53 protein-coding genes and 1 tRNA gene (2 of these 54 cut by a window edge) are annotated in these 57671 nt (G+C 52.8%); 21 read left to right on the top strand and 33 right to left on the bottom strand.

The genetic code is table 11. The features are described from left to right. Positions 1-847: the 3' portion of a Glu/Leu/Phe/Val family dehydrogenase gene (locus PXG97_RS00525; RefSeq protein WP_276495750.1), read on the top strand. 578 nt of this gene lie to the left of the window's left edge; only the last 847 of its 1425 coding nucleotides appear in the window; its start codon lies off the left edge, out of view; the stop codon is at positions 845-847. A gap of 29 nt (positions 848-876) precedes the next feature. On the opposite strand, the gene PXG97_RS00520 is transcribed toward PXG97_RS00525, so the two are convergent. After that, positions 877-1320, bottom strand: coding sequence for a hypothetical protein (locus PXG97_RS00520; RefSeq protein WP_276495749.1), 444 nt, complete (start codon positions 1318-1320; stop codon positions 877-879). 198 nt (positions 1321-1518) lie between these two features. Between PXG97_RS00520 and PXG97_RS00515 the strand changes: the two genes are divergently transcribed. Next, a complete protein-coding gene (locus PXG97_RS00515) occupies positions 1519-2247 on the top strand; it encodes an SIMPL domain-containing protein (protein WP_276495748.1) in 729 nt (242 codons plus the stop codon). A gap of 76 nt (positions 2248-2323) precedes the next feature. Here PXG97_RS00515 and PXG97_RS00510 read toward each other — a convergent pair whose 3' ends face one another. Next, positions 2324-4132 carry a M61 family metallopeptidase gene (locus PXG97_RS00510; RefSeq protein WP_276495747.1) on the bottom strand — a complete coding sequence of 603 codons (1809 nt, stop codon included), beginning with the start codon at positions 4130-4132 and terminating at the stop codon, positions 2324-2326. A gap of 97 nt (positions 4133-4229) precedes the next feature. Then, the gene (locus tag PXG97_RS00505) at positions 4230-4541 is read right to left on the bottom strand and encodes a hypothetical protein (protein WP_276495746.1); all 312 of its coding nucleotides are present in this window, start codon (positions 4539-4541) and stop codon (positions 4230-4232) included. Between the two features lie 365 nt (positions 4542-4906). Between PXG97_RS00505 and PXG97_RS00500 the strand changes: the two genes are divergently transcribed. The 3 genes from PXG97_RS00500 (at position 4907) to PXG97_RS00490 (ending at position 7131) form a co-directional block, all read left to right on the top strand. Continuing rightward, the gene (locus PXG97_RS00500) at positions 4907-5500 is read left to right on the top strand and encodes a C40 family peptidase (protein WP_276495745.1); all 594 of its coding nucleotides are present in this window, start codon (positions 4907-4909) and stop codon (positions 5498-5500) included. Positions 5501-5583: 83 nt separating this feature from the next. Then, the gene (locus PXG97_RS00495; protein ID WP_276495744.1) at positions 5584-5958 is read left to right on the top strand and encodes a hypothetical protein; all 375 of its coding nucleotides are present in this window, start codon (positions 5584-5586) and stop codon (positions 5956-5958) included. A gap of 741 nt (positions 5959-6699) precedes the next feature. Then, positions 6700-7131 carry a DUF2147 domain-containing protein gene (locus PXG97_RS00490; RefSeq protein WP_276495743.1) on the top strand — a complete coding sequence of 144 codons (432 nt, stop codon included), beginning with the start codon at positions 6700-6702 and terminating at the stop codon, positions 7129-7131. 127 nt (positions 7132-7258) lie between these two features. Here PXG97_RS00490 and PXG97_RS00485 read toward each other — a convergent pair whose 3' ends face one another. Further along, complete coding sequence (locus tag PXG97_RS00485) at positions 7259-7726, bottom strand: hypothetical protein (RefSeq protein WP_276495742.1); 468 nt, start codon at positions 7724-7726, stop codon at positions 7259-7261. A gap of 281 nt (positions 7727-8007) precedes the next feature. On the opposite strand from PXG97_RS00485, the gene PXG97_RS00480 reads away from it, so the two are divergent. Beyond that, positions 8008-8517, top strand: a complete 510-nt coding sequence (locus PXG97_RS00480; RefSeq protein ID WP_276495741.1) for a hypothetical protein — start codon at positions 8008-8010, stop codon at positions 8515-8517. 127 nt (positions 8518-8644) lie between these two features. Further along, positions 8645-11200, top strand: coding sequence for a T9SS type B sorting domain-containing protein (locus PXG97_RS00475; RefSeq protein ID WP_276495740.1), 2556 nt, complete (start codon positions 8645-8647; stop codon positions 11198-11200). A 118-nt stretch (positions 11201-11318) separates the two neighbouring features. Here PXG97_RS00475 and PXG97_RS00470 read toward each other — a convergent pair whose 3' ends face one another. Further along, on the bottom strand, positions 11319-11945 hold the full coding sequence (locus tag PXG97_RS00470; protein ID WP_276495739.1) for a cytochrome c oxidase subunit 3: 627 nt from the start codon (positions 11943-11945) through the stop codon (positions 11319-11321). 265 nt (positions 11946-12210) lie between these two features. Between PXG97_RS00470 and PXG97_RS00465 the strand changes: the two genes are divergently transcribed. The 4 genes from PXG97_RS00465 to PXG97_RS00450 all read left to right on the top strand — a co-directional run bounded on the left by PXG97_RS00465 (position 12211) and on the right by PXG97_RS00450 (position 16699). Then, positions 12211-12789 (top strand): hypothetical protein, encoded by a 579-nt coding sequence (locus PXG97_RS00465; protein WP_276495738.1) that lies wholly within the window; start codon positions 12211-12213, stop codon positions 12787-12789. Positions 12790-12970: 181 nt separating this feature from the next. Beyond that, complete coding sequence (locus PXG97_RS00460) at positions 12971-13471, top strand: DUF4920 domain-containing protein (RefSeq protein ID WP_276495737.1); 501 nt, start codon at positions 12971-12973, stop codon at positions 13469-13471. A gap of 175 nt (positions 13472-13646) precedes the next feature. Further along, positions 13647-15500: a glycoside hydrolase family 13 protein gene (locus PXG97_RS00455; protein ID WP_276495736.1), complete on the top strand. Its 1854-nt coding sequence runs from the start codon at positions 13647-13649 to the stop codon at positions 15498-15500. 122 nt (positions 15501-15622) lie between these two features. Then, positions 15623-16699 (top strand): mechanosensitive ion channel family protein, encoded by a 1077-nt coding sequence (locus PXG97_RS00450; protein WP_276495735.1) that lies wholly within the window; start codon positions 15623-15625, stop codon positions 16697-16699. Positions 16700-16777: 78 nt separating this feature from the next. On the opposite strand, the gene PXG97_RS00445 is transcribed toward PXG97_RS00450, so the two are convergent. The 9 genes from PXG97_RS00445 to PXG97_RS00405 form a co-directional block, all read right to left on the bottom strand. Then, entirely contained in the window at positions 16778-18091 is a 1314-nt protein-coding gene (locus tag PXG97_RS00445; RefSeq protein ID WP_276495734.1) for a PepSY-like domain-containing protein, read from the bottom strand. 84 nt (positions 18092-18175) lie between these two features. Then, the gene (porY, locus tag PXG97_RS00440; protein WP_276495733.1) at positions 18176-19441 is read right to left on the bottom strand and encodes a sensor histidine kinase; all 1266 of its coding nucleotides are present in this window, start codon (positions 19439-19441) and stop codon (positions 18176-18178) included. After that, a complete protein-coding gene (locus tag PXG97_RS00435) occupies positions 19438-20115 on the bottom strand; it encodes a response regulator transcription factor (protein ID WP_276495732.1) in 678 nt (225 codons plus the stop codon). Before PXG97_RS00435 ends, porY begins: the two co-directional genes overlap by 4 nt. 112 nt (positions 20116-20227) lie before the next feature. Continuing rightward, entirely contained in the window at positions 20228-21313 is a 1086-nt protein-coding gene (arsB, locus tag PXG97_RS00430; RefSeq protein ID WP_276495731.1) for an ACR3 family arsenite efflux transporter, read from the bottom strand. A gap of 54 nt (positions 21314-21367) precedes the next feature. Continuing rightward, positions 21368-22138 carry a metallophosphoesterase family protein gene (locus PXG97_RS00425; protein ID WP_276495730.1) on the bottom strand — a complete coding sequence of 257 codons (771 nt, stop codon included), beginning with the start codon at positions 22136-22138 and terminating at the stop codon, positions 21368-21370. A gap of 82 nt (positions 22139-22220) precedes the next feature. Further along, positions 22221-22754: an ArsI/CadI family heavy metal resistance metalloenzyme gene (locus PXG97_RS00420; RefSeq protein ID WP_276495729.1), complete on the bottom strand. Its 534-nt coding sequence runs from the start codon at positions 22752-22754 to the stop codon at positions 22221-22223. 33 nt (positions 22755-22787) lie between these two features. Then, positions 22788-23129 carry an ArsR/SmtB family transcription factor gene (locus PXG97_RS00415; protein ID WP_276495728.1) on the bottom strand — a complete coding sequence of 114 codons (342 nt, stop codon included), beginning with the start codon at positions 23127-23129 and terminating at the stop codon, positions 22788-22790. A 264-nt stretch (positions 23130-23393) separates the two neighbouring features. Then, positions 23394-23957 carry a hypothetical protein gene (locus tag PXG97_RS00410; RefSeq protein WP_276495727.1) on the bottom strand — a complete coding sequence of 188 codons (564 nt, stop codon included), beginning with the start codon at positions 23955-23957 and terminating at the stop codon, positions 23394-23396. A gap of 81 nt (positions 23958-24038) precedes the next feature. Then, the gene (locus PXG97_RS00405; protein WP_276495726.1) at positions 24039-24734 is read right to left on the bottom strand and encodes a hypothetical protein; all 696 of its coding nucleotides are present in this window, start codon (positions 24732-24734) and stop codon (positions 24039-24041) included. Positions 24735-24868: 134 nt separating this feature from the next. On the opposite strand from PXG97_RS00405, the gene PXG97_RS00400 reads away from it, so the two are divergent. Both PXG97_RS00400 and PXG97_RS00395 read left to right on the top strand, forming a co-directional pair. Then, complete coding sequence (locus tag PXG97_RS00400; protein WP_276495725.1) at positions 24869-25591, top strand: hypothetical protein; 723 nt, start codon at positions 24869-24871, stop codon at positions 25589-25591. A 70-nt stretch (positions 25592-25661) separates the two neighbouring features. Then, a complete protein-coding gene (locus PXG97_RS00395; RefSeq protein WP_276495724.1) occupies positions 25662-25898 on the top strand; it encodes a hypothetical protein in 237 nt (78 codons plus the stop codon). 89 nt (positions 25899-25987) lie between these two features. Here PXG97_RS00395 and PXG97_RS00390 read toward each other — a convergent pair whose 3' ends face one another. Continuing rightward, positions 25988-26233 (bottom strand): hypothetical protein, encoded by a 246-nt coding sequence (locus PXG97_RS00390; protein ID WP_266205391.1) that lies wholly within the window; start codon positions 26231-26233, stop codon positions 25988-25990. Between the two features lie 483 nt (positions 26234-26716). Between PXG97_RS00390 and PXG97_RS00385 the strand changes: the two genes are divergently transcribed. Next, complete coding sequence (locus tag PXG97_RS00385; RefSeq protein WP_276495723.1) at positions 26717-27334, top strand: TetR/AcrR family transcriptional regulator; 618 nt, start codon at positions 26717-26719, stop codon at positions 27332-27334. A gap of 90 nt (positions 27335-27424) precedes the next feature. On the opposite strand, the gene PXG97_RS00380 is transcribed toward PXG97_RS00385, so the two are convergent. The 10 genes from PXG97_RS00380 to PXG97_RS00335 all read right to left on the bottom strand — a co-directional run bounded on the left by PXG97_RS00380 (position 27425) and on the right by PXG97_RS00335 (position 38450). Continuing rightward, on the bottom strand, positions 27425-28582 hold the full coding sequence (locus PXG97_RS00380) for an iron-containing alcohol dehydrogenase (RefSeq protein ID WP_276495722.1): 1158 nt from the start codon (positions 28580-28582) through the stop codon (positions 27425-27427). Positions 28583-28679: 97 nt separating this feature from the next. Further along, the gene (locus PXG97_RS00375) at positions 28680-29693 is read right to left on the bottom strand and encodes an NADP-dependent oxidoreductase (RefSeq protein ID WP_276495721.1); all 1014 of its coding nucleotides are present in this window, start codon (positions 29691-29693) and stop codon (positions 28680-28682) included. A gap of 131 nt (positions 29694-29824) precedes the next feature. After that, positions 29825-30544: a bacillithiol biosynthesis deacetylase BshB1 gene (bshB1, locus tag PXG97_RS00370; RefSeq protein WP_276495720.1), complete on the bottom strand. Its 720-nt coding sequence runs from the start codon at positions 30542-30544 to the stop codon at positions 29825-29827. 11 nt (positions 30545-30555) lie between these two features. Further along, positions 30556-31605: a M23 family metallopeptidase gene (locus PXG97_RS00365; RefSeq protein WP_276495719.1), complete on the bottom strand. Its 1050-nt coding sequence runs from the start codon at positions 31603-31605 to the stop codon at positions 30556-30558. A 140-nt stretch (positions 31606-31745) separates the two neighbouring features. Beyond that, the gene (gene trxB, locus PXG97_RS00360) at positions 31746-32684 is read right to left on the bottom strand and encodes a thioredoxin-disulfide reductase (RefSeq protein ID WP_276495718.1); all 939 of its coding nucleotides are present in this window, start codon (positions 32682-32684) and stop codon (positions 31746-31748) included. Between the two features lie 141 nt (positions 32685-32825). Then, on the bottom strand, positions 32826-33689 hold the full coding sequence (locus tag PXG97_RS00355) for a sigma-70 family RNA polymerase sigma factor (protein ID WP_025605096.1): 864 nt from the start codon (positions 33687-33689) through the stop codon (positions 32826-32828). A 191-nt stretch (positions 33690-33880) separates the two neighbouring features. Beyond that, entirely contained in the window at positions 33881-36019 is a 2139-nt protein-coding gene (pnp, locus tag PXG97_RS00350) for a polyribonucleotide nucleotidyltransferase (protein ID WP_276496874.1), read from the bottom strand. Positions 36020-36150: 131 nt separating this feature from the next. After that, positions 36151-36426 carry a 30S ribosomal protein S15 gene (gene rpsO, locus PXG97_RS00345; RefSeq protein WP_073851111.1) on the bottom strand — a complete coding sequence of 92 codons (276 nt, stop codon included), beginning with the start codon at positions 36424-36426 and terminating at the stop codon, positions 36151-36153. A 109-nt stretch (positions 36427-36535) separates the two neighbouring features. Then, positions 36536-37948, bottom strand: coding sequence for an LptF/LptG family permease (locus tag PXG97_RS00340; RefSeq protein WP_276495717.1), 1413 nt, complete (start codon positions 37946-37948; stop codon positions 36536-36538). Positions 37949-38045: 97 nt separating this feature from the next. Further along, a complete protein-coding gene (locus PXG97_RS00335) occupies positions 38046-38450 on the bottom strand; it encodes an START-like domain-containing protein (protein WP_276495716.1) in 405 nt (134 codons plus the stop codon). 134 nt (positions 38451-38584) lie between these two features. Between PXG97_RS00335 and PXG97_RS00330 the strand changes: the two genes are divergently transcribed. Further along, positions 38585-38658: transfer RNA gene (locus PXG97_RS00330), tRNA-Met, on the top strand. Positions 38659-39015: 357 nt separating this feature from the next. Here PXG97_RS00330 and PXG97_RS00325 read toward each other — a convergent pair. Continuing rightward, on the bottom strand, positions 39016-39165 hold the full coding sequence (locus tag PXG97_RS00325; protein WP_276495715.1) for a hypothetical protein: 150 nt from the start codon (positions 39163-39165) through the stop codon (positions 39016-39018). 407 nt (positions 39166-39572) lie between these two features. On the opposite strand from PXG97_RS00325, the gene PXG97_RS00320 reads away from it, so the two are divergent. Both PXG97_RS00320 and treZ read left to right on the top strand, forming a co-directional pair. Then, positions 39573-41174: an alpha-amylase family glycosyl hydrolase gene (locus PXG97_RS00320; protein WP_276495714.1), complete on the top strand. Its 1602-nt coding sequence runs from the start codon at positions 39573-39575 to the stop codon at positions 41172-41174. 25 nt (positions 41175-41199) lie between these two features. After that, a complete protein-coding gene (gene treZ / locus PXG97_RS00315) occupies positions 41200-43047 on the top strand; it encodes a malto-oligosyltrehalose trehalohydrolase (protein WP_276495713.1) in 1848 nt (615 codons plus the stop codon). A gap of 228 nt (positions 43048-43275) precedes the next feature. Here the strand turns inward: treZ and PXG97_RS00310 are convergent, their stop codons facing one another. Further along, positions 43276-44112 carry a hypothetical protein gene (locus PXG97_RS00310; RefSeq protein ID WP_276495712.1) on the bottom strand — a complete coding sequence of 279 codons (837 nt, stop codon included), beginning with the start codon at positions 44110-44112 and terminating at the stop codon, positions 43276-43278. A 168-nt stretch (positions 44113-44280) separates the two neighbouring features. Further along, complete coding sequence (gene abc-f / locus PXG97_RS00305) at positions 44281-46209, bottom strand: ribosomal protection-like ABC-F family protein (RefSeq protein WP_276495711.1); 1929 nt, start codon at positions 46207-46209, stop codon at positions 44281-44283. Positions 46210-46515: 306 nt separating this feature from the next. On the opposite strand from abc-f, the gene PXG97_RS00300 reads away from it, so the two are divergent. Together PXG97_RS00300 and PXG97_RS00295 are read left to right on the top strand one after the other, a co-directional pair. Continuing rightward, on the top strand, positions 46516-47067 hold the full coding sequence (locus tag PXG97_RS00300) for a 2'-5' RNA ligase family protein (protein WP_276495710.1): 552 nt from the start codon (positions 46516-46518) through the stop codon (positions 47065-47067). A gap of 403 nt (positions 47068-47470) precedes the next feature. After that, positions 47471-49687, top strand: coding sequence for a catalase (locus PXG97_RS00295; RefSeq protein ID WP_276495709.1), 2217 nt, complete (start codon positions 47471-47473; stop codon positions 49685-49687). Between the two features lie 79 nt (positions 49688-49766). Here PXG97_RS00295 and PXG97_RS00290 read toward each other — a convergent pair whose 3' ends face one another. The 5 genes from PXG97_RS00290 to PXG97_RS00270 all read right to left on the bottom strand — a co-directional run bounded on the left by PXG97_RS00290 (position 49767) and on the right by PXG97_RS00270 (position 54528). Continuing rightward, complete coding sequence (locus PXG97_RS00290; protein ID WP_276495708.1) at positions 49767-50738, bottom strand: deoxyhypusine synthase family protein; 972 nt, start codon at positions 50736-50738, stop codon at positions 49767-49769. A gap of 129 nt (positions 50739-50867) precedes the next feature. After that, the gene (locus tag PXG97_RS00285) at positions 50868-51185 is read right to left on the bottom strand and encodes a DMT family transporter (protein WP_276495707.1); all 318 of its coding nucleotides are present in this window, start codon (positions 51183-51185) and stop codon (positions 50868-50870) included. A gap of 64 nt (positions 51186-51249) precedes the next feature. Beyond that, positions 51250-51816: a Crp/Fnr family transcriptional regulator gene (locus PXG97_RS00280; protein ID WP_276495706.1), complete on the bottom strand. Its 567-nt coding sequence runs from the start codon at positions 51814-51816 to the stop codon at positions 51250-51252. Between the two features lie 21 nt (positions 51817-51837). Next, positions 51838-52380, bottom strand: coding sequence for an ATP-dependent protease subunit HslV (hslV, locus tag PXG97_RS00275; protein ID WP_276495705.1), 543 nt, complete (start codon positions 52378-52380; stop codon positions 51838-51840). Positions 52381-52692: 312 nt separating this feature from the next. Next, a complete protein-coding gene (locus tag PXG97_RS00270) occupies positions 52693-54528 on the bottom strand; it encodes a glycoside hydrolase family 15 protein (protein WP_276495704.1) in 1836 nt (611 codons plus the stop codon). 322 nt (positions 54529-54850) lie between these two features. Here PXG97_RS00270 and PXG97_RS00265 point away from each other — a divergent pair, with 322 nt between their 5' ends. Beyond that, positions 54851-56464 carry a CTP synthase gene (locus tag PXG97_RS00265; RefSeq protein WP_276495703.1) on the top strand — a complete coding sequence of 538 codons (1614 nt, stop codon included), beginning with the start codon at positions 54851-54853 and terminating at the stop codon, positions 56462-56464. A 31-nt stretch (positions 56465-56495) separates the two neighbouring features. Continuing rightward, positions 56496-57671, top strand: partial view of a membrane protein insertase YidC gene (yidC, locus tag PXG97_RS00260; protein ID WP_276495702.1) — the 5' portion only. 660 nt of this gene lie beyond the right edge of the window; only the first 1176 of its 1836 coding nucleotides appear in the window; its start codon is at positions 56496-56498; its stop codon lies beyond the right edge, outside the window.

Raw genomic sequence — 57671 nt, 5'->3', positions numbered from 1 at the left:
TGCCGAGGCGACGGGCTTAGGCATCTACTACGGCCTACGCGAACTGCTTTCGGACGCAGACATGCTGAAAGGCAAAGGCCTGACCGGAAATACCATGGAGGGTAAACGCATTATTGTGCAGGGGCTGGGTAATGTGGGTTACCATGCGGCCTACTTCTGCCAACAAGACGGCGCCATCATCACAGGCATCGCAGAGCGGGAAGGCGGCATTTACAACGAGAATGGCATAGACGTGCAGGAGGCCTTCAAGCACCGCAGCGAAAACGGCTCCATTCTTAATTTCAAGGACTGTAAGAACTATGATAATTCAGAGGAAATGCTGGAGCTGGAGTGCGACATCCTGCTGCCGGCGGCACTGGAGAACGTCATTCACAGCGGCAATGCGGGTCGAATCAAAGCAAAGATTGTTGCAGAGGGCGCCAACGGGCCTGTGACACGCGAAGCGGAGGACATCATGCTGAAAAACAACATCGTTATTTTGCCAGACCTATACCTAAATGCCGGCGGTGTAACTGTGTCGTACTTTGAGTGGCTGAAGAACCTATCAAACGTGCGCTTTGGCCGGATGGGGAAGCGGGCAGAAGAAGCCAGCTACCGCCGCCTGGTAAACGCCATCGAAACGAGCTCTGGCAAAAGCATGACATCCACTGAGCGCGCCTTCCTGACGCAGGGAGCCGATGAGATCAGCTTGGTGCGCTCCGGCCTGGAGGATACCATGATCAACGCATACCATGAAATAAGGGATGTGATGGTGCAGAAAAGAACACCCGGTTTACGCTCGGCCGCGTTTTTGACGGCGATAGAGAAGATCGGTGTCAGCTATGAGTTGCTGGGTATCTTCCCTTGATACTTCGCCTTATGGAAGAGAACAGAAGGTCAGGTTGTGTGTGTGATCACCACATCCTGGCCTTTTTTTACGTCCGCGAGCCACTGCAGTGCTTCCTGCATCTGGGTAAAGTAGTTAAACTGGATAAAATGTTGCTGGGGGAGCGTTGCCGGCACCTGGTAGTTAGTCACGATTGCCTTGAAATGGGCATTAGAGAAGACAACAGCCGCGTAAATCTCTTCTTGAATGCAATCGTGCACCTTATGGTAATACTCCTGGCTCAGCCATACCTCCTGGTCGCGGTCTAGTGGCCCGATCTTCGATTGATCGGTGCAGAAGAAATAGATCTGCCTATGTTCGCAAACAAACTGAAGCGCGTGCAGGTAAGCATCCATCAGCGCATCCATGTTCGGCTTTTGCAGCCACTTAATAAGCAACAGCCTTTCCTGTTCCTGAAAAGTAATATTTACACCCGGGGTTTCGTATATCACCATAAGTGAAGGAACTTAACATATAGTTTATCGAAATATACATACTTATAAATTCATAAACAAGCACTTATCGTGCAACTAATTCACCCCTTTTTGGCTCTTGGTATTGATAGCCTGTCGACTTGAGAATCCAAGGCAGGATTAATAGTACAATTTATGGTTTGTGCATCAACATAACATTATTTTAGCCATACCTCTACCATGACACGAAACAACCTGCTGCTCCCCTTCCTAGTGCTTGGCGTGAGCCTGATTATCTGTGCTGTGCTGCTCTCGCAGATCTTCCGCTTCCGCGATCAGGCGAACCAGACGATCAATGTGACCGGTTCTGCCAAGCGCGAGATTACGTCCGACCTTGGCATACTCCGCAGCAACATCCAGGCTGATGCCCCCACTGCCGAAGCCGCTTACCAGCGCCTGCTGGAACAGCGCCCAACGGTATTGGCGTATTTAAAGAAGCAGGGTTTTGCCGATGCCGAAGTGGAGCTCAATACCATCAACCTGAACCCAATGTATGAGGTGACCAGCCAGGGCTACAGCACCAACCGGATCATACAGTATAACGCTAATCAGCAGGTACAGGTAACCTCGAAGGATGTGCAGAAGATAAAGGAGGTGTCGCTGGACATGACCTCGCTTGTGCGCCAAGGCATCAACATTATGGTGATGCCGCCGGAGTACTACTACACCCAACTGGCCGACCTGAAGATTGAGATACAGGCTGATGCCGCCAAGGATGCCCTGCACCGGGCACAAAAGATTGCTGAGGCGACCGGAAGCGACCTGGGCGCCATCACCAATGCCCGTATGGGTGTCATCCAAATCACGCCGGTCAACTCTAACATGATCTCCGACTATGGCATCAACGACGCCACCTCCATTGACAAGGAAATCACGGCGGTGGTAAGCGCCTCGTTCAGGCTGGATTAGGCACACCGCAAGTATAAAAGCAGCAAAGGCCGGAACATATGCTCCGGCCTTTGCTGCTTTTATACTTGCCACATCCTTAGCTATTGCTGATGTTGAGCCAGGTGTTAAAGATCTTCTCCTGTGTTGGGGTAGGATTGTCTACGCGGATAAACTGGTAACGCACGCTGTTATCCTGCAGCATCTTCACCTCCAGCGTCTGCAGTTTGCCGTCGCGCGAGATAAGCACCTCGGCCGTTTCGCCTATGCCCATGCTGCTGATTAGGCGCTCGAGGTCGTCGCCAGCGCGGTAACCGTTAACGGCAATGATCTCGTCGTTCACGTTTAGGCCGCCTTCCCAGGCACTGCTGCCCCTGCTCACGCCGCGCACCATCAGCTTGCCACCCGACATAGCGGCAGAAGCGCCCCAGTTGATGGCCTGACTTCCCTCGTTTGTGTTCACCAGCTGCAGGCCGGCTGCATCAAAGTACTTGTTGTAATCCGGGGATTCCGTGCCGTTAACGTAATTGCGGAAGAATGTGTCCATGTTACGTCCGGAAATCCGCTCCACCGCCTCTTTGAACTCGGCCTCCTTGAAACCACGGTTCAGCTTTTTGTAGTAGCGCTCGTACATGTAGCGCATTACGTCGTCCAGGCTCTTCTCTCCTTTTGTGGCTTCCATGATCTCCATGTTCAGCAAGTGGCCCAGCACGCCTCCTTTGGTGTAGTAGGATACCTCTGCATTATTCGAGTTTTCGTTACGGCGGTAATACTTTATCCAGGCATCAAAGCTGGATTCCGCCACCGGCTGTATCTTGTTGCCTGGAGTGTTCTCCACAGAATTTATACTTCCGGCCACAATGCCCAGGTAGCGGTCTGGTGAGTAGAACCCGGCGCGGCGCACCAACAGGTCGTCATAATAGCTCGTGATGCCCTCAGACACCCACAGCAGGCGCGTGTAATTTTCGTTGTTATAGTCAAAGGGGCCGAGCGGCTCCGGGCGTAGGCGCTTCACGTTCCAGAGGTGGAAGTACTCGTGGGCCACCAGCGCCAGAAAACCGTGGTAGCTGCTCTCGGTGCCATAGTTCCAGCGCGAGGTCTGCAAGGTGGTGGAGTTTAAGTGCTCCAGCCCGCCGCCGCCGCGCTCCAGGTTGTGCACGATGAACACGTAGCGGTCCACAGGCAGCTCGCCCATCAGGAGCACCGCCTCCTCGATCACTTTGGTCATGTCAGCCATTAGCTTTTTAGGCTCGTAGTTGCCGCCGCCATACATGGCCAGTTCGTGCGGCACGCCGGCAGCCGTGAACTCGTATACTTCGTGCGTGCCGATCTCCAGCGGGGAGTCTGCTAAAATGTCGTAATTCGGGAAGGTGTACGTAAACTTACCGGTGCTTTTCAGGCCTGTTGAAACCTGGTTCCACCCATTGAACGGCTTCACCACCAGGGTACCCTGCTGCTGCTCATAGCCCTCCGGGTACATAAAAATGCTGGTACCGTTCACATAACCGTGGCTGGCGTCGAGGTAGCTCGTGCGCACGCTCAACTCATAGGCATACACATCATAGGTGGCCCGCACCACGCTGGCTTTGTTGCTGTACACGCGCCAGGTGTTTTTATCGATCTTCTCGCTGCGTAACGGCTTTCCTGAGCCATCAGTAGCTTCAAAGCCTTCCACGTTCTTGGCGAACTCGCGCACCAGGTAAGAGCCTGGCGCCCAAACAGGCATGGTAAAGTCGATGTACTTTTTGCGGGCACCGCTCAGCTCGGCCTCTACCTCGAAGTAGTGTGTGTGCGGCTCCGGCATGGAGAGGGTGTAGCGCAACTCTGCCGCCAGTGCCGCTGCCGCGTTACCCAGGCAAAGGAATAGAACAATTAAGAGTGACAGTTTAAATCGTTTGTGTTTGAGCATGTTTGTGTAAGGGATGATTTAGATTCAACAGGCATTTTACAACAATTAGCCAGTTTTTCAAAATCCCTGTACAAACAACTAAAGGTAGCAAGGCCCGCTAGGCGGCGTGTGTGGACTTGGAGTCGAGCCAGCTTACCGCTTCCGGCACCTCATAAAAGTTCTTCATGATGATCACCTCGTTATAGCTGCGCAGGCCATACCTCCCCGCCTCGTGCAGCAGAGTTTTGTAGCACCTCTCCGAGAGCACGATCGCCACGTAATTGCCTGTACCAAGCCGGGACATTATGCTGGGGAAGAAGTAGCGCTGCAGCCACATTTCCTCCTCCTCATCCAGTTCGCCAATCTCGCGCAGGTCCAGCAGCCAGTGCTTTATGCCGCTCTTCTCGGCGCAGCACAAAGCCTCGAGCAATCCTTCCTTAAACTCTTTAGAACTTAACTGTTTATGACACCTAAGGTAAAGTCGTTTCTGCACCTGCTCGCAGTCTATCTCCAAGGAACTAGCTTTATAAAGTATCATTGTAGAAAAGGTAAGCAACAGCGACAAAGGTATGTATTTAATATTAAATATCACTATAGCCATACCTTTTCTTTGCCTTCTCCAGACACTAAATTTTGTAAAGGCACGGTTTTTACCTATCAAAGCGAATAGGCAGCAAGTAGAACTTTTAGCATTACTGGATATGTTTCTGTAACTGAGCCTATCAAAGGTGCCCACTTTTAACAAGAGTGGCATGAATTTTTCTTTTACTAGGCTGCAACCCATAAACCAACGCTATGAAAAAAAACTTGCTGCTTATACTTTCCCCAGTCTTGCTGTTAGTGCTTTTACTGGTGTTCATGCCACAGCACTTCGCCCGTTCCAGAGAAAACAAGTCAGAGTTTCCCCCTGCCTTGGCTACCTCTGCACCGCAACAGCAGGATCGTACTTCTGCTCCGGAACAAACCCATACTGGGTTGTCAGCTGTTCGTGCCGCTGGTGCAACTGAAAGCCAGGACATGATTTCCTATGCCCTCACCCTCATCGGCACACCCTATGTTTGGGCCGGCGAAACCCCGGAAGGCTTCGACTGCTCTGGCTTCATAACCCACGTGTATGAGGAGTATGGCGTTCAGTTGCCCCACTCTTCCCGCATGCAGGCCGATGAAGGCGAGCAGGTGACACGACAGGAGGCCCAGCCCGGTGACCTGGTTATCTTTACCGGCACCAATCCCCAGGTGCGAGAGCCAGGCCATGTAGGAATTGTTATCTCCCAGCCCGGCGACACGATTGAGTTCGTGCATTCCTCCTCAAACGGCGGTGTTAAGATCAGCCAAGTGGAGGGCAGCGGGTACGAAGGGCGTTTTCTGCAGGTGCGGCGCGTGCTGTAGGCTTACCTATAACTCTTTTGCGTTTTCACGTACAACGGACCATGGCTGGCCCTTAGGGCCTTACAATGCGAACAACATAAGCTATGGTACACCCCTACATCGTTAATACCCTTAACGCACTGCTGCTTATCACAGCAGGCCTCATCCTATACTTCAGCAACCCCGCCAGGCCGCCGGTGATGCTGGCTGCGCCATTCTTTGGTATACTATTCCTGGCCTGCACCTACCATCTGCGCAAGCATAACCGGTTTGTATTCCATACTGTGTCTGCGCTTACGCTGCTAACGGGCCTGCTTCTGATCTGGCAGCTTGACCCGGAGACGTTTACCTGGAACCTGCACTATATCCTACTGCTCCTGATGGCCTTTAGCTGTTTTGTAGCTGTTGCTTTTTATGTCGGCACCTTCGTGCAGGAGCGACGCAAGAGCAACAACAGCATCTATAAGGATGACTTGTAAACAGGCAAGTTGGGAAAGAGGGCAGAGAAGAAAGAAATTCCAAAAGTGACAGGGGTGCCCCTAATCGGCGCAGGCGAGCAGAGCGCATGCGTGGGGTAACAGGACTGCCGCCCCAGCCGAACTGCTGAAAAAAAAGAAACACCTGATGTGGCCCGTCAAGACACACCAGGTGTTTCAGAATCCTTCAATTTCTCAGTAAGCGGCGCCCTGTTTTTCAGTTTACCATCTCTTAAGAAGACCAAAGGTAATTTGCTATCTGCGCAAGCAGTAGCTCGTACTGCTTACTAAGCCAGCTCACCTTTTACGTGAGCATTATTACCTTGGCTTACTAAGACGACCGATGGATTAGACATAGCACCTCCTTTCTCTTTAGTCCGACATAAACCTTAAGCCGCCGCTGCGTTATTATAACGAACTTTTGGCTTAAAGGCCGTGGCACCCGCCACTCACTTGTTTATAAAGATAAAAAAACGGTTAAAAGTTCACAATGTTTCCTTCTTTATAAGTCCCCTTTTTCACGTTCCCTTACCCTTCATTGCTACTCTAAAGCCCGCCTCCTCCACAACCTACTGAGGAACAATACAGTCCACTAAAACTACCGCTTACCTTGCTGCGCAGTTAGCGCTTTAACCTTCTAAAAAAGTATTAAAAAAATCGGCCATTTTTGTGCGGGGCTGAAGTCAAAACCTAACTTTTTTTCATATATTACCTTGCAAACAAACAACTAATCGTAAAATTCAGATGAAAAAGCACCTCATCACCCTGGTTCTGCTCATGATGTTCTCCACTGTCGCCTGGGCCCAGAGCCTTTCCCCTATCGGGGTATGGACGAACGAAGATGGCAAGGCGAAGTTTGAGATCTACAAGTGCGGTGACAAACTCTGTGGCAAGATTGTATCCCTTAAGGAGCCTCTGCGCAATGGTAAACCAAAGCTGGACGATAACAACCCTGATAAGAAGCTCCGCAACAGGCCGCTTGTAGGCATGCGATTTATGGAGGGCTTTGAACACGAGGGAGGAAACAAATGGGACGACGGCACGATTTACGACCCGGAGAGCGGCAAGACCTATAGCTGCTACATGAAAATGACCGGCAAGGACAAAATGGAGGTGAAAGGGTACATCGGCATCTCGCTGATTGGCAGATCGCAGAACTGGACCCGGGTTCAATAGACCGAAAAAGGAAGAAAAGCAAAAGGGTTAGCCACGAAAGCTAACCCTTTTTATTAACCCTTTACCAGCCTATTAACTGTGAATTGGCGTTGTAGGTTTTGAATATTTCAACAAAAAGCTGCTGACTCTAAAATACTTGCAATATCTTATAGGTTTTATCTCTAAAAACAAATGTTTCTCCTGCTGTTTTACCCATCATTGCCTTACAAAGCGGCGACAGACCTGAAATGGCATAGTAAGACTCCCCATCCAGCTTTATCTCCCCAAGACTCACGCCAATAAAGTAATTCTGCAACTCCGTGTGCACCACGGCACCTAGCGAAACGTCCTGGTTCATTTTGGTGGCGTTAATACGCCGCAGCACGCTTTGCGTGGTTATAAGCTCATCCAGCTGGCGCGCATACATATCTCGCTGTATCTGGCAATTCTCCCGGAAAGACTCGAACTTGTCCTCCATTGCCCCCTGATGATCGTTCGCGCTTTCCTGAGCCTCATCCATAGCGTCTTTAGCCGCCTTTATCTGCGCGTTTAGCAGCTTGTTACTTTCCTGTAGCAGCCGCTTTTTTGTTTCGAGTTCTTGTGTTAGTATTTCCATTGAGTTACAGGGTTAGCAGCAACGATGACCATACAGGAAGCCCCTGAGGCCCAAACAGGCAGCTGCAGATTTGACGTTAAGTTATATCTATAATCGGTAATAGCTAATGGTTGTTACTAAAGCACCCGCCAGAAAGCTTTGGGGTTTGTGCTAAAACTATTTCAGGCAAATCGTGTTATCAGGTAAATAATCAGATGCCATTTAACGATTTTTTCAAGCGATTGTTGGGCTTTAGAAATAATTTGCCCACCTGTAGCGAGACAAAGCGCTCGGTGAAGTTTATGGAAGCCTACCAGAAATGGCTTGACAGCCAGGTATACCTGCACTGGACAGCTCCCTTCTTTATGGCCTACCACTATAAAAATGCAGATTTACCAGCCCAATACAGAGTACAGCTGCTTTGTGAGGAACACCTAAAAGGGGTAATCTTTTTCTATGACCCCAGTATAGGGCCCGATAACTTCAGCTTCTTTTTTGAACTTGTGAAAGACCGCGTGCAACAGCAGGGATATAGCTTGCACAGCAGGAACACGCTTCAGGTAAGGCACGAGCGCTACACGGAGCAGGTGGAAAAGCTGGTGCTGACCCCTCCCGCCTCTGACCTTCCCGGCACAAGCCTTTGCAACCAGCTGTACGGAAACGTGTTGCTCGACTACATCCGGATAAACAAGAAACCTGGCTACATCCGCTTTGCCGCGAACCGCTACCAGGACCCTATTTTCTCAAAGCCACTCCCCTTTGAGGAGCTGTTGGAAAAAACGCTTGAGCCGGATGAGGAGGCGCGAAAATAAATCTGCCCGGCATGGCAACAGCAGCCAGTTCCGCCAAGTATAATCTTCTTAGATAGGGTATAAACTTTCGATATTAAATGTTATATTTAATTCGTAACCATTCCACATACCTGCTCTGTCTAAGCCTATGCAGCAACGTCTACTCCTCCTCTTAGTCTTCTTGTTGTGTACCGCGCTTTACCCCGCCCGCGCCACCCATATCGTAGGCGGTGAGTTTGAAATGCAGCACATCAGCGGGTATAACTATAAACTATCCCTGAACCTGTACTTCGACGTGGTCAATGGCAGCATTGGGGCGCGGGATCCATATATTTCGGTAAACATCTTCAGCAAGGCCACCAACAGGAACATTGGCCGTGTCACACTGGACCTGAGCAACTCCACACGGGTACCCTATACCAATATTGACTGCACGGTGGGCGAGTTGGTGACGGACAAGATCATCTACTCCTCGAACATCTACCTGAACCCTACCACTTACTTTGAGCCAGCGGGATACTATATCACCTGGGAGCGCTGCTGCCGGAACCGCACCATCAACAACATTATCCGTCCAGAAGATGCCGCGCAGGTATTTTACATGGAATTTCCACCGGTGGTGAAGAGCGGGCAGCTTTTTGAGAACTCGTCTCCCATCCTGTTCCCGCCCCTCAGCGACTACGCCTGCGTAAACGAGCTCTTCTACTTTGAGTTCAATGGCACCGACCCCGACGGAGACTCGCTGGTATATGACATGGTAACGCCTCTTAACGGCTATACCTCAGCAAACATGCCGGCATACTATAACATCAACTCTTACCCGCCGTTCTACATCACCAATCCTAGCGCTGGCCCATACCCGCCAATCCGATGGCAGGCGGGCTACAGCACCAACACCCAAATTCAGGGCTCCCCTCCTATTAACATAGATGCGGAAACAGGCCTGCTTACCATGCAGCCGTCGCAGAAAGGGCTTTTTGTTTTTGGGATACGGGTGCAGGAGTTCAGGGATGGAGTGAAGATAGGCGAAGTGCGCCGCGACTTTCAGGTGCTGGTCCTGGAGTGCCCCAGAAACCAGTCACCAAAGGTGTTGGCGCAGAAAAAAGGGCAGAAAAGCCGCTACGAAGAAGGTCAGGTGCTGCGTATCAGCCCCACCGACACCGAGCGCTGCCTGAACATCTACTTTACAGACCCGGACATGCGCGAGTTCGTGGAGCTACGGGCCAGGCCAGTGAACTTCCCCGCCTCGAGCTTTACCTTTAGCGGCTCCACCCGCGGCATGATCAACCAAAGCGGCAAGCAAGATACCCTTAGCGCCACTGTGTGTTTTAACGACTGCTTCGACACACAGGGAAAAGTATACCAACTGGACCTCATTGTGAAGGACGACGGCTGCAGCCTGCCCCGGCAGGATACCGTGCGGGTAAGTTTCGTGATCGATCCGCTGCCCGATGCTCCCCCTTCCGTATCGCTCACAACGAACAGGCGCGTGTTTGAGGTGCGTGAGGGCGACCAACTCAACTTCGATGTGATAGGCCTGGACCCTGACGAAGATGAGGTGTATTTATCTGCCGTCGGGAAGAATTTCGACATTGGCACACAACAGATCAACTTTGAGAACAAGAACGGCACAGGCCGCGTCACCTCACCCTTCACCTGGGACATCAACTGCGAGACCATGAAGCAGGAAAGTTATACGCTGGACTTTATAGTGAAAAGCATCGTTTGCGAGAAGGAAGTTACCCGTACAGAAACGATCGAGGTGCGCCCTGTCTCCAACAACCATGAGCCGACCATCGCCTCCGACCAAAACGCCACCACCATAGAGCTGGAGGTAGGGCAACCTTTTACGGCCAATGTGCTTGGGCGCGATGTGGACCTGGACATGCTCTCGCTATCGGCAAGTGCGGCAGGGTACACGCTGGAAGAGCTTGGCATGCAGTTCAGCAGCACCAACAGTGCGGGGGCCGCCGACGGCGTGTTCACGTGGACCCCGACCTGCACGGCTTTCCAGGAGAACAGCATTCGCGTCAAATTTAACTTGGCAGAGGAGGCCTGCGCCCCCTCTCCCGACAAGGAGCTGACGCTGGAGTTTATCGTCAGGGCACCAAACAACGCCCCCACCCTCACCTCCGACCAAAACGCCTATGCCTTCGCCATGCAATTAAACGAGGCCTTTGAGGCCAACTTTGATGGCTTAGACTTGGACAGGGACAACCTGATCATTACCGCGGAGGGAGACGGCTTTGCCCTGGCCGATTACGGCATGGTGTTCTCTGCCACAGGCGGGCCTGGGGAGGCCAAAGGCAAGTTCACCTGGTTGGCCAACTGCCCGGCCGCACAGCAGGAAGTACTCCGGGTAAACTTTGTTCTGCAGGAGGATGCATGCGACCCGAAGCCGCAGCGCCTGACGATGGAGTTTCGGGTAGAGGCGCCCAAGGTGGCGGACTACGTGCCGGCAAACATATTTACCCCTAACGGAGACGGCAAGAACGATTTCTTCCACATACCCGGCCTTCCACCGGAGTTCTGCACCGCCACCTTCACCAGCATCAAGGTGTACAACCGCTGGGGCCGTGAAGTGTTCCGCAGCACCGATAGCGCTTTTAAGTGGGACGGCTACGGGGTAAACGACGGCGTGTACTTCTACGTGATTGACTACGGCACCACCACCTACAAAGGAAGCGTGACGATAGTAAGGTAGCTAATGAAAAAGCATGCCCCCACCATAAAGAAAACTTTGGTGGGGGCATGCTTTGTTTAAGGTCGAAGTGTAACAATCACTTATAACTGTATCCTATAAGCTGCTTACAGCAAATGCATTAAGCCATAAACAGCAACACCAGGTATAAGCCAAGCCACAGGAAATCCAGAAAATGCCAGTAGCTGTTAAGCATAGAGAGCTGCAGGCGCCGGAATGGGTCCCGGATAAAGACAAGGCTGCGCACAGCGTCGCTGTTAACATAAATCGTTTTAAACACCATGAACGAGAGGAAAATAATGCCGCCCAGCAGGTGTAGGATATGCAGTGCAGAGATCAGGTATAGATAAGTGCCGGAGGATTTGCCGGTAAAATGCACTCCCGATTTCGTCATTTCGTTCCAGCCGATAAGCTGCGCACCAATAAACAACAAGCCCAGACCCAGAGTAGCGGCCAGGTAGCGCGCCATCTTCTTTAGCTTCTCGTGCTTGTAAAGGCGTGGCACCTTAGAGATAGTGTAGCTGCTGAAAAGAAGAATTATGGTGCTGATGCTGAAGAACCTGGGCAGCTCAAACTGCCCCTCCGGGAAGCCGCCGGTGCGGACAAACGCCACCACCAACACAAAGAACAGCACCCCGATGCCCACCATACTCAGGTACAGCAGCATCCGTATTGGGTGCATGCGCTCGATCCTCTTGAAGCCTGACCGCTGCCTTGCGTTTACTTGGTTCTTCTTATCTTGATTCATCCTCTGCTCCGTTATCCTGGGCCCTAAAAGCGGGCATTGCTTCAATACCTGCTGCACCCTATACGTGTAGTATTTTATACTTTTACAGCCTGTTTATAGTTTTATAAACGCCCCTTTAATTTATGCTGGACAGCCCTATAAGAGATTAACCACCACACTTTCTTTTTGTTGTGCTGCTTTCTACCAGAAAAGTATAGCAGGAAGCCATCACCATTGCCCGGTCGTTTGCGTTAGAAGAGGTGTCTCATGCCTGCATACCACTGTTATGAAGAAAAAACTACACCTGCTATACCTTTTGTTACTGCTCACGCTGCTGTCAGCTACAGGCACTCTAGCCCAACGTAACCGCGCGCCCTACACCGGCAGCAACCGTGTACTGCTCGCGCTGGATGGGCCCGCCGGCCGCTATGAGTTCGTGTCGGACCAGATGCTGGTGCGCTACAACAAGGAAACACAGCAACTTGAATGTATTCTGCCTGTAGAAACCCTTCTGCCGGTCCAGGACTCGGTGCCACAGAACATGGCCTATGAGGTGCTCTTTGGGGCCAAGTACCCGCAGCTGCTCATTACCATGGCAGCCCCAGTTCAGCAGATTAACGCGGGTAACCTTAGCCCGGAAACGCTGGAGCGCCGTACGAGCGTCCGGCTACAAAATGTGACCAGGGATCTGGAGGCGCCTGTTAGCTTTGCGCCGGAGAGCAGCTCGCTCTACTTTTCCACTACCCTCGACCTGCGACTGGAAGACTTTCAGGCATCGCTGCCGGTAGCATACCTCCCCCTGCTTACGGGCCGGCTAATCATTACGATCGATCGTGCCCGATGGATAAACCTAACCAGCAGGTAATCCATATGCCTCTATCTTAATGCCACTTATGTAGTATACTATAAACTATCAGGTGTAGTAGCTACCTCTTGCATCAACATGCGGCGGTCAGGCCGCTTTTTGCAGCTGATACGTGCTCATAAGTCTTGCGCGTATGGGTGGAAACGTTATTTTTGTGTATCCATCACCTAAATGCAATTCAATGAAAAATGCCTCTATCCTGCTATTGCTGGCTGTTGCCGCCTTCGGCTGTGACCAAACCAAGTCTTCTGCCACAAACGGGACTGGCACCGAAACTACCGCACCGGGCGCAGGTTCTGCCTACGGAGCTGCCTTTACCGAAGAACATGTGATTCCGGCCTCTGAGCTAACCACAGCCATAGCCGGAAAAGATTCTCTTCAGGCAACTGTGGCGGCGGAGATAAAGGAGAGCTGCCAGAAGAAAGGTTGTTGGATGGATGTGAAGCTGGATGACGACACACACATGAAAGTAACCTTTCGCGACTACGGCTTTTTCGTGCCGACGGAGAACCTGGAGGGCCGCCAGGTAGTGTTCACCGGCACCGCCAAGCGTGAAGTTGTCTCTGTAGAAGACCTCCGCCACTTTGCAGAGGATGCAGGAAAGTCCGCAGAAGAGGTTGCAGCTATCACGACACCCCGCGAAGAACTGAGGTTCGTAGCGGACGGTGTTCTTCTAAAGTAAAGACGCCAAGCCCGTTGGCACTAAAGAAACGGGCTGTCGTATGCGGCGGCCCGTTTCTTTAGTGCCTTTGATTCAAAATAAGGAGCGCAGGAGGGATAGTCTGCAGCGAACACGGCTATTTTAAATAAATGGGGACCTCGCTCCTCATCCATTCGCTGGCCTCAAACACTATTTTATGCTCCAAAAGAAATTATCTATCCTTACGCTGCTCCTCATCATCTGGCAGCTTCCAACCTTTGCCCAGCAAAAGCTGCGGGTGGAGCCGGCCTTCTGGTGGGCAGCCATGAAAGACCCTGGCCTGCAGCTGATGCTGCATGGGGATAACATCAGCACCCTCACCCCTGTAGTAAAGCACGACGGGGTAGCGCTTAAAGATGTCATCAAGGTAAAGAGCCCTAACTACCTTTTCATCAACCTCGACCTTACCAATGCAAAGCCCGGCCAGTTTACGCTGCAGCTGAAGCAGGGCAACAAAACCGTGCATCGCTACACCTACGAGCTGAAGCAGCGGGAGGCAAACGCGGCCCAGCGGCAAAGCTTTACAACGGCCGATGTGCTTTACCTGATTACGCCCGACCGCTTTGCCAACGGTGACCCTAAAAACGATGAGGTAAAAGGCATGACCGAAGGGCTGAACCGGTCTGACAAGAGCGGCCGCCACGGAGGCGATATCGCGGGCATTATTCAGAACCTAGACTACATCAAAGACATGGGTTTTACAGCCCTGTGGGTAAACCCGGTACTGGAGAACAACCAAAAAAGAACCTCCTACCACGGCTACTCCACCACCGACTACTATAAAGTGGACCCTCGCTTCGGCTCCAACGCGACCTACCTGCAGCTCTCAAAGGAGGCCAGGCAGCGTGGTATAAAGCTGGTGATGGACATGGTCCTGAACCACATCGGCTCGGAGCATTGGTGGATGAACGACCTGCCGACGGAAGATTGGCTGAACCAGCAGGCAAACCATAAAACCACTAACCACCGCCGCGAAGCCTTACAGGACCCCTACGCCTCGGCTTATGATCGCAACCTGCACACCGACGGCTGGTTTGTGGAGTCGATGCCAGACCTGAACCAGAAAAACAAGTTACTGGCTACCTATCTGATCCAAAACTCGCTCTGGTGGATTGAGTATGCTGACCTAGGCGGCATCCGCATGGATACCTACTCCTATCCTGACCCAGGCTTTATGAGTAATTGGACCCGCCGCGTAATGGAAGAGTACCCGAACTTTAACATCGTGGGCGAAGAGTGGTCTCTCAACCCGGCTATTGTAGCGTACTGGCAACGCGGCAAGCACAATCCCAATGGCTATGTATCTTACCTGCCCAGCCTTATGGACTTCCCGGTGCAGGCCGCCCTGGCCACTGCCCTGCGCGACGAGGAGCGTGGCTGGGACACCGGCTGGCTGCACCTATACCAGGTGCTGGCCACAGATTTCCTCTACGCCGACCCGCAAAACCTGGTGGTGTTCCCGGACAACCATGACATGGACCGCATCTACACCCAAATGAACCAGGACGCGGATCTGACAAAACTAGCCCTGACCTTCCTCCTGACCACGCGAGGCATCCCACAACTTTACTATGGCACGGAGATCCTGATGCACAACGAGGCAAAAGGCGACCATGGCATTATCCGCACTGACTTTCCGGGAGGGTGGCCCGCTGACAAAACGAATGCCTTTACCGGCGAGGGCCTCACAGAGCAACAGGTGCAGATGCAGCAGTTCATGAAAAAGCTGCTGCGCTGGCGCCAAGGTGCCGAGGTGGTGCACAAAGGGAAATTAATACACTACGCTCCCTATAAAGGCGTGTACGTGTACTTCCGTGAAGTGCCCGGCAAAAAAGTCATGGTGATCCTGAATAAGAACGAAGAGCCGTATGAGCTGGAGCTGGAGAAGTTTGCGCCGCAGTTAAAAGGAGTAGCAACAGGGGTTGACGTGCTATCAGGGAAAACTTATATTCTGAGCCAGCCAAAGGTCGCGCTGCCTAGCAAGGCCCCGTTAGTGCTGGAGCTGCAGTGACACTGGCTGAAACATTTCTGAACGGCATCCGGTTTGCATCCCGGGTGCTGTTTTTTTATACTTGCTTTTTAAGCAACATCGGCTAAAGTATAAATCTTGGCCAGAACCACAATTACTACCACATGACTGACTTTCTTGAGAGAGTATACTTCCACAACTCCATCCAAACGTACCTTATCGCGCTAGGCTTTGTGCTGCTTGGTATCCTGCTGATCGGTATCTTTAAAAAACGTGTCCTTACCCGTATTGCCAAGCTCACACAGAAGACAAAGTCCAACTTTGACAACCACCTGATAGAGAGCATAGACCGCTTTGGAGTGCCGGCCCTCTACATTGCCTTGTTCTACGCTGGCCTGGACTACCTGGCGCTCCCGGTGCGGTTCAACAAAATCATTCAGGTGGCCGTTACCGTGGCCATCACGTTTCTGGCTATCCGCATCATCGCCTCCACCATCCTGTTGCTGCTGCGCTCCTACATTGGCCGGCAGGATAACGGTGAAGAGAAAGTGAAGCAGTTAGGCGGCGTGATCCTGGTCGTAAACATCATTATCTGGGGCCTGGGACTGCTTACCCTTTTGGATAACCTGGGCTATGACGTCACCACGGTGGTTGCCGGCCTGGGTATTGGAGGTATTGCCGTGGCGCTGGCAGCCCAAAACATACTCGGTGACCTTTTCAACTACTTCGTTATTTTCTTCGACCGCCCCTTTGAGGTAGGAGACTTTATAGTGATCGATGATAAGTCCGGTGTGGTGGATAAGGTGGGTGTGAAGACAACGCGTATCAAGAGCCTCTCAGGCGAGCAGCTGGTATTCGCCAACTCCGACCTGACCAACTCCCGCATCCACAACTACAAGCAGATGCAGCAGCGCCGCGTGGTGTTTAAGCTTGGTGTTATTTACCAGACAAGCTACGAGCACCTGGAGAGCATCCCGGAGTTACTGCGCCAGATTGTGGAGGCACAGGACATGGTTCGCTTCGACCGTGCCCACTTTGTGTCTTACGGCGACTCCAGCCTCGACTTTGAGACGGTATACTACGTGCTGTCCTCTAACTACAACGACTACATGGACATTCACCAACGCATCAACCTGGGCATCTTCAGGGAGTTCCAGAAGCGTGGGATTGAGTTCGCTTACCCGACCCGCACGATGTTTGTGGTGCACGAGCAACAAGAGAAAGAAGAACAGGCCGTCTAGTGGCCTCCATGCAACTCAATAAAAACGGGCAGCGCCTTGATGGCCGCTGCCCGTTTGCTTTAGAAGGGAAATTTATACTTATAGCGCAGTCTTATACTTCAGGATGACAGCTTTGCCTTTCTTGCTTCCTTCGCTGGCGATGTATGCATCCCCGTTATCAGCGAAGGCAAGGCCCTCTGCCTGTCGCAACGCCTTCTTATCAAGCGGTACCACACTGCTGATCGAGCCGTTTTCCTTTAAGACCATGATACGGTTGTTCACGGCATCGAGCATGTAATACACCCCTGTCTGTGGGTGTATCTCTAGCGAGGAAGGTTGAAGCACGTCGTACCCGTCCTTTTTGCTTTTGCCGGATGAGGCCTGCAAAGGTTCCTGCGCCAATGGGATAGTTATGACGGGATCAGGGTTCATTTTACCGTTCTCCAGGCTGATCTCGTAGATGCCCTTGTTCTGGCCCAGTGCCTTGTCGTGGCCTTTGCAGGCGAGCAGCAGGCGGTTATTGGCCTTGTCCAGCGCCAACCCTTCGGTGTTTTGGCTGCCGGCAAGCACCGATTTAAATTGCCTTACCTGCGGCTTCTGGCTCATAAAGTCACGTACTTCAAACACGGTGCCGTCGCTGCGCAACACGTAGGCCGTGCTGCCGTCAACAGCCAGGCCCTCATAATCGCCTGGGCCACCAAATGGGTACTGCTCCTCCAGTTTCTGCGACTCCAGGTTGTAGATGAAGATAATGCCTTTCTCATCCTGCACGCAAGCCATACGCTCACCTGGCAGCAGTGCTATGCCGGAAACCTCCCGTAACTCAGCCGGCAGCTCCCAAGAGGCCTCTGGTTTTGCAAAAGCGTTGGCGTTGGCGTCAGAACCCCCTATGGCATGTATAAGCGAAGCCTCCTGCACGTCTGCAGCGGCGGCAGGAGCTGTGCCACCACCTGTTTGCTCTATTAGGTTGCCGCTTTGGTCAAAGGTCAGCTCCACCTCCTGGTTTCGGTGCTCCAGCTCCACCACATAGCGTGTTGTTCCGCCTTCTTTTACCAGGCTCGACTCGTCCACGGTATACTTGTCGAAATACTGCTGCATGTACGCCAGCACCTGCGGAGGCAGGCTGTTGGCGGCAATCTCCTCCTCTACCTGCAGCAGCTGCCCCGACGGGCTGAACAGCACGGAGCGCTCACGGCCTCCCAGCTCAAACTCAGCCTCAAAGCCTGCATCCTCCTCATCCCAATCCGGATTCTTCACGTCAGGGTAAAGGGATGCAAACTGCGTCTTTACGCCTTCCGGCACCTCCACCCTGTTCCATAGCTCGCTTATCTCACTGCTCATCTCGCCACACGCTGTAGCTCCAAACAGCAGCACTCCTCCCAGCACGGCACTAGTCAACTTGTTCGTATTCATATGATTCAAAATTTCAAATTAAAGCCTATAGACAAGTATACTGGCTGAATTTGAAGAGAATCTGAAGAAAGGGCCGCTGCGACATTATTTTGTAAAATAAATGCAGAGGCTGTGCTCGCCGTTGCTGTAGTTATACTTGGGGATAAGGCCGTAGAGGTCGCAGATTTTTTTGACCAGCGCCAGCCCAATGCCCAGCGAGCCTACGGCGTCGTGGCCTGTGCGGAAGCGGCTGAAGAGCTGCTCAGGCTGGTCCTGCGGCGCATCGCCGGTGTTGCGGATGCAGAGCTTCTGGCGGTTGAGCAGCACCTTTATACTTCCCCCCGGGTAGTTGTGCTTGATGGCGTTGTTGAGTAGGTTCTGCAGCAGCACGTCGGTCAGGCCGCTGTTCATATGCAGGTGCACCTCCTCCAGCTCCTCCACCTGCACATCCAGTTCCCGCATGCTGATCACCTCCTGCAAGTGAGCCAGCTGCTCCTGCAGCAGCTTGTGCAGCGGCACCTGCTCCTCAGCGGTAAACTCGCGGTTCTCGATGCGGGTTAGCAGGATGAGGGACTTGTTCAGGCGGGCCAGCCGGTTCAGGGCGCCGTACATGTCCGAGAGCAGACGGGCCTGCTCCTCGTCCAGGTGCTCGGACTGCATAAACAGCTCTACCTTGCTGCTCACAATCGCCAGCGGCGTCTGTATCTCGTGCGAGACGTTCTCGGTGAACTCCTTCAGGTTCAGGAAATCGCTGTGGATCTTATGCGTCATGCTGTGCAGCACCTGGTTCAGCTCCTCAAACTCTTTCGTGGTGCTTTTCTTAAGGGTCAGCGGCTGCTGCTGGCTCAAGGAGTACCCCTTTATCCGGGCAAGGGTATCGTAGAAGTGCCGCCAGGTATACTTGTTGGTGTAGTAGTTCACAAAAGCCAGGCCTACCAACAGCAGTATAAAGATCCAGATCATGGCCAAAACCGTGCTTTCGGTCAGGTCGTCGAAATCCATCAGGGACTTCAGGATAGTATACTCGTAGGGTTTGCCCTGGCGGTAGGCCGTGAAGGTGAGCTGCCGGAAAGGGATGTACTCCTCGTCGTAGGTGCTATAGATGAGCGTGTCCCGCAGGTGCTCCATCACCAGGTTGTCGGCGTTGCCCTCTTTCACCAATATGGCCTCCGAAATGCCGGAGGTAACGTTCGGCAGCCGATCGTACTTCTGTATGTAGGCGATGATGTTTTCCTTGTCCGTAAAGAGCTGGTCGTCCACCTCATCGTAGATCTCCTCGCGCAGCGACAGGTAAAACACCGTACCGCCCACCGCGAACACCACCAGCGACACCAGCAGGTAGTATAAGCTGGTCTTGGTCAGGATTCTCATGGGCTCGTGAACTTGTAGCCCAGGCCGTATACCGTCTGGATGTAATCCTGGCCGCCGGCATCCACGATCTTGCGGCGCAGGTTCTTGATGTGCGTGTACACAAAGTCCAGGGAGTCCAGCATCTCGATGTGATCGCCCCACAGGTACTCGGCAATGGATTCTTTGGTGAGGACACGGTTGCGGTTGGAGACAAAGTATAGCAGCAACTCATACTCTTTGCGGGTAAGCGTGAGCGGCTTGCCAGCCACCGAGGCCTCTGCCGCCTCGGGCTGCACCTCCACCTCGCCCACGCGCAGCACCTTCTGCCCGTTGAAATTGCGCCGCCGCAGCACCGATTTCAAGCGCGCATTCAGCTCCGACAGGTGAAACGGCTTGGTCAGGTAATCGTCGGCCCCCACTTCCAGACCGGTAATTTTATCATCGAGGGCGTTCTTAGCGGATATGATGATGATGCCGGTGTCCGGGTGGTTCTCCTTTACCGAGCGCACAATGTTGAGCCCGTTTCCGCCGGGCAAGGTAAGGTCTACCACCAGGCAGGCGTAGGTGTGGGAGGCTGTCTTGAGCAGGGCGCTGTGGTAATCGGTGGCGGCGTCGCAGGTATAGCCCTCCTGCTTCAGGTAAGCCACGATAGACTCTTTCAGCGCCTCTTCGTCTTCTATAACAAGTACTTTCATAGGATCTTTCAGAAACGGGAAATTACAGAAGAAGTCTGAAGGAATTCTGAGCAATAAGTATAAAAAAAGCCTGCCACGCAAATGGCAGGCGACCGCTCCTTTTTAGGATGGATCAATTTGTCACTTTCGCCTCGTGCTTGTGGGAAGTATAAAACCTGTTCCGCAGCCACTGCGCCACGTTCACCAGCAGGATCAGTGCCGGCACCTCCACCAGCGGCCCCACTACCCCGGCAAAGGCCTGGCCGGAGTTGATGCCGAATACCCCGATGGCCACGGCGATGGCCAGCTCAAAGTTATTTCCCGCCGCCGTGAATGAAATGGCCGCGTTCTGTGCGTAGTCTGCCCCCACGGCCTTACCCGCGAAAAAGCTCACCAAAAACATCACCGCAAAGTATATCATGAGCGGCACGGCCAGCAGCAGCACATCGAAAGGAATGCTCACAATAGTGTTGCCTTTCAGGCTGAACATCACCACAATGGTAAAAAGCAAGGCGATAAGGGTAATGGGACTGATGAAGGGGATGAACTTCTGCTGGTACCACTCCTCTCCTTTTATACGTTTCAGCACCACCCTTGACAGCAAGCCAGCGGCAAACGGTATGCCCAGGTAAACGGCTACGCTCTTGGCCACCTCGCCCATGCTTATACTCACCACCTCGCCTTTTATGCCAAAATAGGGCGGCAGCACCGTGATGAACAGGTAAGCAAACAGACTGTAGAAGAGCACCTGGAAAATGCTGTTAAAGGCCACCAGCCCCGCGGCATACTCCCGGTCGCCTTCGGCCAACTCGTTCCAGACGATGACCATGGCAATGCAGCGGGCCAGGCCGATCATGATCAGGCCCACCATGTACTCGGGGTAATCGCGGAGAAAAAGTATAGCCAGCAGGAACATGAGCAGCGGCCCCACCAGCCAGTTGAGCACCAGCGACACCGAGAGTACCTTAATGTTACGGAACACCTTGCCCAGCTGCTCGTAGCGCACCTTCGCCAAGGGCGGGTACATCATCAGGATGAGGCCAAGCGCAATAGGCACGTTCGTGGTACCGCTCTGGAAGGAGTTGATGAAGCTTTCGGTGCCTGGCAGCAGGTATCCCAAAGCCACGCCAAGCCCCATCGCCAGGAAGATCCAAAGCGTGAGGTAACGGTCTAGGAAGGAAAGGCGCTTACGTTTATAAGTGGGGTTACAGGTTGTCATGTTAATTATACCTATACTTTAAGACTATAGCATAAATCGCTGTATGACAAATTTTTAATAAGCCTTGCGCAGCATGTCGGCAAACTCGTTTGGCAGCGGGCTTTCCTCTACGGCCTGGGCGGCCTGCTCCACGTCGTACGGCACGCGCACAAACTCCACTTTGATACTTTCCGCCACGGCGGCCGTGCTATGCTCATCCAACTCCAGCAGCACGTAGCAGGCGCGCGGGTCGCCGTCTTTCGGCTTGCCTACAGAGCCCAGGTTAATGGCGTGCCTGTAGGTTTGCCCCTGCTCCGACAGCAGTTTCCGATGATAGGGCTTATGCGTATGGCCAAAAAGCATGATGTCGGCCCGGGCCTCCTCCATTATCCTGACCATGCTGCTCTCCGGCCGGTCCTCGAACAGGTACTCGTTTATCTTCCGCGGGCTGCCGTGCACCATCAGGAGGTGGAGCTTCTCCCCCTTCTCTGGCTGAAACTCCAATGCCAGGTGGCGCGGCAACTCCCGCAGGTACTTCCGGTTAGCAGGGCTGAGGATCTGGTTGGTGAAACTGATGGACTGGTTGCCGCGGGCTTTGTCCTCCTCAGACTTATAGGCGCAGCCGCAGTCACCGCTGTTCAGCCCCACACCCTCGTCATAGTTGCCGGCAATGGTGGGGATGCGGTTCTGGCGTATCAACTGCACCACCTCATTGGCCCACACGTTGTAGCCCACAAGGTCGCCGAGGCAGTACACCATGTCGGGCTGCTTCTGCTGCAGGTCCTGCAGCACCGCATCCAGGGCCGGCAGGTTAGCGTGGATGTCGCTAAAGAAAGCTATTCTCATGTTTCAGAAATGATTTAACCAAACAGGCAAAAAACACAGCAAGTATAGATGTTATACTTCCTGCAATGTTAATTTTTATACTTTAGCAACAGCCGCTGCCGGGGGTGCAAACCTCGCCTTCCAAGCCTGTCGTAAAGCTGATATCGGTTAGCTGTACCAGAGGCTTCTCGTCTTTGGCAGGCGGCATGCAGCAGGCGCTGGCTTCGGCGTTTTCGTAGTGCGGGTCGTTGAATTCGGCATCCTCGTGGAAGTAATACACCTCCCACTGCACCCCATCCGGGTCCTGTACCCAGAACTTATCCTGCACGGCATAGCAGCAGGCGGTACCAATCTCCTCCTTCAGCACGAGGCCTTGTGCTTTGGCAACCTCCAGGCGCTGCTCCAACTCCTGCTGCGTCTCCACCTGAAAGCCCAGGTGGCCGAAGTTTTGCTGCACCCGCTGCGGGTTCTCAACAAAAGAGATGATCAGCGAGGGATTGTCCAGCACATACTTGGCGTAGTTTGGCTTTACTTTGGTCGGTTCCTGGCCGAAGAAGGAAGTATAAAAGTCGGTGGTCCTGCGGATATCACTCACGTACAGGCTCACGTGCATGCGGGGAAAAAGGGAATGGCTCATAGCTGTATACTTTACTCGGTTGAATTCTTATGTTTAACAGCTGCAGCTGTCGTTGCAGCAGGTACTTTTAATAGAGGTCAGCATACTATCCAGCAGCTGCCTTGCCCTATCGAACTGCTCCTGGTCGATGCAGTAGCAGACGGTGAGCCCATCGATCACCCCCTTTATCAGGCCGACGTTCTTGAGCTCCTGCAGGTGCTGCGATACAGTGGTGCGGCTCAGCGGCAAGGCGTTAGAGATATCGCCGGAGATGCAGGTCTTTGCTTCGGCTAGGTGCTGCAGGATTGCGATGCGCGCCGGGTGCGACAACACCTTGGCCAAGCGGGCTACCTCCTGCTGCTCCGGGCTAAACTGTGTGGCTTTGGTATAGGTCATGCTTTAAATGAAGTATGACGTAAACATACGACATTGTATAAGCAATGGCAAGAAATAAATTTAATGCCTCATAAAACTTAGTTTCGAAAGATGCAGCACCGTTGCAAAAAGGTGCAACAACCAAAGCACAGCTTTATAGCTTAAGTATAGGTGAGAAGTTGCAGGGGCATAAAAAAAGCCGCAGCTCCTGCCGCGGCCTTTTCTCAGATGGAAATTTAATACAATTTACAGTATCTCCTGCGGAATGGTTACAAAAAAAGGCACTTACATGTTATAGCCCCCAAAATATCCATAGTACCCGCTGTTAGTGCGGTCGTGCCGGCCATAGTGGTCATCCCCGAAATCCCGGAACTCGTCGGCGTTGCCATAGGAAGCATCGTGCCTGTAACCGAAGTTGCCACGGCTGTCGAAGTCGCGGTAGCGGTCGCCTTCCTCCGGGTTGTCGTAGTTCGGGTTATAGCCGCTGTTGTACCGGTAGTGGCGTGGCTGCCTGCTGTAGGGCCCTTCCGCATATGGGAAACGCTCTACACTGTCCAGGTCGTTTTCGGCGCCTCGTGGCAGCCCATAGTCCGCAGAACGGGGCTGGTCGGTGTAATTGGAGATGTCGTACATCTCATTATAATAGTCCTCACGGTTTCCGGCCTCCCCGCCCCTACGTCCATATTCCTGGCTATGCTGGATGCGGTAGTGCTCGTTGGGTTCATTGCGGGTATCTCCCAAATACGCGTGTTCCCGGCCATGGAAGCGCCAGTGGCCATGGTTATCATGCCCTTCCTGTCGGTAGCGGCGGCTAAAATCACCGTAATGCATATCTCTTTCGTCTCTCATGTTCTTTTATAGTATGAGCGGCACCGGTTCGTAGTACCCGGCGCCGCTTTGGTTATACATAGTTACATTTTAAGTGAGGTTTTAGCGACGGTCGCGGTCTTGCATGTAACGGCCGTAATCCTGGTCTCGCTCTCCCTGCCGGTTATCCAGGTCGCTGTAGCGACTGCCTTCCCCGTAATGCCGCTCCCCTTGGGCGTAGTTACGGCCACTGAAGCCTCCCCTGTAGTCGTTATCATAGTTGCGGTTACCTTGCTCGTAGCGGCGGTACGACTCATAGTCGCCACGCTGGCCCCTAGCCCAGTTTCCGTCATGGTTGCCCTGGCGCACATCGTGCCCGAAGCGTTCGTCGGCCATGCCGTAACGGTAGTCTGAGCGGCCCTGCCGGCGCAAACTCTCGTAGTCTCTGTCTGAGTAATCGGCCTGCGGCTCGTAGTGGCGGCCGGAGTTATGGTCATCGTTCGGCACATAGGTCATGCCATACGGGTTGTCGCTGCCACGGCTCCCGCGGGTATAGTCCTCCCCGCTGTACTGGGCACCGCCGGCCTGGAAACGGCCTTCCGGGTACATCTGCCACTGGTCGGCATTGCTGTTAAAGCTAGTGTTGTCGCCGTACTGGCTGGCTCGGTTAGTTCCATAGCCCCGGTTAAAATGCGTGTCTACCGTATAGTTTCCTCTGTCTGAGTTCTGCCCCTGATGGTGGTCATGCAACCAGCGTGCATCCCGGTCCTCCTGGTAATCTTCGCGTCTTCTATAATTCTCATTTCTGTTGTCTCTCATAGCTTGTGCTTTTAAATATGGATTGATTTATTCTACCTGTTAGTACGGGACAGCACGGCCCAAAGGTTAAGGAGGCCCTAAACCTCCGGGCGCGGCATCCGTTAAAAAGCATACAACAAACAAACCTAAAAACTATGGAAGGAAACTATTGGAACCGGAATAGAGATAGAGAAGAGCATAACAGACGGCACGATGGTGACCGCCGCCGCGTAGATGAGGACAGCTACCGTGGCGCCTACCGTTTAGACACGACCAGCGACCACCGCAACGAAACCACCTGGGATGGCTTCGGCAGCACGCAGCGCAACCGCCGCTCTAACGACTATAACCAGGACTACAACCGGGACTACAACAGAAACTATAACAGCGACTACAACCGCAACTACAATGGCCCAAGCCGCAACCGCGGCTATGACCACGACAATTACAACATGGACAGCCGCTACCGCGACCAAGGCAACAAGAACTACCGCAGCAGCAACAATGCCGATTGGAATGACCAAAGCCGCTACGGCCACAACAGTTCCGGCTATGACAACGGAAACCGGAAGCACCGCAGTGTGCATGCCCGCATAGAGGATCATGACCCGTACGGTGCGGGAAACTTTAACGGCGACTACCGCCCAGACCACTATGGCCAGGGAGGCGGGGAAAACTACGGCAACAAGGCAGGCTCGCTTAGCTATGGCTATGATGGCAGCAGCAACTACGATCCGGACTGGAACAGCCGCTATGATCCGGTAAGCGGTAAGCGCCGCAGCTACCATGGTTTTTACACCAGCCGGCATCCGGATCAGGACCAGTACCAGGAAAATGCCAGTAGAAACAGATCGCGTTTCGGGTACGACAACTATTAATACTATAAAAGCTGTGACATGCCATAGAGGTAATTACAGCATCTGTTTAAGATTTAAAAGAACGTAAAAGATGAACAAGAACGATAAGAGCAAAGACAAGCTAAAAAACGAAGACGTAAACAAGACCCTTAACAAGGGTAATAAAGTGCCAAACATCAACCCTACCGGGCAAGCCAAAACAATAGATAACGAGGAGGCCATGAAAGGCAAAGTAGGCGGGGCGCCTTCGCAGAAGAGCGGCAGCCGCGGCAGCGCCGATGTGCAGGATGGGGGAAATGATGTAGGCAGCAGTGCCGGAAGTCACTAACCTGTTTATAAAAGTATAATAACAGCGAAAGCCACTCCAAGGAGTGGCTTTCGCTGTTTCAGAAGTATACTAGTAATATAAGTACAGGGCTACTGCAGTTCCTCCTGCTCCATGTATTCCCACATGGCATCCTCGCTGGCGCCGCTTTTAGCAGCATAAATCAGCATGGTGGTGTACACACCAATCAGCAGAAAGCTCAGAGGAATGGAGAAAACAAAAGACACGATCAGGGTTTTAACAGGATCCGGTTTAGACCTCATTTTGGTAGACGCATACCAAAAGAACAAAACGTTGAAGATACCGGAGAATGCAATTAGGTTGATGATGTCTAGCATTGGCTAAAAGTTAGATTTTGTTTGATGCCGCCTTATACACCTGAATAGTTAGTGTATTATTTCAGCACTGTTTTTAATTCTTTTACTAACTGTCGTCTTTAGTATTGTACTTACCGGCTTGCCTATACCGGAACTGCTTGCTGCAAGATAGAAGACTGCTATTTAAAATACAAGTATGGCAGAAATAAAATTTACAAAATCGTAACATTCTCTTAAATATAGGAAACACTATATATCAGGGAGTTAATTGCTGTGTTTTTTCTTCTGTACTACTGCCACGGCCCATGGCTATAGCCCCTTTAATGCAATTGGCTGGCTCAAATTTTTCCTCCTCTTAGTCATAGGGGCTGGCAAGCTGCGTAATTTAATTTCTAGCAGAGACGGAGGTATAGCTCCACATCCTCCTGCAGGTTCTAAGTTAATCCATATATTTGTAGGGCTGCCTTTCTGTAAAAGGCAAATTAATTGATCAATCTCTTAACTATGGGTACTCCTGATAATCCACGCGACAGGATCGTGGCAGAGGCAAAAACGATGTTCTTTACCTGCGGCTACAGCAGGGTGCTGATGTCTGACCTGGCTAAGCGCCTGGGCATGAGCAAAAAAACGCTGTACCAGTATTTCTCGGGTAAAGAAGAGTTACTCAATGTCATTATCCGGCAGCATGCACAGGATATACAGCAGGAGGTGGAGATGACGCTGGCAAACCCCGACCTGCCTTTCCCGGAGAAAACTAGCCGCATCTTTAGTTACGTTGGCACCAAACTGCACGACATCAACCCGGATTTCGTTCTGGATATCAAGAAAAACGCCCCTTCGGCTTGGCAACAACTGCAAAGGCATAAGGCCGACGCCGCCTTCCTGCGTTTCAGCACGCTGCTGGATGAGGGTTTTCATAAAGGCTATGTGCGCAGGAACGTAAACCGGACCATGGCCGTGCTCTTGTATGCCAGCGCCTTGGAAACAATCCTGAACCCTGACTTTACGGAACAGGTGCCTAAGGAACTGATGCTGGAGCTGCCGCAAACACCAGGAGAAGTTTTTAAGGGACTGGTAGAGATTATCTTCAAGGGGATTCTGCTGGATGAAGAACAAGTATAACAACCCATTGGCGGCCTCTGTTTTAGACGGGAAAAGCCGCTGCAATTCACATGCAGCGGCTTTTCCCGTCTAAAAGAAGAAATTGGTTTATTACAGGCTCAAACTAAGGATCTCCTTCACGTCCTGTATCTGAATATCAGCGCGCTCGCCTAGATCCTTTACCCCCCGCTCTTCAAACCTGCGGATGATCGTCCGGATCGTGTCCTCCCCAACCTCATAGTCAGACAGTCGCGTCTTGATACCTAGCGACTCGAAGAAAGCAATGGTTGCCTGCAAGGTAGCCTCCAGACGTTCGTCTTCGGTGCCGCTGCCTACCCCCCACACACGCTCCCCATACTGTAGCAGTTTCTCTTTCTTGCTCTCGCTCTTGTAACGCAGCAGGGCCGGGAACACAATGGCCAGGGTACGGGCATGGTCAATGCCATGAAGTGCCGTGAGCTCGTGGGCAATGTAGTGTGTAGCCCAGTCTGTCGGGACGCCCACGCGTATCACCCCATTCAGAGCCATGGTGGCCGCCCACATAAAGTTGGCCATGGTATCATAGTCTTTCGGGTTCTGCACCGCCTTTGGTCCCTCCTCTTTTAAGGTTAAGAGGATGGCCTCCGCCATGCGGTCCTGGAGCGGCGCGTTTACCGGGTAAGTAAGGTACTGCTCCAGCACATGCGAGAAAGCATCCACCACCCCATTGCTGATCTGGCGCACCGGCAGCGTGTAAGTTGTCTCCGGGTCCAGCACTGAGAACTTAGGAAATGTGTAAGGGCTGCCAAACGAGAGCTTCTCTTTTGTGGATACCCGGTTGATCACCGCGCCTGAGTTCATTTCTGAGCCTGTGGCCGGCAAGGTAAGCACTGCGCCGAAGGGGGCTGCCTTTTTAACCGGCTCGCGCTTCGCCATAATATCCCAAGGGTCTTCGCCTTCGTACTCTACAGCAGCCACAATAAACTTCGTGCCGTCTACCACCGAGCCGCCGCCCACAGCCAGAAAGAAATCTATTTTCTTCTCCTTGGCAAGCGCAACGGCCTCCATCAGGGTCTCGTAGTGCGGGTTTGGCTCGATGCCGCCGAACTCCGTTACCTCAAAGCCGTCTAGCGCCTCCATCACCTGGTCATACACGCCGTTCTTCTTGATGCTGCCACCGCCATAGGTCATCATCACATGGGCGCCGGCAGGTATTTCTTTGGCAATAGAGCTGATCTGCCCTTTGCCGAACAATATTTTTACTGGGTTATAAAAAGTGAAATTATTCATAATGTTTATTAAGTAGCTTTTTTAGCTGTTCGATAATTGTAACCTATACTTTGCGGAAAGGCAGCAGCCACTGTCCTTTCGCAAACATAACTACGGCTTATACTTCACGGTCGGCTACCTTAACCAATTGTTTACCTGTGTTCTGGCCAGTGAATAGCCCCAGAAAGGCCTGCGGGATGTTTTCGAATCCCTCTGTGATGGTTTCTTGGTACTGCAGCTTGCCCTCCTGCACCCAGGCAGCCAGGGCCTTGGCGGCTTCCGGGAACTCTTTGGCATAGTCCCCAACGATAAAGCCTTTCATCAAGGCTTTTTTCTTCAGCAGAATAGGTTCCACACGCATACCGGTCGGTACAGTGGAGCTGTTGTAATAAGCTATCTGACCGCAGATGGCAATTCGTGAAAAACTATTCAGCCTCAGGTATACCGCATCTGAAATCTCACCGCCCACGTTGTCGAAGTATACATCCACCCCATCGGGGCAAGCGCTTGCTATCGCTTCTTTTATGTTTGCCGTGGTTTTATAGTTGATCGCCTCATCGAATCCAAGCTCGTTCTTCAGGTAAGCCACTTTGTCGTCCGAACCGGCGATGCCCACCACCCGGCAGCCTTTCAGCTTGGCAATTTGCCCGACCACGGTGCCCACAGCTCCTGCTGCACCCGACACCACCACGGTCTCGCCTGGCTTCGGATCGCCGATGTGCAGGAGGCCAAAGTATGCCGTAAGCCCCGGCATGCCTAAAATGCCTAAGTGATAGCTAAGGGGAGCAATGTCTGGGTCGATCTGCCCGAGGCCTCTGCCATCGTGCACTATATACTGTTGCCACGGCAGGTTGCCTATCACGACTGCCCCTTTGGGGAGCTGGTTGTTTCGGCTGTCCACCACCTCAGCCACAACACCACCCGTTATCGGCTCCCCAACGGTATAGGGCGCCACATAGGACTCCGCATCGCTCATGCGGCCGCGCATGTAAGGGTCCACCGATACATACAGTGACTTCAGCAGCACCTGTCCGTCCATAAGCTCCGGCAGCTCCTGTTCCTCAAATTTAAAATTATCCATGGCAGGCGTACCTTTTGGGCGGCTTGCCAAAAGTATGATTTTATTCTTCATGTCTTGGTTTGGCTATAGTTTTGTTTAATTACAGCCAAACCGGGAAACAGGTTTATTGTTTGAGACATTACATAAAAAGGAGAGCCGCTGCACAGTGCAGCGGCTCTCCTTTTTATATAGTGCTCAGAGTTCTAAATCAGGTCAAACAAATTCCTCACACCTATCTGCCGCTCTTTCGTGAAGCCTTCTCCATAGGTTACCCCTATGGCGTGGCCCAGTTCCTTTGCCCTGGCTTCTACAAAGTCCAGGAACTCCGGTGAGGAGATGTAGGTGTTCGGGGAGCTGTCATCCGGGTTGTAGAACTGGGACTTGAACGCCCGGATAGCTTCCATTTTCTTTTCCCAGACAGGGGTCACGTCTACGACAAAATCCGGGGTGATCAGCCGATCCTGTATATAGTGGTAAACGGCCTTCGGGCGCCAGGCTTCCTGCTCCCTCCCTTCACTGTCCTGCGTCTTGATCATCTTCAGACCGGCTTTAAAGCAAGCCTCCGACACAACGGCAGATCCTCTGCCATGATCCGGGTGACGGTCATGTATGGCATTGGCGATCACCACATCCGGTTTATACTTTCGCAGCATCTCCACTATCTTCAACTGGTGTTCCCGGTCATTCTGGAAGAACCCATCGGCAAAGCCAAGGTTTTCCCGTACTGCAACCCCCATTACCTTTGCTGCGTCACGGCCTTCCTGCAGGCGCATTTCGGGGGTGCCCCTGGTGCCGAGCTCCCCCTGTGTCAGATCTACTATACCTACCTTCCGTCCAGCCTCCACATGGGCAATAAGCGTACCGGCGCAGCCGAGTTCAATGTCATCTGGGTGTGAGGCAAAGGCGAGTATGTCAACTTTCATGCTGTTTGATTTTATCTTATGCGCAAGGATCTTCCTACGCGTAAGGTTGTACGTGTACTAATGCCATTTAGGCGCGTAAGCTGGCTAACCGATACACCATAGCGCTTGGCAATGCCAGAGAGCGTGTCGCCACTGCGAACTTTATGGTAGGCGGCGCGCCTGCCACTGCTGCTACTGCCGCTCTTGGCGCGGTTGGCGTAGTTAAACACCGCCGATGTGATCTGGTAGCTATCCCCCTTCAGGAGGTAATCAGGGAAATCATAGATATTCTCCGGGTCCATTGGGTTGCCCTGGTAGCGCACCTCGTAATGCAGGTGCGGCCCTGAGCTTCGGCCCGTGCTTCCGCCTAAACCTATCACTTCACCTGCCTTTACAAAATCGCCTGTTTTAGAAATAGTTCTGCTCATGTGCCCATAGAGCGTTTCCAAGCCATTGTAGTGGCGCACAACAATGTAGTTGCCATAGCCTCCGCCATCCCACTTGTTAATGCGCACCACGCCATCAAAGGCAGCGTAAATAGAGTCTCCGGTGTCCAAGTCTATGTCAGTGCCATAGTGCCAGCGCCCGCTGCGTGGGCCGAACCTGCTGGTAATCGGCGTTTTTTCCAAGGGCATTTTGTAGTCGCGGTTGTTGGACGGGTCGTAAAGCTTGATGTCTACCGTATCCTTAAGTTGGCGGCTGTCCATGCGGTATGGGTTAATGTTACGGGTGTCCCAAATCGCATAGTAACCGGCAATCCGAATCCAGGTAGAGTCTACCAACACCTCCTCCGACATCTCCACAATGTGCTGTTCGCCCAGGTCAAGCTCAGAGGTATCCTCGCTTACAATGGAGAGCTCTTTTTTAGGATTGAAGTAAATGGACTGATCCGCATCAGAGTCTTCATCCGGGAAATCCTCATACTTGATTAAAATGGTAGTATCCGGACGCACATACTGTATCTTAGGTGTCTTCACCTTAAAGAGGTCTTTTACCTTGCCCTGGGCTAGGGCGCTGCCAGTGCTGCAGCACAGTAAAAGTACAAACAGTGCAAAAAGTAGGGGTGCTTTGTTCTTCGACATTTGCATCAGGAGTTGGCTGTGCTGCCTTCCCGCAGCACGTCATTCGCTAAATTAAACTGCAGCACAGCCATTTTATTGTAAGGCAACATAGCCTGTTTTATATTTTTAAACCAGCCTGTATTGCGTCAATGCATTAAGGATTAGTGCAAACCCTTTGCGGCCAGGTATCGTTCGGCGTCGAGGGCGGCCATGCAGCCGGAGCCGGCGGCGGTGACGGCCTGGCGGTAGGTGAAGTCCTGCACGTCGCCGCAGGCGAACACCCCGTCCACGTTGGTCTTGCTCGTGCCCGGGATGGTGCGGATGTAGCCGTTCTCGTCCAGGTTCAGGTACTCGCCGAAGATGCCCGAGTTGGGCTGGTGGCCGATGGCCACAAAGAAGCCCTTTACCGGGATCTCTTGCAGCTCACCTGTTATAGTGTTTTTAACGCGTACGCCCTCAACCGTATCATCACCCAGAATCTCGTCCGTAACGGTATTCCAGAGGATGTGAATATTCTTTGTGTTCTTCACCCGCTCCTGCATGATCTGGGAGGCCCGCATCTCCTCGCGCCGCACGATCATGTAGACCTTGCTGCACAGGTTAGAGAGGTAGGTGGCCTCCTCGGCGGCCGTGTCGCCGGCCCCCACGATGGCCACCTCCTGGCCCCGGTAGAAGAAGCCGTCGCACACGGCGCAGGCAGAAACACCGCTGCCATTAAGCCTTGCCTCCGACTCCAGGCCTAGCCACTTGGCCGAGGCCCCGGTCGAGATGATCACCGCCTCGGCCTCGATCGTCTTCTCATCGTCGATAACCACCTTGTGGGGCTGCGAGGAGAAATCGACAGCAGTTGCAATGCCGTAGCGCACATCGGTGCCGAAGCGCTCGGCCTGCTTCCGAAAGTCCTCCATCATCTGCGGCCCATTAATTCCCTCTGGATAACCTGGATAGTTCTCCACGTCGTTGGTAATTGTCAGCTGGCCCCCCGGCTGCAGCCCCTGGTAGAGCACCGGCGAGAGCCCCGCCCGCGAGGCGTAGATCGCCGCCGTGTAGCCCGCAGGTCCCGAGCCGATGATCAGAACCTTTACTTTCTCTATTTCCATTACTGTAATACGTCTTTCTAAATTTGGTTGCAAGTATACAAAATTTCTGTGCCTTTGCCTGTATTTGGATGGGTAAATGGGCGGTTATGCCAAACAAAAAACCCTGGCTTTCGGCCAGGGTTATGTTCATTTTCTTGGTACTTAGCCTAGGTATGGCTTCAGTGCTTTGCTTCTGGACGTATGGCGAAGCCTGCGAATGGCTTTCTCTTTGATCTGGCGCACGCGCTCACGGGTCAGGTTAAACTTCTCACCGATCTCCTCCAGCGTCAGCGAGTGCTCTCCGTTCAGTCCAAAGTATAACGTGATCACGTCCGCCTCACGCTTGGTAAGCGTGGAAAGGGCGCGCTGCACCTCCTTACGAAGCGAGTCATTCATCAGGCCCATGTCCGGAGACTCCTCGTCTTCGTTCTCCAGCACGTCAAGTAAACGGTTTTCCTCGCCTTGTACGAACGGAGCATCCACAGACACGTGCCTGCCTGATATCTTCAGGGTATCCACCACCTCGGCAGTGGTTAATTCCAACACTTCGGCAATTTCTTCAGGGGATGGCTCACGCTCGAATTTCTGCTCAAGCTCTGAGAAGGACTTAGAGATTTTATTCAGGGACCCAACTCGGTTCAGCGGCAGACGCACGATACGAGACTGCTCTGCCAACGCCTGCAAAATAGACTGGCGGATCCACCATACGGCATAGGAGATAAATTTGAACCCCCTCGTCTCGTCGAATCGCTTAGCCGCTTTGATCAAACCAAGGTTGCCCTCGTTAATCAGGTCGCCCAAAGAAAGGCCCTGGTTTTGATACTGCTTGGCCACCGATACCACAAATCGCAGGTTAGCTTTTGTTAACTTCTCAAGCGCAAACTGATCTCCCTCTTTAATTCTCTGTGCCAGCGACACCTCTTCGTCCGGAGTAAGCAAATCAACTTTACCAATCTCCTGAAGGTATTTGTCCAGTGACTGGCTCTCGCGGTTCGTTATCTGTTTGCTTATCTTGAGTTGTCTCATCAGGGTATGTGTTATTCAAAAATTGTGAAAACTATGGTTTTGGCTCGGTGACTTAACATCAGAAAATCGCGCAAAGTTCTGACATCTTCAGAATAAAATCAAGATGCAGTCTTTGGCGATAGAGAATAAAAACTCTTGGTGCCCTGTGAGCCAAAGCAGCCAGGCACCAAGAGTTAATACTATGGCAGGTGTTATTTGTTGTCGTCTGCTCCCGGCTTAGGCAGGATGGCTTTGCGCGACAGCTTGAACTTACCTGTTTTCTTGTCTACGTCAATCAGCTTCACTTTCACTTCTTCACCGATCTCCAGCACACCTTCCATGTTTTCCAGGCGCTCGTGCTTGATCTCGGAGATATGCAGCAGGCCGTCTTTGCCGGCCATGAACTCCACAAAAGCACCGTAAGGCTGGATAGACTTCACTTTGCCGATGTAAACTTCGCCAATCTCTGGCTGAGCCGTAATAGCACGGATCTTGCCGATAGCCGAATTCATGGAATCCTGGTCTGTAGCGAAGATGTTCACGTGGCCTTTCTCGTTCTTCTCCTCGATGATGATGGTTGCACCCGTGTCTTTCTGGATCTGCTGGATAACCTTACCACCTGGTCCGATCACGGCACCGATGAACTCCTTATCGATCACCATGTTGAATGAACGCGGAGTGTGCGGTTTGTAATCAGGGTTGGCCACAGAGAGGGTCTTAGACATCTCGTTCAGGATGTGCAGACGGCCGGCTTGCGCCTGCTCTAGCGCCTGGCTCATCACCTCATAAGAAAGTCCCTGGATTTTGATGTCCATTTGGCAGGCTGTGATACCGTCTTTGGTTCCGGCCACTTTAAAGTCCATGTCACCTAAGTGGTCTTCATCACCCAAAATATCAGAGAGCACAGCGAACTTGCCTGTCTTGGTGTCTGTGATCAGGCCCATCGCGATACCGGAAACTGCGGCCTTTACAGGCACACCGGCATCCATCAGGGCCAAGCTGCCGGCACAAACCGTCGCCATAGAAGAAGATCCGTTAGACTCCAGGATGTCCGAAACGATACGGATCGTGTATGGGTTCTCAGACTCTGGCGGAAGCACTTTTTTCAGAGCACGAAGGGCCAGGTTACCATGCCCGATCTCGCGGCGGCCCGGACCTCTGTTTGGTCTTACCTCACCGGTAGAGAATGCCGGGAAGTTGTAGTGCAGCAGGAATTTGTTTGTACCTGATACCATAGCGCTGTCGATCATCTGTTCGTCCAGCTTGGTACCCAAGGTTACAGTAGTTAACGATTGAGTTTCACCACGGGTGAAGATAGCTGAACCATGTGTAGCCGGCAGGTAGTTCACCTCCGACCAGATCGGGCGAATCTCATCCAGCTTGCGGCTGTCCAGGCGCACACGCTCATCCAGGATCATGTTGCGCACGGCCTCTTTCTCCACATCGTGGTAATATACTTTGATCAGGTTCTCGTCATAGCCGTGCTCCTCACCCAGCGACGCGATGAACTCATCACGCACAGCCTTGAAGCCTTCGGAACGCTCCTGCTTGTTGGCGCTACCGCGCTTGGCAACAGCATACGCTTTCTCGTAGGTTGCGTCCCACACTTTCTTGCGCAGGTCCTCGTCGTGCGTTTCGTGCACGTACTCACGCTTCACGGTCTTGCCAACCATCTCGGCCAGCTCCAACTGGGCCTGGCAATGCGACTTGATCGCTTCGTGGGCGAACTGAATAGCCTCCAGCATCTCTGCCTCGGAAACCTCGTTCATTTCACCTTCCACCATCACCACGCTGTCGATTGAGGCACCCACCATCAGGTCGATGTCAGCACGCTGCAGGTCAGAAACGCTTGGGTTGATCACCAACTGGCCATCGATGCGAGCTACGCGCACCTCAGAGATTGGGCCGTTGAAAGGAATATCGGATACGGCCAGGGCAGCAGAGGCAGCCAGGGCGGCCAGGGCATCCGGCATGATCTCGGTGTCAGCAGAGATCAGGTGTATTGTCATTTGGGTCTCGGCATGATAATCACCGGGGAACAGCGGGCGCAGCACACGGTCTACCAGGCGAGAAACCAATACTTCATAGTCAGAAAGTCTCGCTTCTCTTCTCAGGAAGCCTCCAGGTATCTTACCTGAGGAGGCAAATTTCTCCTGATAGTCAACAGAGAGCGGAAGGAAGTCAACCCCTTCGCGGGCTTCTTTGTTTGAAACAACGGCAGCCAACAGCATGGTGTTACCCATCTTTACTACCACAGACCCATCGGCCTGCTTGGCTAACTTACCAGTTTCAATTGTTATCTCCCGGCCATCCGGAAGAAAAATGGTTTTACTAATCGCGTTGTAGGACATCATCAATTATCTTTATCATCAAAAAGACAGCGCCACCCTTTGCGACACTGTCGGTACTGGCAATTCTCAGGAAGGGGATAGCTTAAAAAAAGATTAGGGAATCCCTTGATGAATTCCCTAACACAATAAGCTTATTTACGGATACCCAGCTCGCTAATGATAGCTCTGTATCTTTCAATGTCATTCTTCTGGAGGTAGTTCAGAAGCCTTCTTCTTTTACCTACCAGTTTCAGAAGACCCAGGCGTGTGCTAAAGTCTTTCTTGTGGGTTTTCAGGTGCTCGGTCAGGTCCGCGATACGTGTCGTGAACAGCGCTATCTGAGCCTCAGGAGAACCTGTATCAGATTTTGACTTGTTGAAACCGTGCTTTTCGAAAATCTCTTGTTTCGCTTCAGTGGTTAATCTCATCGTAAAAATATCAATCTGTTTTTATCTTGCAAAGCTTGCTATACAAGCCACAAAGGTATATAATTTACTTTTACAAAAAAAACTTTTGCCGAATCTTTATATAGTGGTTTTACAGTTTATTCCGGCGGAGGCGCGCCATGAGCTTGCGCCAGAAGTCCATCTCCAGCAGGCTGGAGTCGTTGCGGGCCTGGTATAAGAAGAAGAGCCCTATCGGCAAAAGGATCAGGTTGGCCGCCCACATGCCGGCTCCGACAGACACCATACCCTCCCGCGCCCACTTCTCCCCAAGTATAGACATGACATACATGGTGATAAAGAAGATAATGGAGATAACCACCGGCACGCCCAAGCCTCCTTTTTTAATGATAGCACCCAGTGGCGCACCGATCAGGAACATGATGATGATAGAGGCCGACTGCGTGTACTTGCGCCATATCTCCACTTCATAGTTGTTAGACTCCCGCACCGTGTTGCGCACGCGCTCTACATAGCTGCTGGTAAAGCTCTTAATATTGCGGGCCTTATTGGTAGCCAGCACCAGCACTTCGGCTGTTGGCTCCGGCAGCTTCTTCTCAATCTTCTTCCCCTGCAGGCGCAAGCCATTCTTCACCTCTCCGGTATCGGCCTTGAAGTACATGTAGAAAGGATCCACGTTGGGTGCATACAGCTGCTTCTCCCGCTGGCTGTGGCGCCGCAACGAGTCCGTCACCACGCTTAGCTCCTGTATGTTCTTCATCATTTTGTTGTCGGAGAACAGCTCCTCCCGCGTGCGGTCGAAGTTGAAGGAGGCCATGCTCAGCATGAGCTTGCTTTTGTCGAACTCCTGCCGCACGAACTGCTCGTTGGAATTCCGGAAGGAGGAGGAATTCTGGTCCACGTAGGTGTTGCCACGGAACAGCTCCAGCACCAGGTAGGTATCGTTGTAGTCCAGGTACATCTCTCCAGAGTCGGCCAGTATCACCGTGGTGTTGTTGCCGCCTTTGGTGTGGTCGTAGATCATCACGTCGCGCAGGGTCTGCCCGTCGTTCATCTTCTGGTTCACCTTTATGCTGTAACCCGGGATACCGTTGTAGAAAGCCCCCTCCTTAAAGTTCATGGCAGGCTTCTTCTGGCGGATATCCCAAAGCAGGCTATAAGCTTTCAGGTTAGCCTTAGGCACAACGTAGTTATTGAAGAAAAAAGCGCCAACTGTTATAAGGCCTACTACAAGCAGCACCGGCCGCAGGATGCGGGTAAGGGCAATACCGGAGGTTTTAATGGCGGTAAGCTCGTGGTGCTCGCCCAGCGAGCCAAAGGTCATGAGCGAGGACAGCAGTACAGCCAGCGGCAGGGCCACCGGCGCCATGTTGATACTAAAGTAAAAAAGAAGCTCGCCAAACACTTCTGCGCCCAGGTCCTTCCCCACCAGCTCATCGAGGTACTTTAGCATGTACTGGGTCAGGAGGATAAACTCCACCACAGCAAAGGTTAACAAAAACGGGCCGAAAAACTCCCGGAGTATTAGCTTATCAAGTTTCTTCATGCGCAAATAATGGGCGGCAGCAACCATGCACAGCCATTTAGAACTATGCTTAGCTAGCAATTACCGTGCAAAGATACGCTTTACTCCAGCAAACGCGCTACCCTCCTACTATTTCCCGCAGATTTTGCAGCAGATTGTCCCACAACTCCTCCAGTTCCTCTTCGCTGTCTTCGTTCGAGTAGTCCACCACTTTCAGGAACTGCTCCTGCGTCAGCTCACTCGATTCGATGTGAAAATCGATGTAAGGGGCATCAGATGTGTGCCGCTTCTCGTCAGTCAGGAACAGGAAGCGCACCGATTTGTTCGTGCGATGGCCGGTCATCTCGGCATAGTGGTTGCGCCCGTCCCAAATGAAGTTGAACACGTTGTCCTCATCCACCCTTGCATCGTCGCAAAACCACTGCGAAAGGCCGCCGGGCGTGCTCAGGTAAGGGTAAAGCAGTTTAGCAGACGCGTTGATAGGGTACTCGCGCACAAATTTCAGCTTCGTGTCTCTCGTCATAGGGGTATTGTAAGTGTCTGAGTAAGTATAGCATTAATTCTTCAAATTATATATATCTGCAAAACAAAATATTTTTTTTCTGAACAGATGCTTGTTTATTTAAAATTGAACCCCTTATATTTGCACCACAATTCGGCGGGGTAGCTCAGATGGTTAGAGCGCAGGATTCATAACCCTGAGGTCGGCAGTTCGATTCTGCTCCCCGCTACTACCAGATAAGGCTTGCGAGTTTATACTCGCAAGCCTTTTTCTTTTCCCCCTCTTCCGGCCTCTGCAACCAAGATCCCCATTACCTCATTGCCACAACCTACAGGTGGTTCGTATAAGGCAGGGTGCTCTGAGCTGCAACTGCGTTGCCAGGAGCTGCGCGAGCCGCATAGTTAGACAATCTTGGAACCAGACCGCATAGGAGAAGGCAACCGAAGCCTCAGCCAAACCTGCCTGCCACGGAGCAAGTTTATCGCACCCACTGCAGAAAACAACAACGCCATACCTTCTTAAGGTATGGCGTTGTTGTGTGTTGTTCCCCTGGTGCCCTCTAGCGACACCGCATAAGTTAAACCCTCTATCTACGGGCCTGATCCTTCAGGAAAGTCGGCTTGTGGAGGGGCGTGTCTCTGTGGCTGGCATAAGCCGGGCAGTACGTCTTCTGGCAAGAGGAGAAGAAAGCAACTGCAAAAATGAACAGGAGAAGCTTTGGTAAAAGTGTTTTCATAAAAAGGCGGTTTTACTGGTTTATGTGTGTTTGTTGTTAGCTTAGATTTGAACCGATGCTTTATATTTTAGTAAAGCGGTAAATTAGAATACAAATATATAGAGTTTTAAATCAACACAAATAGGTTATATTAAATTATTGCGCCTCATAGTTCAAAGTACAATTTAAGAGCACCTTTCCTGAAGCAGCACTAAACCACCTCCCCTTTTTTCAATAAAAAATTTTTAAAATCACACTCCTATTCCTGTAGTTCTTGTACCATGCTACGTAATTCCTCTGGTCCTTCCAGCGGCGTCGGGCCGTTCGCTTCCTTTGCTTAAGCGCTATCCCGGCCAATTACACATCCCGAGAAGCTGTGTTGCGTAGAAACCTAACTGAAACAGAAGCCCGCACATAAACACGCAACTATGAAGCAAGAGCAAAAGTACCTCTGGTGGCAGTCAGGGGTGGTTTATCAAATATACCCTCGGTCCTTTCAAGACTCTAACGGCGATGGCGTTGGAGACCTGCAGGGCATCATCAGCAGGCTGGATTATCTGAAGTGGCTGGGAGTCAAAGCTGTCTGGGTGTCCCCTATCTTCCCTTCTCCTATGGCTGACTTCGGCTACGACATTTCTGACTACTGTGGCATCCACCCGCTATTCGGTACCATGCAGGATTTTGAACAACTGCTGGAGGAGGTGCACAACCGTGACATGAAGCTAATCCTCGACTTGGTGCCCAACCATACTTCCAGCGAGCACCCTTGGTTCCTGGAGTCCCGCTCCTCCCGCGATAACCCGAAACGGGACTGGTACATTTGGCAAGACGCGAAGGAAGACGGATCTGAGCCAAACAACTGGCTAAGCGTGTTCGGCGGCAGTGGCTGGGAGTGGGATGAGAAAACAGAGCAGTACTATTACCACGCTTTCCTGAAGGAGCAGCCTGACCTGAATTGGCGCAACCCGGAGGTGCAGGAAGCCATGTTTAATGCTATGCGCTTTTGGCTGGACAAAGGCGTGGACGGCTTCAGGGTGGATGTGATGTGGCACATGATCAAAGACAAGCACCTGCGCGACAATCCCACCAACCCCGACTATAAAACGCACCAGGCTACCTATGAGCAGTTGATCCCCGCCTACTCCACCGATCAGCCGGAGGTGCACGACATTGTGGCCAAAATGCGCCAGGTTACCGATGAGTACGAGGAGCGTGTGCTTATTGGGGAGATTTACCTGCCTGTGCACCGCCTCGTCACCTACTACGGGCACGAGAACAGTGGCACTCATCTGCCTTTCAATTTCACACTCATCACCATGGATTGGGATGCCCGCAGCATCAGCTCGCACATAGATGAGTATGAGGGCGCCCTGCCCGAGGATGGCTGGCCAAACTGGGTGATAGGAAACCACGACCAGCCACGCATTACCAGCCGTATCGGCCAGGCACAGGCAAGAATAGCTGCCATGCTGTTGCTCACGCTGCGCGGTACGCCAACCTTATACTATGGCGATGAGTTGGGTATGCGCGACGTGCCCATTCCGCCGGATAAGATAAAGGACCCACAGGGGCTCAACATGCCCGACAAGGACCTGAGCCGCGACCCCGCCCGTACCCCGATGCAGTGGGACAGCAGTGAAAACGCCGGCTTTACGGACGGTGAGCCGTGGTTGCCCCTAGCAGAGAACTACAAGCGCCTGAACGTGGCTGCCCAAAAGGAGAATGAGTTCTCCATGCTCTCGTTCTACCGCCGCCTGCTACGGATGCGGCAGCAGGAGCCGGCACTGCATGTCGGCGACTATGTACCGGTCATCACCAGCGGCCCCTTGGTAGCTTTTATAAGGAAGAGCGACAGCAAGCGGTACCTGGTGGTGCTAAACCTAAGCCATAAACCTTGCATATTCCGGCAGGAGCACCAAAACTACAAAGGCAGCGTGGTGCTGGCTACCGTTCCGGAGCGCGAGGGGCAGCAGGTGGGGGGAAGCATCAGCCTGTACGGCGACGAGGGTCTGCTGATAGAGTTAAAATAAGGGCTTCCTAATTGTTTTTACTTTTATGCAGGAGTGGATGACACCCGTTGGCGCCGTACCGCAAGGCAAGGGCCGCTGCCGCTTTACCGTGTGGGCACCGGAAAAAAAGAGCATAGCGCTGCACCTGGTGCACCCACGCGAGCGCGAAGTACGGCTGGAGCAAGATGCGTGGGGCTACTTCAGCGCAGAGGTGAACGATGTGGAGCCCGGCACCCGCTATTATTTTAACCCGGACGGAGCAGGCGACTTTCCGGATCCAGCCTCCTTTTACCAGCCCGAAGGGGTACATGGCCCCTCTGAGGTAGTAGACCACACCTCCTTTACGTGGACAGACAAAGACTGGAAAAACCTGCCGCTCCAGGAGATGGTGATCTATGAGCTTCATGTGGGCACCTTCACACCGGAAGGCACCTTCGAGGCAATTATTCCGCGGCTGGATGCGCTGAAAGAAACGGGCATCAATACGCTTGAGATTATGCCGGTGGCCCAGTTCCCCGGCAGCCGCAACTGGGGCTACGACGGTGTTTTTCCGTACGCCGTGCAGCACTCCTACGGTGGCCCCAATGGACTGAAGCGGCTGGTGGATGTCTGCCACAGCAAAGGGATGGCCGTGCTGCTGGATGTGGTGTACAACCACCTGGGCCCGGAGGGCAACTACCTGGAGAAGTATGGGCCATACTTTACGGATAAGTATAAAACACCCTGGGGCAAAGCCATTAACTACGATGGGGCCTACTCGGATGGGGTGCGCTCCTATATCTCAGACAATCCCCTGTACTGGCTCCGACACTTCCACATTGACGGGCTCCGGCTCGATGCCATCCACACGATTTTCGACCAAAGCGCCACCTCCATCTGGGAACTGCTCGCGCAAAAAACAAGGCAGGCATCGGACGAGCTTGGCCGCCCTTTTTACCTGATAGCCGAAAGCGACCTGAACGACCCGCGCGTGGTACAGCCTCCGGAGACAGGAGGCTTTGGATTCAGGGCCCAATGGCTCGATGATTTTCATCATGCTTTGTATGTGCTGCTGGATAAGGAAGGACTTAAATTCTATGAGGACTTTGGCCAGATGCAGCAGTTGGTTAAAGCCTATACCGATGGCTTTGTGCACAGCGGCGAGTACGTCAAGTTCCGCAAGAAAAGATTCGGCGCCTCTTCGGCATCCCTGCTAGGAGACAGGTTCATCGTTTTCACTCAAAACCATGACCAGGTCGGGAACCGCGTGCTGGGTGAACGCATGAGCAAGCTGGTGGATTTCGAGCGCCTTAAGCTGTCGGCCGCTGCCCTCCTGCTCTCCCCGTACATCCCGATGCTGTTTATGGGAGAAGAGTATGGCGAGGAGGCGCCGTTCCTATACTTTGTGAGCCACTCCGATGCGCAGTTGATCAAGGCGGTGCAGGAAGGGCGAAAAGAAGAATTTTCCAGTTACAAATGGGAAGGCGAGCCACCAAACCCTCAGGCTGAACAAACCTACGAGGACTCTAAACTCAAGTGGGAAAAGCGGGGAACTGGAAAGCACCTGCAGTTACTCCAATGGCACCAGGCCCTGATCAGGCTACGCCAACGGATGCCAGCTCTGCAGTGTTTCAATAAAGACAGTGTGTGGGCTCAGGCGCTGGGCCAGCAGGGGTTTGTGCTCGGCCGGAAAAGCGAAGGGGGGCAGCAACAACTGCTCTGCCTCTTTAACCTTTCTGAGATGGAGCTGGAGTATATACTGCCTGAGGCCAAGGAGAAGTATGAACCGGTGCTATATTCTAAAGACGCGCATTGGATGCAGCATGCAAGCGAGTCAATCCCCCTTCCCGCCTCCTTCGCGTCAAGCCAAACCATAGTTTTACCGCCGCTATGTGTGCTTATACTTGTAAATTAAGCCAGCGACTAACCTCCTTTAAAACACCAGCAATGCTTTTGATGGCACTACATGAGCTAAGGCAATATCCTGAAAATCTGCCCGCTAGCAAAAATTTTTTACCTCTAAACTAAAAGCAAAACAAACAGCGTCTATAACTGTAGTCTCTCCACGCGCTATACTTAAGCACATAGAGAGACTACAATTATCTAGTAAAAATTGCTTTACCAGAATTCTTCAGGTAAAAGCTCAATTAAGTTTCTCTAGCTGCCGCGAAACATGCAGTTTGGGCGTCGGCTCCCTAGAAAAGTCGGCCGCGGCGGCGGTAGGTCGCAGGTTGAGACGCACGGAAGAAAGCTGCCGCTCCAGGTAATTGTAAAGCACGTTCAGCAGGGTTAGAACACCTAAAATTTCAAGCGTCTCCTCTGCCGTGGTAATGAGGCCATAGGTAAAGTTATCCAGCCCATAAGTATCTGCATAATAGCCCCCAAGTAGCTCCACACCTAAAGCTCCGCCTACATACAAGGCGCCTGCTAACAATAACCCCATTTTGAGTGGCGGCTCCAGGGCAAGGAGAAAGCGCAGGTAGTATAAACCAAGCCCCAGCACCAGCACCGCTCCCACTATCACCCAGGAAAAGTAAAAGATGCCTCCAAACTGAAAGTTATCGCGGAGCGGGTAGATCAGCATCTCGTGCACCCCGGCCGACTCATCCACGCTCATGTATAAAAAGACGATGGCAAGTAGCCGCCAGTGCCAAGTATACCTGCTGAACTGCCTTTGCTTCAGTACCGACACGACAAAGAGCAAGGCAGACGAGAGTAAAAGGATAAATGAGGAGAAATAGGTTGGGATATTTCGTTCGTTATCGAGCTCGAACTGCGGGATAATGCCCCAGGCGTTTGGGTGATCAGTATAAAACTTAGAGGCTATGGCGATAAGGTTGAGCACAACCAGCACAAAAGCAGCCCTGTAGAGCCAGCTCAGGTACTTCCTTCCCTTAAATTTAAAGCTTAAGCCTTCTGTTTCATCAAATCTGGGTATATCCGTGGTATTAACGTCAATAGTTGGTATAGTTTCTTTCATAGCCATGGTTATAATCAATATATAATAGTGTTATATTAATACTTAACCAAAAGGTTACAAAAAATTAACACTATAGTAACAACATAATTGCACTGAATTTAAACGAATAAAAAAGCCCCTGAGGCCTAATACCTTCAGGGGCTATTGTAGCGAGTATTTAAAGAGGGATTAGTCAGCAAGTTTTGTCTCAATTTCCTCAGCCTCCAGCATTAGGCGCTCCCACTCTTCCTGTTTTTTATCCAACTTATACTTTAAATTTTCGAAGTCCTTTGTCGCTTTTTGCAACTTCTCCACATCGCCAAATACCTGTGGGTCTGCCAAATGCTTTTCCTGTGCTGCCAGCTTTTGCTCCAGCTCCCCTACCTCCTTTTCCACTTCGTTCACCTGCCTGTTCACCTGCTTCAGTTGGTTAGAGAGCTGTGAAAACTCGCTTTTCTCCCGTGGCTGTTTCTCGGCCTTGGCAGGTGTCGGTGCGGCGGCCGCATCTCTCTTTGCCTCGCGCTCACGTTTTTCCTGAAACGCCTCATACTCATGGTAGGTGCCTGGATACTCCTTCAGCTGATAGTCCTCAATATACCAGATCTTGGTAGCCACGTTCTCTACAAAGTAGCGGTCGTGGGAGATCACCACAAACGTGCCCTCATACTGCTCCAACGCCTGAATCAGGATGTTAACCGACTGCATGTCGAGGTGGTTGGTAGGTTCGTCGAGCATCAGGAAATTGGCCTCCGAAATAAGCGTTTTGGCCAAGGCCACCCGGCTCTTCTCGCCCCCCGACAGCACCTTGATCTTTTTAAAGACCTCATCCCCGGTAAAGAGGAAAGAGCCCAGCAGTGTACGCAGCTCTACCTCTGTTTTGCCGGAACCAGCCTGCTGCAGCTCCGTCAGCATGTCGTTCTCCACGTTCAACGACTCCAGCTGGTGCTGTGCGTAAAAGGACAGGATCACGTTATGCCCCAGCTCCCGCTTGCCTTTTATCGGCTCGGTGCCGGCTATAATGCGCAGAAGCGTAGATTTACCTTTACCGTTGGCGCCAACCAGGGCTATTTTATCGCCGCGCTCAATATGCACGTTAGTGTCCCGGAAAATCACCTTCTCACCATAGGCCTTGCTCATGTGCTCAAGGCGCAGGATGTGGCGGCCCGGCTGGGTATTAAACTTAAAGCTGAAGTTCACTTTGGCCGCATCAGGAGCCACGTCATCAATGCGTTCCATGCGGTCCAGCATTTTCTGGCGGCTCTGCGCCTGCTTGGCTTTGGTGGCCTTGGCCTTAAAGCGCTCGATAAAACGCTCTGCCTGCCTGATCTGCGCCTGCTGGTTTTCAAAAGCCCCTTTCTGTATCTCGTTGCGCAGCTCCTTCTCCTCCACGTAGAAGCTGTAGTTACCGGCGTAAGCGTTCAGCTTTCCGCCCGATACCTCCACGGTCATGTTGGTGGTGCGGTCCAGGAACTCGCGGTCGTGTGAGACAATCACCACGGCCCCCTCATAGCGCTCCAGGTAAGACTCCAGCCACTTGATGGAAGGTAAGTCCAGGTGGTTGGTAGGCTCGTCGAGCAGGAGCAGCGACGGCTTCTGCAACAGTATCTTGGCCAGCATCACGCGCATGCGCCAACCTCCGGAGAAGGATTTCAGGGGTTGCTGCAGCTCCTCGGTGGTAAAACCGAGTCCTTCCAGTATGGCTTCGGCCTCAGCCTGCATGGTATAGCCGCCCAGCGCCTCAAAGCGCTCCTGGAGGGTCGCGAGCCTGTCTACCAGATCATCATGAAAGTTATTCTCAAACTCCACCAGCACCTTGTCGATCTCGGCCTGCAGGCTCAACGCCTCGCCAAACGCCTGCATAGCCACGGCAAGTATACTTTCATGGGTCTCATAGCTCAGTAAGTCCTGGTTCAGGAACCCCAGGGTGGTGTCTTTGCTCATCTGGATGCTGCCGCTGTCGGGGGTGTACTCGCCCACGATCAGGCGCAGCAAAGTAGACTTGCCTGTGCCGTTCAGGCCGATCAGGCCAATCTTATCTTTTGGTTTGATATGCAGGCTGGCATCCTCATACATGATGCGGCTGCCGAAGTGGAAGTTCAGGTTATTGATGGAAATCATGCGATCCGGTTTACTTTAAGAAGCAAAGGTACTTAATTTTACGGGTGAGATGAAAACATCCGGAAGGCAGAAATAGTGCGCATTCTGCATGCATAGCAGCAATTGTTTATGAATGGAACATCCTGTACTTTTGCTGCTTGTGTTGTGCATGAATCCCGAACTGCTGCCCTGGCCTTGCCGCCAGGCCGCACACGAGAACATTACTGCGCGGCAGGTAAACCATTACGAAGGGGTGCCGTTTAGATAATTTATGCACATTGCCGCCTGGACAGGTATGGCTGATTGATGTACTGAAAGCTTTACTATATGATCGCGATTGCCTCGCTTTTGGACAAGCAAACCTCGGAGCGCGTTACGGAGCTAACCGAAAAACTTGAAAGAAAATTCGGCCTTAATGGTGTTAAAATCACGCCTTACCCGCACCTGACGCTGCTAACGGCTGAGGTTCCGGATATGGAGGAGCTAAAGCAGTACCTGGAGCAAACCTGCCTGGAAGTACAGGATTTCTCTATACGCACCACGGGCCTGGGTATTTTCCCCGGCGAGAACCCCGTCATCTACATCCCGGTGCTGCGCACCCCCCCGCTAAACCAGTTGCACAGCCGCCTGCACCGCGACATCTCCGAGATGAGCACTGAGATGGGAGTGTACTATAACACGAACCTCTGGCTGCCCCACATTACCCTCGCCCTTGGCGACACCACGCCTGAGTTGCTTGGCCCGGTACTCTCCTACCTGTGCCAGTTTAACTTTAACTGGGAGATAACGCTAGACAACCTCACGATCCTGCAGAAATGCGGTGAGTATTACCTGAAAGACGAGGAATTCCGTTTCGGCAGGCCGGAGCTTATCTTTTAGGGCGAGGCCCCTCGAATATTTTCCCCTGATCGGGCAGCCGCCTTTGCCCCCACTCCCTTTTTAAAGTGCAACGCACGCCGTCACCTGTTCTAGAGGCTCCCCAGCAGTAACTTTTCAATACCCCATCTTCTAAGTTTACGCCTGAACCCTATCTGTCTGATTTCTCCGCTCCAGGTGCGGGTGCTGCCTCCGAGCTTCGCCTTTCATTATCCCGGAATAAGCTAATTTTAATCTTATTTTAATATCGTTTTGGGTTTAAAAAATCCAACACACTCCTATTTGTCTCCGTAATTTCTAGCGGGCATGCGGCACGCATGGCGCCGTACACGAGGCCAAACATGCTCTCGCCACCTCTGGTAGCACCCACAACAATTCTAAGTTTTAACGAAGTATAAAAACAACTATGAAAGGCAACAAGAACACAGGCGAGCATCATGAGCGCACGCACAATAGAATGGTGGATGAAGACAGCAAGAACAGGCAGCTGGATGATTTCAGGAGAGACAACTCAGAGCAGTATCTCACCACAGAGCAAGGTGTGCGGATTGGCCACTCCGAGGACTCCCTTAAAGCCGGCTCCAGAGGCCCCACACTGCTGGAGGATTTTCATTTCCGGGAGCGAATGACCCACTTCGACCACGAGTCGATGCCAGAGCGTGTGGTGCATGCCAGAGGCTCGGGCGCTTATGGCTTCTTTCAGCCATACGATGATTCGCTCAAGGAATTCACAAAGGCAAAATTCTTAACCAACCCCGCCACAAAGACGCCGGTGTTCGTCCGCTTCTCCACCGTAGTAGGCTCCAGAGGCTCTGCCGACACCGTACGCGACGTGCGGGGGTTTGCCACTAAGTTCTTTACAGAAGAAGGGAACTATGACCTGGTTGGCAATAATATGCCTGTTTTCTTCATTCAGGATGCCAACAAGTTCCCGGACCTGGTGCACGCCATCAAGCCGATGCCCGACAACGAGATGCCGCAGGCTTCTGCCGCGCACGACACATTCTGGGATTTTGCCTCGCTTATGCCCGAGTTAAACCACATGATCATGTGGGTACTCTCCGACAGGGCCATCCCCCGCAGCTTCCGGATGATGGACGGCTTTGGGGTGCATACCTTCCGCTTTGTGAACGAAGCCGGAAAAGGCACTTTTGTGAAATTCCACTGGAAGCCGAAGCTGGGAGTACACTCCCTGCTTTGGGACGAGGCGCAGAAGCTGGCCGGTAAAGACCCCGATTGGCTTCGCCGCGACCTTTGGGAGGCCATTGAAATGGGTGACTACCCTGAGTTTGAGCTGAACGTGCAGCTGGTGCCGGAAGAGGATGAGTTTAAGTATGATTTCGACCTGCTGGACGCGACCAAGCTTATACCGGAGGAGCTCGTGCCACTAAGGCCCGTGGGACTGATGACCCTGAACCGCAACCCGGACAATTTCTTCGCCGAAACCGAGCAGGTGGCTTTCCACCCGGGCAACCTGGTGCCGGGCATAGACGTTACCAACGACCCGCTGCTGCAGGGCCGCCTCTTTTCTTACGTGGACACCCAGCTGAACCGCTTTAACAGCGCCAACTTCACCGAGCTGCCGATCAACCGGCCGGTGGTTCCGGTAAACAACAACCAGGGAGCCGGGTTCATGCGCTACACCATAGACAAAGGCAAGGCGAATTACTGGCCAAACTCGCTGGGCGGCGGCTCTCCCAAAATGGCCCCTGAAAGCGAAGGCGCCTTCGTGCACTACACCGAGAAGGTAGAAGGGCACAAGATACGTGCCCGCAGCGCCAGCTTCGGCGACCACTACAGCCAGGCCACTTTGTTCTGGAATTCCATGACGGCTCCAGAGAAGCAGCACATTGTGAATGCAGCGCATTTCGAGCTAGGCAAAGTGGAGTCTAAGGAGATCCGGGAGCGTATGGTGGGCCACTTCTCTAAAGTGTCCATGGAGCTTGCACAGCGCGTGGCCGCAGGCATTGGTGTGGAGGTTCCCCAGAATTTCGATCAGGAGTCCACTGGCCGGTATGAGGATAATGAAGCCAGCGAGAAGATGAAGAAAGGCAAATCGGTAAAAGATACTGTTTTTGTAAGTATGGAGCGCAGGGATAAGGTTGAGACCGCCAAGTCCAGGAAAGTAGCCATACTAGTGGAAGACGGCTTTGACTGCAACGAATTGGTGCAGGTGAGGCAGGCGCTCCAGGAGGCCGGGGCACACGTAAAAATCGTTTCCAAGCTGCTGGGCAAACGCAAGGCAAGCAACGGTGAGGAGGTGGAGGTGGATAAGAACCACGTGACCACCGGCTCCATCATGTTTGACGCGATCTACATCCCGGACGGAGAAAAAAGTATAGCAGCCCTCCTGCAGGAAGGCGATGCCCTCCACTTTATCAGCGAAGCCTTTAAGCACTGCAAGTCTATCGCCACCTCAGGCCATGGCCTGAAGCTGCTGGAGAAAGCGTTTGTGATGGGGGTAGACTTTGCCGGAGAGAGTTCTGGCAAGGTGGTGAGCGACAAAGGCGTTGTAACAGCCGGCAACGACGCAGACGCCGATGAGTTTGCCGAGAGATTTATTGAAGCCATCAAAAAGCACCGCCACTGGGACCGCGAAGAAAAAGACATGGTGCCAGCTTAGGGCCTTAGGCATAGGCCAGTAAGTAAAAATGGCTGCAGGTTTACTCCTGCAGCCATTTTCATATTTCCTTTTTCAGGGATTACATATCCAGCACCAGTGCAAAAATCAGCGGCGCCACGATGGTGGCATCCGACTCGATCATGTACTTTGGTGTGTCCTTACCCAGCTTGCCCCAGGTAATCTTCTCGTTCGGCACCGCCCCCGAGTAGGAGCCATAGCTCGTGGTAGAGTCCGATATTTGGGCAAAGTATCCCCAAAGCGGAACCCCATCGCGCTGCAGGTCCTGGTGCAGCATCGGCACCACGCAGATCGGGAAATCGCCGGCAATACCACCACCAACTTGGAAGAAGCCGATGGTGGATTCTTCTTTGGCGGTCTGGGTATACCATTCGGCCAGCTCCATCATGTACTGGATACCGGTTTTCACCGTGTGCACATTCTTAATGTCGCCGCTGATCACGTGGCCGGCGTAGATATTACCCAAAGTTGAGTCTTCCCAGCCCGGGCAAATGATCGGCAGGTTCTTCTTGGCAGCCTCCAGCATCCAGCTGTTCTTCGGGTCTATCTGGTAATACTGCTCCAGGTCTCCGCTCAGCAGGATCTGGTAGAAAAACTCGTGCGGGAAGTAGGATTTGCCTTCCTGGTCAGCCTTCACCCAATATTTAAGCACCGTGTGCTCCAGGCGGCGCATCGCCTCCTCTTCCGGAATACAGGTATCGGTCACGCGGTTCAGGTGGCGGCTCAGCAGCTCTTCCTCATCGGCGGCAGAAAGCTCGCGGTAATGCGGCACGCGCTCATAAAAGTCATGCGCTACCAGGTTAAAGATGTCCTCTTCCAGGTTGGCGCCGGTACAGGAGATGGCGTGCACCTTGTCCTGACGAATCATTTCGGCCAAAATAATACCCAACTCTGCCGTAGACATGGCACCAGCCAACGTCACCAGCATTTTGCCACCATTGTTCAGGTGTGTTTTGTATCCTTCGGCGGCATCAATCAGAGAGGCTGCGTTAAAGTGTTTGTAGTGTTTCTTTAAGAATTCTGATACGTTCATGTTACTCTGTTTTATACTATCTACTGATTCGTGTTTATACTCCTACAAGGCGCGGCAAGTTAAAAAAAGCTGCATAGCAGCAAAGATAAGCTTAAAATCAACATCCCTGCCCCTACCGCATCCCTGCCCCTACCGCGACACCAGCTTCAGGCCAATGATGGACCCAATGAGCAGGCAGATGAAAAACAGCCTCCAGGCATCGGCAGGCTCGCGGTACAGCAGGATGCCCATCAGCACAGTGCCCACCGCGCCTATTCCTGTCCAAACGGCATAGGCGGTGCCCAGCGGGATGGAGTGTATGGCCTTGTTGAGAAGAAAGAAACTGGCCGAGATGCAAACGAAGAACCCCACCGACCACTTCAGGTTCGTGAAGTTGTCGGAGAGCTTGAGGCAGGTGGTAAACCCGATCTCAAAAAGCCCCGCAATGATAAGGTAGATCCAGCCCATTTCTTTATCTCTTTTGCAAAGGTCCGAAGTATGGGCCGGAAGAAATTTAACAAATGATAAAAAATCACCGCACCTCAGCCCGGATGCGGCTCAGCGTAACCTGCGTCACGCCCAGGTAAGAGGCGATCTGGTTCAGCTGCACCCGCTGCACCAACTCGGGGTTCTGCTTCAGAAGCGCCTTGTACCGCTCCGTGGCAGACTGGAACTGGAAAGCCATGAAGCGTTCCTCTGTTTTTATCAACTCATACTCGGCCAGCTTGCGGCCCCAGTTGGCCAGCTCTATGTTGGATAGGTACAGTTCCTGCAGGCGGTTCAGGTCCACGGCATACACCACCGAGCGCTCCAGCAGCTCCACGGTTTCGTAGCCGGGCAGGTTCGCCACATAACTGTAGTAGGAGAAAATCAGATCGCCCTCTGCCCCAAACCAGAAGGTTACTTCCTGGTCGTTGCGGTAGCAAAAGGCGCGGGCAATGCCCTGATCGATAAAGAACACCTTGTGGCTAACCTCTCCCTCCCGGAAAAGGATATGGCCTTTGGGCAGCTCCAGCCGCTGCATGAGCGATGTGAGCTGCCCAAAGGTCCCCTCCGAGAGCGGGTACAGCTGCCTTATGGATGTTAGAACGGTGTGCACGCTTCCGAATGAGCCAGTACGTTACTGCGCTGGCTTCTCGATGATGATGTTGTGGTTGGTGTAGATGCAGATATCGGCCGCGATATTCAGGGCCTCACGCACCATTTCCTCTGCCGACAGCTGTGGGGCGTGCTTCTTAAGTGCCAAAGCGGCAGCATGCGCATACATGCTACCGGAACCAATGGCAGCAATCTGGTTGTCCGGCTCCAGCACATCGCCGGTGCCCGAAATAATCAGCAGCTCATCTTTGTTAGCCACCACCATCATGGCCTCCAGCTTCCGCAGGTACTGGTCTTTGCGCCAATCCTTGGCCAGTTCTATGGCGGCACGCTTCATGTTGTGCTGGTAAGCGTTCAGCTTCTCCTCAAAGCGCTCCAGTAGCGTGAAGGCATCGGCCGTAGAGCCCGCAAAACCGGTTACGATCTTGCCGTCCAGCAACTTGCGGATCTTCTTCACGTTGCTTTTGGCGATGTGCTTGTCCATGGTGGCCTGTCCGTCGGCTCCCAGCGCCACCTCGCCGTTATGGTAAATACCGCACACGGTGGTTGATCTTATCTTCGTCATCAGATTTATACTTGTATGTTGTGATACATGGGCAGCGGCCGCTTTTCGCAGCCTGCCAACCTTGGTAAAGCTACGGCAAAAGCAAACAAAAAGCCAAAAGGGCAAACTGTGCCAGATTGGCCGGTAGGAAGAAAGAGGTAGAGAGGTATAGGGAAATCAATGTTGAAGGATAGACGCCTTGCTCTTGGTGAACAGCGATCTGAAAGTATAGCGCGTGCGGATTACGACTTCAGAAGTATAAAACTATAAATACACCTCACGATCATCTAAAAAAGCACATGGAACAACAAATTACGGTCAACTAACAACCACCTACAGCTTACGCTTGTTCTCCTGCCCTTCCAGCACATCGTTTATACTAAGCGCTGCACTAATAAGCCCCAGGTGGGTAAACGCCTGCGGAAAGTTGCCCAGGTGGTCTCCCTTCAGCCCCAGCATTTCAGCATACAGGCCCAGGTGGTTGGCATAGCCCAGCATCTTCTCGAAGTATAGCCTAGCTTTGTCCACCTGCCCTGATTTTGCCAGGCACTCCACGTACCAGAACGTGCACATCGAGAAAGTGCCTTCCCCACCCGCAAGCCCGTCGAAGGACTCTATGGTGCGGTAGCGGAAAACGAGCGCATCAGACACCAGCCGCTCCTCCAGGCGCTGCATGGTCGAGATCCAGCGGGGGTCTTTGGGGCTGATGAAGCGTATCAGCGGCATCAGCAAGGTGGCTGCATCCACGGTCTCCGCCCCTTTGTACTGCACAAAGCACTGCAGCTTCTCGTCCCAGAACTCCTCATGTATAGAGAAAAATATCTTATCACGCTCCTCCCGCCACCTGGCCGGAAGCGGGTACGAATGATGGTTGGCGATCCTCATGGCCCTGTCTATGGCCACCCAGCACATCATCCTGGAGTACAGGAAATGCTTTTTGCCGCCTCTTACCTCCCAAATACCCTCATCCTTGCGGTGCCAGTTGTCGCACACCCACTCCACCTGCCGGCGAAGGTCGTTCCAGAACTCCCAGGAAATCGGGGTGCCATACTTGTCGTAGAGGTACACGGAGTCTAAAAGCTCTCCATATATATCCAGCTGCACCTGATCGTAGGCTCCGTTGCCGATGCGCACAGGGCTGGAGCCTTTGTACCCCTCCAGGTGATCCAGGCTAATTTCTTCCAGCTCCAGCTTCCCGCTCAAAGTATACATCAGCCGCAGATAGCCTGCGCTTCCCACATCGTCGCACTGGCGGTCCACCCAATCCACAAAGTCCTTGGCCTCCTGCTTGTAGCCCAGCCGCAGCAGGGCATACACTGTAAAGGAGGCATCCCGTATCCAGGTATAGCGGTAATCCCAGTTGCGCACACCCCCGATCTCCTCGGGCAGCCCAAAAGTAGGGGCCGCCACCATGGATCCGTACTTATGAGAGGTCATCAGCTTCAGCACGAGGGCAGAGCGGCTCACAATATCCATCCAGCGGCCTCTGTAGCTACAGCTGGCTACCCAGTTTTTCCAGTAATCGATCGTGTCATAGAGGCTCTTGGTAACAAAATGCTCCAGGTCGTAAGCAGAAGGTGTGTCACAGGTGGCATGCTCAAGTATAAAATCCGCCTTCTCCCCTGTCTTCAGGCTAAACGTGGCTGTCACGTCTCTGCCTTCCACTTGCAGCGGCACGCTGCTTTTTAGGCGGATCACCATCCCGTCGGGGCCGCTGCTGCTGAACAGGAGCTCGTTCTCGTTTACCAGGCTTACCTCATGCGCTGCCTTGGCGTAGTTAAAGCGCGGGCTGCAGTGCATCCGGAAGGCCATGTCACCGTGCACACAGGATACCCTTCTGATAAGCTCGCTGCCCTGGTCCAGCTCTTCCACCGGCATGAAGTCTGTTATCTCCCCGATGCCATTGTCCGACAGAAAGCGGGTGAGCAGCACGTTGGTATCGGGCAGGTAAAGCTGCTTGTGCTTGATGCCATCGTGGACGATGGGGCTGACAGAAAAGCAGCCCCCCTTCTCAGCGTCCAGAAGCGAGGCAAAAATGGAGGGCGAGTCAAAGTACGGGAAGCACATGAAGTCGATGGTGCCGTTGAGCCCCACCAGCGCGACGGTGTTCAGGTCTCCGATGATCCCATGGTCTTCTATGGGTAAGTACTTTTGGTGGCCTTCGTTCATACTTTTTTGTTATCGACAAGGAGAGGCTATTTCCTACGCAAGCGGTTAAGCCATAGTTTATAGCTAGTGCCGCCGCCTTCCGCTCTTGCACTGCCAGGTATGTTCCTCCGGCTGGCGGAGAGCCCCTGTGCAGTACGTTAGCAGTGAAGCGCGGCCCGGACGCCGAAACATTAAGACTTCTGAATACTTTCTGCTTTTTCATGGAAATCACACTTGAATATTAAGAAAGATATCCATATGACACGGGGTAAACTGTTCCGGAAATGTCAGGTTAATCAAATAAATCCAGTACCTTTGTAGCCCATAAAGTTTAACCTAACTTATGGCTACGAAATATATTTTTGTTACTGGCGGGGTAACCTCCTCCCTCGGAAAAGGCATCATATCCGCATCTCTTGCTAAGTTGCTGCAGGCAAGGGGTTTCTCTGTAACCATCCAAAAATTTGACCCTTACATCAACATTGACCCGGGCACGCTGAACCCTTACGAGCATGGCGAGTGCTTTGTAACCGAGGATGGCGCCGAAACCGACCTGGACCTGGGCCACTACGAGCGTTTCCTGAACGTGCCTACATCGCAGGCGAACAACGTGACTACCGGCCGCATTTACCACCACGTCATCACGCAGGAGCGCGAGGGAGCGTACCTGGGCAAGACGGTGCAGGTGGTGCCGCACATCACGGACGAGATAAAGCGCCGCATGCTGCTGCTGGGCCAGACCGGGGAGTACGACATCGTGATTACGGAAATCGGTGGCTGTGTGGGGGATATTGAGTCGTTGCCGTTCATCGAGGCCGTGCGCCAGCTGCGCTGGGAGCTGGGCGTGCATGAGTCGTGCGTGGTGCACCTGACGCTGGTGCCTTACCTGAAAGCGGCCGGCGAGCTGAAGACGAAGCCAACGCAGCACTCGGTTCGCGACCTTTCGGAGGCCGGCGTGCAGCCTGATATACTGGTTTGCCGCACAGAGCACCCTATCCCGGCAGACCTGCGCAAGAAAATAGCCCTCTTCTGCAACGTGAAGCAGAACTCAGTGATCGAGTCGATTGACGCGGAGACGATTTATGACGTGCCCTTGCTGATGCGCAAGGAGAAGCTGGACGAGCGCGTGATCGCCAAACTGAAGCTGCCGCACCGGGCCGATCCGAACCTGGATACCTGGAAAGAATTCCTGGGCCGCCTGAAGAACCCTACCTCTGAGGTAAATATTGCCCTGGTTGGCAAGTATGTGGAGCTTCCGGATGCGTATAAATCTATTATAGAGTCATTTGTGCATGCTGGCGCTGCCAACGAGTGCAAAGTCAACATCAAGTGGTTCCAGTCTGAGAACATCTCCGATGAGAACGTGACAGGCTTGCTGCAAGGCATGGATGCCGTGCTGGTGGCCCCAGGCTTCGGCGAGCGCGGCTTCAAGGGAAAGCTGGAGGCGATACGCTTCGTTCGGGAAAAAGGCATCCCATTCCTGGGCATCTGCCTGGGCATGCAGTGCGCTGCGGTGGAGTTTGCCCGCAACGTGCTGAAACTGGACGGTGCCGCCTCTACTGAAATGGATGCCGACACGCCGCACCCGGTCATCGATATGATGGAAGACCAGAAACAAATTACGCAAATGGGCGGCACCATGCGCCTGGGAGCCTACACTTGTGAACTAAAAAAAGGCTCCAGGGCTTATTCTATTTACGGCAAGGCTAAAATTTCAGAGCGCCACCGCCACCGTTACGAGTTCAACAACAAGTACCTGCAGGCCTTTGAGGAGGCGGGCATGGTAGCCACAGGCATTAACCCGGAAACAGGGTTGGTAGAAATCATTGAGCTGCAGAACCACCCATGGTTTGTGGCAGCGCAGTATCACCCTGAGCTGAAGAGCACGGTGTTGAACCCTCACCCGCTCTTCGTCAAGTTCGTGAAGGCGGCCATTAACTATGCTAAATCTAAATAAGCGCAATACACACAACACAACAAAAGAGTAAATGGACAGAAATCAAGCGATTGGCTTTGGACTGATTGCCGTGCTACTGCTGGCGTACTCGTTCTTTTTCGGGAGTACGGAGCAACCAGCGCAGCAGGCAGTGCAGGAAACAGCCAAAGTAGAGCAGCTGCAAGCCCCTGCCGCTCCGGAAACAGAAGACTCGGTGGCACAGGCCCGCAGAGTAGCAGCGCTGGGCACGTTTGGCGCAGCCGCTACCGGCCAGGCCAGCACCACCATCCTGGAGAACGGCAACATCCGTGTTAGCCTGAACACCAAAGGCGGACAGGTGGAGGAAGTGCTGCTGAAAAACTATAAGACGTACCAGGGCGAGCCACTTGTCCTGTTCGATAGCGAGAGCAGCAACACCGACGTTGCCTTCACGACAAAAGACGGCCGGAAAGTGCAGCTCTCCGACCTGTACTTCACCGCCTCGGAGGTAAAGGAAGTAACTGCTGATGGCAAGGCCGGCAAGACCATCTCCTTCCGGGCCAACCTCGGCAACGGCCAGTACATCGACCAGGTGTACACGCTCTACGACGAGAACTTTATGCTGGGCTACCGGCTGGCTTTTGAGGGCCTGGAGCAACAGGTGGCAGGCGAGCAGCTGATTTTTACCTGGAACGACCGGTTGAAGCAGCTGGAGCGCGACCTGAAGCAGAACAGAGCAAAGTCTACCATCAACTTCGCCACTGTGGAGGAAGGGTTTGACCACCTTTCCATCTCAGAGGAGAAAGAAACCATGTCGCTGGACGAGCCGGTGAAGTGGGTGGCCAACAAGCAGAACTTCTTTACGGCCGGCATCATCGCCGGCAGCCAGTTCTCCGGCGCCCGCATGACCTCCTCAGTAGACCCGGCTGACACTACCGTGGTTAAGACAATGGCTTCTGAGATGTTCATACCTGCCAAGGAGGTAGTAAGCGGCGAAGGCGCTGAGTTCATGTTCTACTTCGGCCCGAACGATTACAAGATCCTCAAGCACATCGGACACGATTTCGACAAGAACCTGGACCTGGGCTGGGGTATTTTCTCCTATGTAAACAAGTGGGTGATAATCCCGGCCTTCGACTTCCTGGAGAACTTCATCGGCAACTATGGCATTATCATCATCCTGCTGGTGCTCTACATCAAGACCATCCTCTTCCCACTCACCTACAAGTCATACTTGTCGATGGCGAAG

This window comes from Pontibacter litorisediminis (assembly GCF_029360645.1).
In the GTDB taxonomy this organism is placed as follows: Bacteria; Bacteroidota; Bacteroidia; order Cytophagales; family Hymenobacteraceae; genus Pontibacter; species Pontibacter litorisediminis.
Note: the sequence above shows the minus strand (reverse complement) of the source record. Positions and strands in the feature narration are given on the sequence as shown.

Bases quoted from the DNA above. Each gene is read 5' to 3' on its own strand.
- PXG97_RS00520 (WP_276495749.1), bottom strand. From the start codon at position 1,320: ATGGTGATATACGAAACCCCGGGTGTAAATATTACTTTTCAGGAACAG.
- PXG97_RS00515 (WP_276495748.1), top strand. From the start codon at position 1,519: ATGACACGAAACAACCTGCTGCTCCCCTTCCTAGTGCTTGGCGTGAGC.
- PXG97_RS00510 (WP_276495747.1), bottom strand. From the start codon at position 4,132: ATGCTCAAACACAAACGATTTAAACTGTCACTCTTAATTGTTCTATTC.
- PXG97_RS00500 (WP_276495745.1), top strand. From the start codon at position 4,907: ATGAAAAAAAACTTGCTGCTTATACTTTCCCCAGTCTTGCTGTTAGTG.
- PXG97_RS00495 (WP_276495744.1), top strand. From the start codon at position 5,584: ATGGTACACCCCTACATCGTTAATACCCTTAACGCACTGCTGCTTATC.
- PXG97_RS00490 (WP_276495743.1), top strand. From the start codon at position 6,700: ATGAAAAAGCACCTCATCACCCTGGTTCTGCTCATGATGTTCTCCACT.
- PXG97_RS00485 (WP_276495742.1), bottom strand. From the start codon at position 7,726: ATGGAAATACTAACACAAGAACTCGAAACAAAAAAGCGGCTGCTACAG.
- PXG97_RS00480 (WP_276495741.1), top strand. From the start codon at position 8,008: ATGGAAGCCTACCAGAAATGGCTTGACAGCCAGGTATACCTGCACTGG.
- PXG97_RS00475 (WP_276495740.1), top strand. From the start codon at position 8,645: ATGCAGCAACGTCTACTCCTCCTCTTAGTCTTCTTGTTGTGTACCGCG.
- PXG97_RS00470 (WP_276495739.1), bottom strand. From the start codon at position 11,945: ATGAATCAAGATAAGAAGAACCAAGTAAACGCAAGGCAGCGGTCAGGC.
- PXG97_RS00465 (WP_276495738.1), top strand. From the start codon at position 12,211: ATGAAGAAAAAACTACACCTGCTATACCTTTTGTTACTGCTCACGCTG.
- PXG97_RS00460 (WP_276495737.1), top strand. From the start codon at position 12,971: ATGAAAAATGCCTCTATCCTGCTATTGCTGGCTGTTGCCGCCTTCGGC.
- PXG97_RS00455 (WP_276495736.1), top strand. From the start codon at position 13,647: ATGCTCCAAAAGAAATTATCTATCCTTACGCTGCTCCTCATCATCTGG.
- PXG97_RS00450 (WP_276495735.1), top strand. From the start codon at position 15,623: ATGACTGACTTTCTTGAGAGAGTATACTTCCACAACTCCATCCAAACG.
- PXG97_RS00445 (WP_276495734.1), bottom strand. From the start codon at position 18,091: ATGAATACGAACAAGTTGACTAGTGCCGTGCTGGGAGGAGTGCTGCTG.
- porY (WP_276495733.1), bottom strand. From the start codon at position 19,441: ATGAGAATCCTGACCAAGACCAGCTTATACTACCTGCTGGTGTCGCTG.
- PXG97_RS00435 (WP_276495732.1), bottom strand. From the start codon at position 20,115: ATGAAAGTACTTGTTATAGAAGACGAAGAGGCGCTGAAAGAGTCTATC.
- arsB (WP_276495731.1), bottom strand. From the start codon at position 21,313: ATGACAACCTGTAACCCCACTTATAAACGTAAGCGCCTTTCCTTCCTA.
- PXG97_RS00425 (WP_276495730.1), bottom strand. From the start codon at position 22,138: ATGAGAATAGCTTTCTTTAGCGACATCCACGCTAACCTGCCGGCCCTG.
- PXG97_RS00420 (WP_276495729.1), bottom strand. From the start codon at position 22,754: ATGAGCCATTCCCTTTTTCCCCGCATGCACGTGAGCCTGTACGTGAGT.
- PXG97_RS00415 (WP_276495728.1), bottom strand. From the start codon at position 23,129: ATGACCTATACCAAAGCCACACAGTTTAGCCCGGAGCAGCAGGAGGTA.
- PXG97_RS00410 (WP_276495727.1), bottom strand. From the start codon at position 23,957: ATGAGAGACGAAAGAGATATGCATTACGGTGATTTTAGCCGCCGCTAC.
- PXG97_RS00405 (WP_276495726.1), bottom strand. From the start codon at position 24,734: ATGAGAGACAACAGAAATGAGAATTATAGAAGACGCGAAGATTACCAG.
- PXG97_RS00400 (WP_276495725.1), top strand. From the start codon at position 24,869: ATGGAAGGAAACTATTGGAACCGGAATAGAGATAGAGAAGAGCATAAC.
- PXG97_RS00395 (WP_276495724.1), top strand. From the start codon at position 25,662: ATGAACAAGAACGATAAGAGCAAAGACAAGCTAAAAAACGAAGACGTA.
- PXG97_RS00390 (WP_266205391.1), bottom strand. From the start codon at position 26,233: ATGCTAGACATCATCAACCTAATTGCATTCTCCGGTATCTTCAACGTT.
- PXG97_RS00385 (WP_276495723.1), top strand. From the start codon at position 26,717: ATGGGTACTCCTGATAATCCACGCGACAGGATCGTGGCAGAGGCAAAA.
- PXG97_RS00380 (WP_276495722.1), bottom strand. From the start codon at position 28,582: ATGAATAATTTCACTTTTTATAACCCAGTAAAAATATTGTTCGGCAAA.
- PXG97_RS00375 (WP_276495721.1), bottom strand. From the start codon at position 29,693: ATGAAGAATAAAATCATACTTTTGGCAAGCCGCCCAAAAGGTACGCCT.
- bshB1 (WP_276495720.1), bottom strand. From the start codon at position 30,544: ATGAAAGTTGACATACTCGCCTTTGCCTCACACCCAGATGACATTGAA.
- PXG97_RS00365 (WP_276495719.1), bottom strand. From the start codon at position 31,605: ATGTCGAAGAACAAAGCACCCCTACTTTTTGCACTGTTTGTACTTTTA.
- trxB (WP_276495718.1), bottom strand. From the start codon at position 32,684: ATGGAAATAGAGAAAGTAAAGGTTCTGATCATCGGCTCGGGACCTGCG.
- PXG97_RS00355 (WP_025605096.1), bottom strand. From the start codon at position 33,689: ATGAGACAACTCAAGATAAGCAAACAGATAACGAACCGCGAGAGCCAG.
- pnp (WP_276496874.1), bottom strand. From the start codon at position 36,019: ATGTCCTACAACGCGATTAGTAAAACCATTTTTCTTCCGGATGGCCGG.
- rpsO (WP_073851111.1), bottom strand. From the start codon at position 36,426: ATGAGATTAACCACTGAAGCGAAACAAGAGATTTTCGAAAAGCACGGT.
- PXG97_RS00340 (WP_276495717.1), bottom strand. From the start codon at position 37,948: ATGAAGAAACTTGATAAGCTAATACTCCGGGAGTTTTTCGGCCCGTTT.
- PXG97_RS00335 (WP_276495716.1), bottom strand. From the start codon at position 38,450: ATGACGAGAGACACGAAGCTGAAATTTGTGCGCGAGTACCCTATCAAC.
- PXG97_RS00325 (WP_276495715.1), bottom strand. From the start codon at position 39,165: ATGAAAACACTTTTACCAAAGCTTCTCCTGTTCATTTTTGCAGTTGCT.
- PXG97_RS00320 (WP_276495714.1), top strand. From the start codon at position 39,573: ATGAAGCAAGAGCAAAAGTACCTCTGGTGGCAGTCAGGGGTGGTTTAT.
- treZ (WP_276495713.1), top strand. From the start codon at position 41,200: ATGCAGGAGTGGATGACACCCGTTGGCGCCGTACCGCAAGGCAAGGGC.
- PXG97_RS00310 (WP_276495712.1), bottom strand. From the start codon at position 44,112: ATGAAAGAAACTATACCAACTATTGACGTTAATACCACGGATATACCC.
- abc-f (WP_276495711.1), bottom strand. From the start codon at position 46,209: ATGATTTCCATCAATAACCTGAACTTCCACTTCGGCAGCCGCATCATG.
- PXG97_RS00300 (WP_276495710.1), top strand. From the start codon at position 46,516: ATGATCGCGATTGCCTCGCTTTTGGACAAGCAAACCTCGGAGCGCGTT.
- PXG97_RS00295 (WP_276495709.1), top strand. From the start codon at position 47,471: ATGAAAGGCAACAAGAACACAGGCGAGCATCATGAGCGCACGCACAAT.
- PXG97_RS00290 (WP_276495708.1), bottom strand. From the start codon at position 50,738: ATGAACGTATCAGAATTCTTAAAGAAACACTACAAACACTTTAACGCA.
- PXG97_RS00285 (WP_276495707.1), bottom strand. From the start codon at position 51,185: ATGGGCTGGATCTACCTTATCATTGCGGGGCTTTTTGAGATCGGGTTT.
- hslV (WP_276495705.1), bottom strand. From the start codon at position 52,380: ATGACGAAGATAAGATCAACCACCGTGTGCGGTATTTACCATAACGGC.
- PXG97_RS00270 (WP_276495704.1), bottom strand. From the start codon at position 54,528: ATGAACGAAGGCCACCAAAAGTACTTACCCATAGAAGACCATGGGATC.
- PXG97_RS00265 (WP_276495703.1), top strand. From the start codon at position 54,851: ATGGCTACGAAATATATTTTTGTTACTGGCGGGGTAACCTCCTCCCTC.